Below are 50,158 nucleotides of genomic sequence, written 5' to 3'. Positions count from 1 at the left end.
ACGCCATCCTGCACTTCGAGGTCGAGTCGAAGCTGGACGCGCAGCTCGCCCACCTGACCGGTCTGCCGCTGTGTGTGGACTGGAAGACCTCCAAGTCGGTCGACATCTGCAAGGGCTGGCAGGTCGTCGCCTACGCCAACGCCGACACGGTGCTGCTGCCGGACGGCGCCGAGCAGCCGATGCCGGAGATCAAGGGCGGGCTGATCGTGCACATCCGCCCCGAGAAGGTCCAGATGCGTGAGGTCTACCTGACCGACACCAACTTCCAAAGCTTCATCCACATGCTCCGCGTCGTCGAGGGATTGAGCGCCGGCCTGAACACCGTGCTCTCCCGGCCCGTGACCTTGAAGGAGAGCTGACATGGCCGTCCTCAACTTGCAGATCAGCCAGACCGAAGTCGGGCGTATCCGCCTCGGCGTGCAGGTGCCCACCGGCAACGGCACCAAGACCCGGCCGGCGAAACTTGACCGGTTCCGGTTCACGTCCGCCCGCAAAACCCTGATCGAGAAGGTCGCCGACCTGTACGGCGGCACAGTCGAGCCGTGGCAGCCGCCGAAGGGCGCCCAGCAGTGGCAGGTCATCACCGACGTGACCGAGGTGCCGGTGGTGGTGCCGCCGCAGGATCCGGGCCAGTCGCAGTGGTACGAGATGTGGTCGAAGGGCGGCTGCCAGCGGCGCTGCAACGGCGAGCAGGAAATGCTGTCGAAGCAGGCATGCCTGTGTGACCCGGCCGACCGGGAGTGCAGCCTGCACACCCGCCTCAACGTCATGTTGGAGGACGTGCCCGGTGCGGGGGTGTGGCGGGTCGACACCGGCTCTTACTACGCGGCGACCGAATTGCCCGGCATCACGCAGCTGTTGGCGATGGCGCAGGGCGCGATCCCGGCGAAGCTGATCCTCGACCAGCGGACAGTGGTCCGTAACGGCAAGACCAACAACTTTGTGGTGCCGGTGCTGGACGTGGACGTGCTGACCCCGAAGGAGTTGATGTCGGGGAAGGTGCAGGAGCTGATGGCGGCTCGCGCGGCGGGGGCCATCGCCGGCCGGTTGCAGCAGGCCGCCCTGACCGCGGGGCAGGGTACCGACTTCGCGTCGCTGATTCAGGCGGCGAAGACGCGGGAGGCGCTGCTGGACCTGCACAAGCAGGCGCTGACCGAGTTCGGCGGAACGGTGCCGCAGGACCTCCTGGACAAGTTCACCGCCCGCGCGGAGGCGGTGAAGCCACCGGCCGGAGATACGGCGCCGCCGGTTCCGGTGCCGTCGACGTCCGATGACCCGGAGGGCGACCTGTGGGTGCAGATCCTCGACGAGTCGCCGTGGGACGACGCGGAGGAACTGGAGCGGCATTTCTGCACGCTGGTCGGCCATTCCTCCGATGAGGCGTCGGCCGCGGACATGGAGAAGTTTTTGGCCGCGATCCGCGAGGCGAAGAAGCAGGGGGCGGCGGCGTGACCGGCTGGTGGGAGCAGGGCTTCATGGTGCTGGACACGGAGACCACCTCGGCGAACCCGGAGGAGGCGCTGCTGGGGTCGATCTGCCGGGCGGTCATCAACCCTGCCGAACGGTCGAAGGATGTCCGGACATCGTACGTGGCGGTGGAGATGCCTGTGGGTGCGTCCGCTGTCAACGGCTTGACGACCGAGTTCCTGGCGGAGCACGGTAAGCCGCCGGCGGATGTGCTGGACGAGTACTGCGCGGACATCGCCGCGTCGCTCGCACTCGGCGCGCCAGTGGTCATCATGAACGCGCCGTACGACCTTACGGTCCTCGACCGGGATTGTCGGCGCAACGGCGTTCCGACAATCAGCGACCGTCTCCAGGGTGCCCCGCTCGCCCCGATCGTCGACCCGGGCGTCCTCGACAAGAAGGTGGAGAAGTTCCGCCGCCGGGTCTCCCCCACCCAGGGTGCCCGCTGCCTGAAAACCCTCGCCCAGGTCCACGGGATCGGCTGGGATGACGAGTTGGCGCACACCGCCGAGTACGACGCGTTGCAGGCGGGCCGGGTGGCGTGGGCGTTGATGCGCCGCTACCCGATGTTGGCTGGCCTGTCGGTGTCGGAGCTGCACGAGGCGCAGATCGGCTGGTATGCGGAGCAGTCGGAGTCGCTGGCGCAGTACTTCCGTCGGGAAGCCAACCAGAAGGAACACGAGGCCGGTCTCGCCCGTGACGACGCGGAACGTGACACCGTGCTGGCAGACGTTGTGTCCCTCCGACTCAAGGCTGACGGTGTTTCTCTCGACTGGCCGATGCGCTCGTTCGGCGGTGCCGCGTGAGCGACGTTCTCAACCCGGTCCAGATTGAGCAGGCCATCCGGTCCTGCTCGGACCGGATAGCGAAGGGCGTGAAGGTCTGCTCGGACGCCTACGAGGCGTTCCTGAAGGCTGATCACGAGTTTGATCAGGCGTTCGCGCAGGCCTATATGGCGCATGACGGCGCCGCCCACGAGAAGCGGTACGCGGCGGAGCTTGCGACGGTGCGGGAGCGCCGGGAGCGGGACAAGACCGACGTCGCCTACAAGTACGCCGACCGGCTGGCCCGGGCGCTCGAGAACGAGCTGCGCGCTTGGCAGTCGGTGAACGCCTCGGTCCGGGCGATGTATTCGGTGGCGGGCGTCTGATGAAGCGGTCGGAACTTCAGCGGTTCACGCCGCTGGTTGCCAGGACGCAGCTGCGCCGTACGGCCCTGCCGTCGAGTTCGGAGGCCCGGTCGGCGAAGCACGCGAACACTCCGAAGCGCCGCAACACCGGCCCGACCGCCAAGGTGCGCAACCTGGTGCATGCCCGTTCGGGTGGCTGGTGTGAGTGGCCGGGCTGCTGGCTGGTCGCCGCCGACTTGCACCACAGATTGAATCGGAAGGCCGGTGGGCGGGGCGGCGACATGTCGGTCCGCATCAACCAGGCGTCTTGGCTTCTTGCGGCTTGTCGCCCGCACCACGACGCCGTGACCTCGCCCGTCGGCACCGCCCGCGAACTTGCCCGCGGCATGGGCTGGCTGCTGCTTGAGGGCGAGGACGCCCGCACGGTTCCCGTTTCCACCCGCCATGGCCGCGTCGTGTTGGCCAATGACGGTACTCATTCCCCCGCTGCGCCTGAGGAGGCGACCCCGTGACACCTGCCCGCGAAGTTCCTCTGCCTGACATGCCGGACGTCCCCCCGCTGTGGGCGGTGCACGTGGAGGGCCCTGACGACATTGTTGCCGAGGCCAGCCGCGAGTCCGCCGAGCGCAACGCTGCCGCCCTGAACCAGTGGTACACGGACCGGCAGAAGCAACCCGACTACGACCCGGAGACGTTCCCGCGCGTGCACGCCGCGGTGATCGAGTGGCCGTACAGCCCGCAGGCGCACGCAGATGCGGTGCTGCGGCAGGCCGAGCCGGAAGTCATCACCGTCGAGCTCACGCCGGATTCCGAGGCGCCCCGATGACCACGTTCGCCGTTGACCGCCTGACCCGAGAGTTGGAGCGGGCCGCTCTCCACTCCATCGCAGCTCACCACTACTACCGGGACGAGGATCCGCACTCGGACGCCGCGGCGGAGCACGCCGACGAGCAACTAGCTCTGGCCGCCCGTGATCTGGTGCGGGCGGTTGAGGCGCTGCCGGAGGGTTCGCGGCCAGTCGGCTGGGACACGGCGGTGACCCGGTGAACCCGTGGGACGACCCGGCCCGATACGACGCCTGGATCAACGACCTGTTGAAGAACACGCCCGCGTCGGGGGACGCCGACGCGAGCGCCGAATCCATCGTCGGCGACTACCTGCATGAGCTGGAGGAGCGAGTGGTTGCGCTTGGCGGCTCGCTCGAGAAGTACCCGGAGGACGAGGTGGTGACCCGATGAGCGGCCGCTACATGATGGCCACGACCGCCATCCACAAGCTCGGCGACATCTCCCGCGACCAGCCCGACCTGGCCTGGATTACCGGCGAGGACGGAGGCGACTGGATCGGCGTGTGGGTGGCGGGGTTCGGCTACACGCATGTGCGGTTCCCCAAGGCCAGCACCCGGGAACTGACTGACGAAGAGCGTGAGTTCTTCAACGGTCGCGAGCTCGAGTTGAACGGGCAGCCAGCGGGTCGTATCGACCTTGGCGAGGTGTCCCAGTGACGGCATCTCTCGCGGACCTGACCGAGTGGCGGGTGTCGTTCACGATGGCCGCCGGCACCGTCCGTCGCGTGTTCGTGTTCACCATTCCCGCCGCCAGCGAGTGGAAGGCGAAGTACGGGGCTGACCTGCTCGCCGACGCGGTCAACGAGTCGTCCGGGCATGTGTGGAAGCTGACCGACGGGCTGACCGTCGAGAAGGTGGTGGCTCCGTGAGCGACGTGTTCGAGGTGCACATCGACGATCGCGGACTTGCCTGGTCGGTGGCCGACGACGCCGAGGAGATCCTGCACGCGGTGCTAGACGCCGACCGGCCGGTCGAACTCGACGACGATCGCCGGGACGAGGTGGCGTGATGCGCACCGACGGCGAGATCCTCGCGGACGCGGCTGACGAGCGGCCGTTCAGCAACCACTCCGAGTACGAGTACTGGGCTGACGGCGGCCGGGGCTGCTACGACTGCGCGAACGACGACGACGCGGCCGGGAAATACTGCCCGATCCTCGGTGTCGCTCTGCTCGGTTCATGGCCGAAGGAGTGGACCCGTCGTGAGCACAAGTGGCAGCACGGCGATGCGTCGGGCTCGTACGAGGTCGTCGACGAATGCACAGAGTTCGATAGACGACCGGACGACGGCCCGGACGACGACGGGCCGCAGCCTGGCCCGACCTCCGGGCCGGTTGCGGAGATCGACGGGCAGATCGACATGTTCGGGGTGTTCGCCGAGCGGATCGCCGACGAGGCGTCACAGCCGGTTCAACAGGCGGCGACCCGGTGACCATCATGACCGAGACCCACATCCGGATCACCGTCGAAGGTGACCCAAAGCCCAAGGGCAGCCTCAAGCACGTCGGCCGCGGCCGACTCGTTGAGCAGGTGAAAGGCTCCAGCACTTGGCGGGCCCGGGTCGCGTGGGCGGCACGGGAGCAGTACCGCGGTGAGCCGTTGACCACGCCGACGGTCGTTGACTTCGAGGTGCGGGTGACCCCACCGAAGTCGGCGCCGAAACGGCGGGTCACCCTGCCGGTCACCCGCTCGTCCGGTGACCTGGACAAGCATGCCCGGAACCTGCTCGACGCGCTCGTCGACGGTGGCGTGTTGAAGGACGACTCCCAGGTCGTGGAGATCCACGCGCGGAAGCGTCACTGCGTCGCCGGCGAGGCCGCTGGCGCGGTCGTCGAGGTGTGGCCGGCGGTGGCACCGTGACCGCCCAGCTCATCCGCAAGCGCGCCGCCGAAGCTCCCGCTGATGTGCCGTCGAAGTGCGCCAGCGAGCAGGCGGCGGGCAGCCCCCCGCACCCGTGTCTCGTCCCGGGAAGCATGCTGCGCTGCGCGTTGTGCCCGGACTCGCCCACCTACTGGCGGCGGGAGGCGGCGGCATGACCATCGATCTTCGCAAACAGCCCGGCAGTGCAGAGCTCACGGCCACCCACGCTGGCCTGACGTTGAAGGTGATTTGGCCGGTCCACGACGACTCTCTGTTCGACCGGGAGTTGATGGCCGAAGCGCAGAAGCATTGGCCCGGTTTCGTCGAGAAGCACAACGTGCGGCTGGTCGGCCCGCCGTTGATGCGGGTCGCCGACTGCAACGACGTCGAACGCGTGGCGTTCGGGACCGCCCGGGCCGTTGTGTGCGTCGCACCGGTCGCGGTGCGCCCACCGCAGATCGGAGACACCGAATGATCACCGCGGCGAAAGGTGGACGGCGCGGCACCGACCTGGGGCGCCTCGACCCGGCATGCCCCGCCACCCGACACGGCACCGCTTCGGCGTACACGAAGGCCCGCTGCCGCTGCCCGCACGCGCGGGAGGCGAAACGGCTGTACCAGAAGCGGCACAAGGCCGGCCGGTTGACCCCGGCGATGCTGGACGCCGCCGGGACGCGCCGCCGGGTGCAAGGTTTGTGGCGGCTCGGCCACACCTCCGAAGCGATCATCGAGGCCGCTGGGGGCCGGATCGACCGGCGGCTGGTGGTCCGGTTCTGCCGACAGCGGTTTGTGACACCCGAGTATGCAGCGGCGATCGTCTCCGCCTACCAGGTGCTGATCAACCGGCCGGGCAGCTCGCGGCGGACGCGTCTGCGGGCTGAAGCCGCCGGCTATCCGCTGCCCGTCCAGTGGGGTGCCGACATTGACGACCCCGATGCGGTACCGGATCCGCTGGAGACGGAAACCGATGACGGACTGGTCGACGAGGTGGGCGTGGAACGTGCCCTTGCCGGGGAGCGGATCGACCTCAACGACGCCGAACTGCTGGCCGCGTTGCAGGCGGGAACGGCCCGCGGGGCGGCGTTGTCGGCGCTGTCGGCTCGGCTCGGCATGAACCACATGGCGGCGAAGCGGCTCCTTAACGGGGAACTCACGGAAGCGGAGCGGCTCCGCCGGGCCGTCGTTGCCGCGCTGGCCGAGAACGCGGACCGCACCAATGCGGCGATCGGCGCCGAGGTCGGCGTGAGTAAGGAAACCGTCCGCCGTGCCCGGCTGAAGCTGGCTCAGTCGTTGCATCAGATCGCGTCTTAGGAGCCCCGATGGTTGCTGTTCTTGTACTCGCTGTCGCTGCGGTCGGCGTCGTCATCGGCCTGATCTTCGGGTTCGGTGTCGGCGCCCGCCGCACCAAAGACGCGCTCAAACTGGCCCGCTACCGCGACGCGGTGGCGCTGGCCGATGACCTCATCAAAACCCCCGACGCGCTCGACCTGCGCGACCGGTCCTCAAAGATCGTCGCCGCGCATCGTGCGGCCTTCCCCGGACAGGAGTCCTGACCCGCGTGTTCATCATCGGCATCATCTTCGGGCTGATCGCCCTCATCGGCCTCGCCGTCCTGGTGCTCGGCTCCCGCAGCGAATCCCGCGGCACCGGCGCACTCTTGCTGGTCGGCGGCGGGCTCCTCTCCGTCATCTTCGTGGTGATCGCCTGCATGTCGACCGTGCCGACCCGCAACGTCGGCATCGTCACCGCCTGGGGTAAGCCCACCGGGCGCACCACCGGCGCCGGCCTGCAGTGGACCGCGCCGTGGCAGGACGTCGACGACTGGGACGCCTCCGGGCAGACGTACGCGCATCTCGGCGACCGCTGCGTGTGGGTGACCGTGAAGGGCCCCCGGTCGATGTGTGTGCCGGTGCAGGTGGAGTGGGCGACGTCGCCGGCGAACGCGCCGGAGAACTGGGCGGCGTTCAAGGAGACCGACGGCAGGTCCCGGTTCGAGACGTGGGAGGCACGGCGGATCGACCCGCAGATGACCGCCGCGCTGATTTCCACGTTCGCCGACTTCGACCCGTTCGCGAGTGTGGACGCGAAGACCGGTGAGGTGTCGGTGCCGGATTTGAACAAAACCTACAAGAAGCCGCTCGGCGACACGCTGACCGGGCTGCTGGGTGCGGACATCGCCGTGCATTCGATTGCGTTCGGCACGCCGGTGTACGACAAGCCGACCACGGATGCGCTGGCCGCGTACGGGCAGAAGGTGCTCGACGGCCGGAACTTGGACGTGGACCGGACGAACGCGGCGAAGCGCAAAGCGGTCACGGACATCGACGCGCAGGCCGACCCGGTGGCCCGGTGCCTGTCGATTGCGGAGAAGGGCGGCAAGGAGCCGGGCCTGTGCATGGGGACCGCGGCGACGGTCACCCGCCCCATCTCGTGATCAAAGTGTGGTTGCGGTTTGTCGACTGGCTGGACCGCCGCCATGTGACGTTCTTCCTCGCCGCGATGGTGCTGGTCGCGGTGACCACCCTGTACGGCTGCTGACCCGGGCGCGGTTCCCCTCGCCGCGCCCAACCCTGGAGGGAAATCTCATGCCCCACACCAACACGATGATCGAACAGAGCTTGATGGTGTCGACCGCCGACGAGGCTACGGCAGCGCGGGTGGCGGAAACGCTGGCCCGGGTCGCGCTTGGCCTGTCGTGGGAAGACGGCGTGAACGTGACGATCGGCTACGACCGGTACGAGATGGTCTGCCACGGCGACCCGGTGGCCGGCGAGGTGGAGCCGTGACGCTCGGCCCGAACGAGCTCGAGCCCTGCCCGTCCGACGCGAGGCGGCGCAGTCACCGCGCCCATGGCTTGATCTGCCCGATCTGTGAGCCAGGCGAGGAATGGCCGGCCCGCTGCCCGCTGTGTCTGGACACGGTGACCGCGGTCGGGTTGACGATCCGCCCGCATCAGGCGGTGGAGCGGGGCCGGTGGGAGCGGACGTTCGACTGCCCGGGGGCCGGGATGACTGTGGATCCGCCGGTGCTCGAGGAGCGTCGGCTCACCCCGGCGCCGCGTGATCCGTGGCGTGAGCGTGCGTTCGCTGTCCTCGTCGGCGGTGTGTCGTGACCTTGCCTGAGGGTTTCGAGTGGGGTTTCCCGGCCGGTGAGCAGGTCGACTGGCATGTGCGCCGCACCGGCGCCGCCCAGACGGTGTGCGGGCGGAAGGTGCAGCTGACGCGCGGCCAGGCCGGGTTCTTCCCGACCGTGCAGCCATCAAATCCGCAGCCCCGCTGCCAGGCCTGTATCGAAGCGTTGAACGGAGCCGTCTGATGCCTGATCTGACACCCAACGAGTGGCTGTTCGTCGGCGAGGGGATCGCCTGTTTGAACGCCGCCTACAAGGAGCTCGGGGACGCCGCGGACTGTTTCCGCGGGATCGTCCCTGCGGCGGTGCTGGAGACGATCGGCGAGGCGAAGAACGCGATCAACCGGGCGAAGGACGAGCTCAGTGCCTGACACGACCGGCGTCGAATGGGCGGTGCGTCTGCGTGGCGACCTCGGCCGGATGGGCTCGGAGGTGTTCATGGAGTGCAGCTGCGAAACCCTCGCCCGCACTCGGGTGAAGGTGTGGCGGCAGAACCGGCCCGACGTGCAAGCCGACCTGCTCCGCCGGCCCGTGTACACCAGCTACGGCGACTGGCAGGAGGCCAACGATGCTTGATGCGGCCCCGGACCGCCGGCGGCTCACTGCCAGGCAGCGACAGGTTCTCGCCCTGATCGCGGACGGGCTGTCCCGGCAGGAGATGGCGGCCGAACTCGGCCGGTCGGCATCGACGGTGAAGTCGCATGAGCAGCACGCCATCCACGCGCTGGGGGCGAGGAACGCGGCACATGCGGTCGCGTTGGCGTTTCGGGCTGGTGTGCTCACGTGAGCGCCGATTCAGTCGGCCGCTGCAGCTTCGTCGTTGGGCAGCGGGATGCCCTTTGCCTTGCAGACTTCGACGAGCCACGAGTAGGGCACGATCGCCGCTCGCGGTTCGTTTTTCTTCTCGTTCTTGATGATCGTCGGTTCGCCGTAGAAGTGCGCGGCGTCGATGCGCTGCCCGAGGGCCCGGCGCAGTTCCATGATCCCCATCGTCTTGATCCCCACGGTCGTAAGGTACCTGGCGTACGTTCCGTACGTATCGTACGCTATGAGCTCCTTGACCGGCTACGCCCATTCGGGAGGACATCCATGCCCAAGCACGCCGACGACGAACCCGTCGTCTTCCAGTACTCGGCTTCCAGCAACATCTCGTTCCGCGGTGAACGCGACAGCGGAATCACCTGGGGTGAGTGGCGCGAGATGAACGACCACGAGAAGGACCAGGCGATCGATGCGTTCCTCTTCGAGGACCTCGGCGTTTCGGTGGCCGAGAAGGACCCGGAGGACTGACCCATGCACGAGTTCCTGATCTGGTCCAACGAGCACCGCATGTGGTGGCGTGGCAACGAGAGCGGCTACACCGATGCCATCGAAGAGGCGGGCCGCTACCCGTACGACACCGCTAGCGGCATCGTCCTCAAGGCCTCCGTCGACGGAGCACTGCTCTACGACCGGACCAACCCGGTCACCGGCGAGCAGTACCGGCAGGCACCCGAGGTTCTGGTGCTTGCGCCTGAGTTCGTCGACATTGACGGGCAGGTGAAGAAATGACCGACACGACTTGGCCCCCGCCCTTCCGCCTGAGACCGACCGACGGTGAGCCGGAAGCCCTCGACACCGGCGAGGGTGCCCCCGACGACATTCACTGGTCGATCTCGTGGGGGTTCGCCCTCAACATCTGCCACGACGACCTCGAGGACCCAAACTCGCCGCTGACCGTCGAGGCGCACTTCTGCGACGCCGACCTGGCCCGCGGCTTCGCCAAAGCGCAAACCTCACCTGAGCAGCTCGAGCGGTTCGCGCTACTGCTCATGGCGAAGGCGGCACGAGTACGGCAGGCGGCAGATCGATGACCGTCGCTCTCACCGCCGCCGAGCGGGTCGAAGCCGACGCCCTGCTGGCCGATCTACGCAGCCGCGGCTACATCCAGCAAGGCCACCACAATGCCTTGGCCGCCGGCGTCCGCATCCGGCATCGCGGCCAGCGGTACCCCGAGGCGTACGAGAACGGAACCGGCGACGTAATCGCTGTGACGGCCCGCCATGAGCGGGACATCGAGCTGCTGGTCGCGTACGACGAGCCCCGGTTCGAGGGCATGTCGCGGCTGACGGTGCTCGCCGACTACCACGTGGAGGTCATCCGGTGACCGACCGCCCGATGATCCGCGTGACCGCCCGCGACCTCGAGCTCGGCGACGAGGGCGTCAAAGAATTGAAGGCCGGTCAGTTCGTGGTGGTGTGCGCCGAGCCCATGTACGTGGCTCACGAGCAGAGCCACCAGAACGGCACCGTCGTGGTCACCCTCAAGCGGCGGGAGGCGGCCCGATGACCCTCGATCTCGACGCCATTAAGAAGCGGCTTGACACGGCAACGCCCGGCCCCTGGAAGCTGATCACCGACTGGTGTGACTGCGGCGACGGATACGGCTGCTCGCACGGCGAGTTTCCGCACGCGCTTCGCCTGCCCAAGCACACAGCGAGTAACGCCAACCTAGCGTGCGATCTGGTGAACTCGCTCGACCACTATCGCCACGAGGCGTCCGACTTCGGCGACCTCTCCATGGACGACGCCGAGTTCATCGCGTCGGCGCGCATGGACATCCCAGCCATGATCGTTGAGATCGAGCGACTGCGCGAGCAGCTTGAGCGGCGAGCGCGCAACGAGGCTCGTCTGATGAACACCCTCGATGAGGTCGAACTGCTCGCGAAGGACACCGACGGCGGCGACATCGACAGTGACGTCAACATTCCCGTCGGTGAGATCCGGCGAGTGCTGGCCGAGGCGGGCATTCGATGACCGCCCGCGGCCCCATCAAGACGAAGCGGATCGACACGGTCAACGGGCTCGACCTTCACGAAACCACCGACGGGCAGGGCTCCCTGTTCGCCACCCGCCCCGGCCAGAACGACATCCTCGCCTCAGCGTGGGGGCCGGCCGCGGACGGTACTGGTGAATGGTTCGCGTCCCGCTGGCCACACAAGGCCGTCCGAGCAGCTGACCGGCAGGCGGCAATCAACTACATCACCACGGCGGCCGAGGCGGCGGCATCATGAGCGTGACGACCGCGGTCACCGCCCGCAAGCCTCACTACTGTTTCAGCTGCCAGTGGCGCGCCGCGACGGGCGAGACTCCAGTCATCGCGCCCGGCCACCGCCACCTGCGGCAGGTGGCGTTCCCCGGCGACCCAGGACACGAGGAAGGAACTAAGCCAGCCGTCCTGCGTCAATGCGTCGCATGTGCTGTCGAGGTCGACGACGCGGCACACCTCGACGCCGGCGCTTGCGGCACGTTCTGCCACGGCGTCACCCCTTGCGCGCTGCCGTTCGAGAAGGGCGCACCGGGTCATGAACACCAGTGCCGGGAGTGCGTTTTGCTGGCGGTGGTCTCGTGACCGAGAACGTCCAGCCGATCGAGAACATCGAGGACATCCCCGCCGAACTGCGGCTGGTCTTCGTCAAAGCAGTCCAGGCCGCCCGGCACGTGCAGGACATCCAGATCAAGAACCTGCACGCCAAGATGATCGACGCCACCCGGCGTGGCTACGACCTCGCGGTCCGGACCCTGGCAGACGACACCCTGTACATGCAGTGGTGGGAGTCGCTGCACGGCGACAAAGACGGGCCGGCCCGTGAGCATTACGTCCGCTATCTGATGGACACCGCGCCGGGCGGACCTTTCTGGAAGGTGCCGTCATGACTCAGCCCTATCCCGCCGAGGCGCTCGCCGATGCCACCCGAATCGTTGGCGGCCCCACCTACCTGGTCTGGTCGAACAAACAGAACGCCTGGTGGGGTCCGACCCGCCGCCGCTACACCCAGAACGTGTGGGATGCCGGCTGGTACACGCTCGAGGACGCCGAACTGGCCTGCCAGATGCGCACCTGGGAGCCGGGCAAACCGCCGCCCGAGGTGGCCGTGCAGGCACCGGAGAGCGGCCGGGAACACCTGACTATCGACGAGATCAAAGGGGTGGAACAGTTCACCCGGCGGCTCGCCGAGGAACTCACCCGGAAGGCGATGCTCGACCGGCGGCGGGAGGCTGCCCGATGACCGGCCGCTGGCCGGACCCGGTCCGTGACCCGCTGCCCGTCGGGCTGCTCACCGAGCAGGACATCGACGACGCCCTCGCGCTCACGATCCAGCACCTGCACGAGCCTGAGGACCTAGCGTTCAACCCGGTCGTGTTCGGGCTACTCGGTGCCGCCCGGTCGGCGCTGATCGAGTGCGCCGAAGCCCTGCGAATGGAAACCCAGGCGCTCCACGGCGGCCTCGGTTTCAGCGAACGGTTCGTCGACAGCCGCGTGTCGGAGGCGGTCACCGCCCGCAGGGTGGCCCGCAAGGTGATCGACGACCTGAGGCGGTGGCTGCCATGAGCGTCGGCACCCTGATTCCCGGCGAGCATCACGGCCTCGACCTGTTCGAACACCCCGGGCAGCGGATCAACGCATACCGGGGGACGGACTGGGTGGGCTACATCTTCCCCAAGGGTGCCGTGCTGACCGGCGAGGACGGCTGGGTTGGCCTGCGCCCGGGCGAGGGCGTCCGCAGCTTCGACACCCGCCACGCCGCCCTCGCCTACCTGCTGGGCGGCTGTCCGGAATGCGTCTGCAACCCGTTCCTGTGCGAGCACGACGACTCGGGCGATTCGTGTTTGGACTGCATGGCGTGCCAGCACGGCTGCCCCGAAGACCTTTGTGATATGCGGCAAAGCTAGCGCCAGAAATAGCAATCCGCCGCCCAGTATTAGAACGGAGTGGAGATCGAGTGTCGGTCGAAGTATTGACCTGGGTGTTCGGCCACTCCCGTTCCAAGAATGGCGAGCGGCTCGTGATGCTCGCCGTCGCCGACGCCTGCAACTCCGCCGACGGCACGGGCGCATGGCTGTCGAACGCCGCCCTGTCCGCCAAGACCAACTTGTCGGAGCGCGCGGTGCAGGAGTCGGTGAAGCGGTGCGAACTGCTCGGCGAGTTGAAGGTTGAGCGCAATGCCGGCCGCGGGGGCGTGAACCGGTTCGCCGTGGTCATGGCCGAAAAGGTGCAGATTCTGCACCCCGCAGATTCTGCGGGGTTTCTCGGGTTGGCCGAAAACTCAGAAGCGCAGGTCAGTGAGGAAAAAGGTGCAGATTCTGCGGGGGGTAGTCACGCGTCAGGGGGTGCAGAATCTGCCCCCGGAACCGTAAGTACTAAGAGTTCTTCTACGAAGAACTCTGGTAAAACCTCGACAACGAAACGGGCCAAGAAGCCGGAGCCCCACCGCGACGACGTCGAGCGCGTCTGCAACTTCCTCGCCGAGTGGCGCGTGAAGCTCGGCTGCAAACGCCCAACGATCACCGAAGAGTGGCGAGCGCAGGCCCGGCTGATGATTGATTCCGACGGCCGCAATCTCGACGACATCAAAGAACTCATTTCCTGGTCGCAGCGCAGCACCTTCTGGCGGCCGAACATCCAGTCCATTCCGAAGTTCCGCAAACAATTCGACGCCCTGCGTCTCCAAAAGGACGGCGAAGAAAAGCGCAAGAGTGAACCTGGCTACAACGGCGGCGGCTACACCAGCAACCGCCAGCCGGGCGGCTACCACCGCATCACCGACTCACGATCCTCGGACCACGACTACAAGGAGCCCATCCTGTGAGCCCCTTCAACATCCGCACTGATGACATCGGCGACTTCGCCAGACAGATGCTCGACCGCAAAGGCATCGATCCTGACGCCGCCCCGGCCAGCGACTACACCATTGCTGACCACCTGACCGACAGCTACAACACCAAACTCGCGATGCTCACCCCGGCGATCTTCCGGACGGGTGAAGTCACCGACCGGCGCGTCCACGACTGGATCGCCCGCTACCTCGAGAACCCCGCGTCAGCACCGAACCTGCTTCTCACCGGCCCCGTCGGCTCGGGCAAAACCCACAACGCGTTCGCCGCGCTGCGAACCATCGTCCACGCCGTCGCCCGCCGCTCCGAGCGCATGACGTTCTCCAAGGTCAGTCACGCCGATTTCAACCAGGCCATGCGCCCCACCCCCGACGACGCCCACCTGACGGCTCTCGACGACTACCAGACCGTCGACCTGCTGCTGTTCGACGACCTCGGCGCCGGCCAAGTCACCGCCTGGGCCGAGGACACCCTGTTCCGGCTGGTCGACACCCGCTGGTCTGAACAGCGCCCCATGATTCTCACCTCGAACCTCGACGCAAAGGCGATGCGGGCAACGGTTGACGAGCGGGTTCGTTCCCGGCTCTCCAGCGCGGTCCAGGTCGACCTCGACGACCACGACTATCGCCGCAGCACACGATGACCGCGGACATCCCCGAGACGTCGACAGTGCTCTTCGACCACGGCGCCGAGCAGGTGGTGCTGGGCATGATGCTGCTGGACGGGCAACTGATCGCCGAGGCTGAAGCCATCGTGTCGCAGGCCGCGTTCCACAAGCCTGCCCACCACGTGCTGTTCGGCATCCTGACCGAGATGCGACAGTCCGGCCGACCGACTGACCCCTACTCGGTGCTCGCCTTCCTCGCTGAGCGCGGCCTGATCGCGAAGATTCCTAAGAACGGCATGTACGTGCACACGCTGATCGAGACAGCCCAAGTCGGCGGGTCCATCGGTCACTTTGCTCGCATCGTCGCCGATCGGGCGTTGCTGCGCGACCTGGACCTGAAGCTTTCGACGGTCCGGGCGCAGATCCGCGCCGGCGGGGATCGGACCACCGGCGACCTGGTGGAGGATGCCCGCACTGCGGTGTCCGACTTGGCCGGCCGGGCCACCGGCGAGGCTGAGATGTGGTCGTACTGGCCGGACCTACTCGAGCCCGGCTTCGACCGGTTCGAGCACGCAGTTGAGACCGATGAGCCGCCCGGAATCCCCACCGGGATCCCGGAGCTGGACGACGCGATCCACGGCCTGCAGCTCGGCCGGTTGATCGTTGTCGCCGGTCCTCCTGGCTCTGGGAAATCGACGCTCGGAGCCGGGAACTTCCCGCGGTCAGCGGCCTTCGCGCACCAGGTGCCCACCGCGGTGATCTCGATGGAGATGCCGGTGATGGAGCTGTTCAACCGGCTTGCCTGCGCCGAAGCGGGTATCTCTGCGCAGGCAGCGGTGCGCGGTGAGCTCTACGACGGGGACTGGCGGAAGCTTGCCGACATGGCCAGGCGAACCGAGAACGCCCCGCTGTACATCTCCGACGTGAAGGGCCAGACGTTCGCTGATATCCGTGTCCGGGTCCGGCGACTGCACCGCGACAAGGGCATCCGGCTGCTGATCGTTGACTATCTCGCCTTGATCCGGATCATGTCGAACGCTCCGCGGCATCAGCAGATCGACGAGTTGGTGAAGCAGTTCAAGGACTTGGCAGGGGAGCTCAATATCGCGGTGGTGCTGCTGGCGCAAACGAACCAGAACAGCGTTCATCGCAGCGACAAAGCCCCGCAGCTGACCGACTTGAAGGAGTCGGGCGGTGTGGCAGCCCACGCCGACGTGGTGATCTTCGTGCACCGCCCGGAGATGTACGAGCAGGGTAAACGCGTCGGCGAGGCCGATCTGTGCGTCCGCAAATCCCGCAACAGCGCCACCCCCGACATTCCAGTGGCCGCGCAGCTGCACCTCAACCGCTTCCGATCGTTCGCGATCGGCGCCTGACCCCCGAGAGGCCCCCATGGAACTGATTGACTGGACCTGCGACACCTGCCACGAGAAGACGAACGGGTCGGGTGCCATCCACATCCCGTATGCCGAGATCAGCCGCGCCGAGATGGACCGGCGGTCGTGGGCTGACCGGGCGGGCAGCGAAAACTTCATGCGCTGGGATCCGACGGATGCCCTCGCCCAGCCGCAGCTCGCCCACTGGAAGGTGGAGTGCAGCGACTGCGCCGGCACCTGCGCGGGCTCGTACTGGATCGACCTGGGTCAGGCGCGCACGGAGGCCGCTCTGCAGCGTTGGACCGAGCACCTGGCCGCGAAGACGTGGTTCACGGCGACGAACTGGGCGGCGGTCGTGGATTCGGTGGGGCGGACTCAGCCGATCCGCAGTATTGCGTGACTTCCTGGCGGGAGCGGAACGCCGGTAACGCTCCGCTCCCCCACCCATCCTGCATCACCAACCGGAAGGAGCGACATGAAGCGGAACTGGAAGCCCGTCGACTACGACTGGGAAGCTGTCCGCGAGACCGTGACGGAGATCCGCAAAGGTCTCGCGATCGAGCGGACCAAGTTCCGCAAAGTGCCCCACGTCGGCGAACTCATCGCATGGGCCGACCGCAAGGCGTACCGGGTCGTCGCCGTCGAGGAACGGGAGCAGGCCAATTGGCACGACCAGACGGTCAAGGCGTGGGAAGAGGCCGGCCGGCCGGATCCGTACTCGTGGGAGGGCCGGGAACGCGCCGTTCGGCTTCAGCCGACGAACGACCCGAAGGCGCGAGCTCGCGGGTACGGAATTTTCCCGTGGGCGTCGAACGACCGGTGGTGGCCACTGCGAGAGCAGTGCCCGGTCTGCCAGGAATGCGGCCTGATCTGGCCCTGCCCGTGCGACGAGCGCAACCATCAGGCGGCAGCCGCCATGAAGGAGTTCAACCGACTGGCCGGCATCCTGCCTGGCTGCTGCTGGGCATGCGGAGAACCCGTCACCGGGCGGCACCGCTCCATCGTATTTGAGGGCGAGAACCTGCTGATGCCCGGCGCGACACCTGCGGTGTTCCACACTTCCCACTCGCGCAAGGCGGAGGACTCCAGTCTGCGCGGCTCATGCCGAGCCCAGGCGGAGGCTTACGAGCAGCGCTGGGTTGCCGCTGCACCACGCCGAGCGGTCCGCCTCCGCTGCGACGGGCTGCTGTACCGCCACATCGATTCCAGCGAGTGCACGCGTGGAGACGACTGTCCGGGCGTTGACGCCTCGCACAAGGACTTCGGGCACTGCACGTCGCGGATGACGACCTGGAGCACTGAAGGCGGGTACGCCGAGCAGCCGGGCCCGACCACGAACTGCGGGACGCGCGGTTGTCGAGGACCGAAGGCTTCGGCAAGCGCGGAGATCAAGCCCGATGCTGTCTGATTTGGCGGGGACCTGCCTGATCAAAGCAAGCAGGTCCCCGCACTCATCCTGCACTACAAATCGAAGGAGACGCATGACCGTCGACCGCGGCGCTATCGCCGAGGCCCGCGCGAAGTTCATCGACGCCCGACTCAACCTTGCCGACGCCATCCGCGAGGCATGCCCAGCCGGCCACTCGCACACTTACGTGCAGCATCGCGATCGACAGCCTGACTGGTGTGAGGCCTGCGGGTACGCCGAGGACGGAACGCTCGTTCAGGCCCGCCCCGCTGCCAAAACGGAGACGGCGTGAGCACCGCCGACCCGCTGACCATCAGCAACGAGCTGCGTGCCCTCAAAGCGAAGCTGGCCGCCACTAAGGCCGTGCTTGCCGAACGGGAGCGCGAGCTGCGGGAGCTGAAGGGCTACTGCTCGACGATGGCGTGCCGCCTGCACTACGCACACAGCGGGCCGTGCGCCATCCCCGCTGAGGAGGACGCGTGAGTACCCAACCCGATCTCGTCAACGTTCGCGGCGTCGTCTACAGGCTGCTGAACCGGTCGAACCTGCCGATCTCGAAGCCGAACTGGAAGTACATCCGCCAGTCCGTGCCGCCCGACGCTACGCCTGGCCAGCGGTCGAAGTGGCCGTACGCCTACACCGTCCGCCGCCGCCTACCCACCCATGAGGTGATCGACGAGGCAGCCGCGCGCGAGGTGATCGACGCCAGCATGGTCCGCTGGCGCGCAGCTCTTGGGGAGGGCGCGTGAGCACCTACCGTCCTGGCGGCCATTGGCGCCGCACGATTGTCCGTGTCGGCGTCGAACCTGCGGATGAGCAGGGCCGCCGGCCGGACGATGAGCTGGTCGGGGTGATGGACGACCCGCAGCTGGCCGAGCGGGTCTGCCGGTTGCTCAACGGTGGGCCGCCGGTCGCCCCTGACCCAGAGACTGGATTGGTCGAGTTGGTCGGTGTGGTAGCCGGCGACTACGAGAAGGCTTTGGCGCTTCTGTCAGCGCGGCGGGAGTCGCAGGGTCTCTCGCAGCGGGCGATGGCGCGGGCATCCGGCAACTCGCAGCCGACGGTTCACCGCTGGCTGAACGGCCAGCACGAGATGCCCGCTGCCCGGTTGTTCGCGTTGGCCCGGGCCGTCGGATACGACGTGGCGTTTGTTCCGCGGGCGGACGCCTGATGACCGACCCGCTTGGCCTGAGCCCGACTCAGCGTGCCTGGTCGAACGTGTACGCGGTGTTCCGGCGCCGACCGATGTGGTGGCCCCAGGGAGTCGACATCCGGGCCGACGAGGACGGCCCGTGCCTCAACTGCGGGCCAACACAGCACGCGCCGGACTGCACGGCGCTGCTGGCGAAGACGCTGCACGAGGTAGACCTGCGGCTTGACTTGGCACTCATCTCCCGCGAGGACACCAATGCCTGATCGCGGATACACCTCGACGGGCCGCATCACCCCGGCGACGGCACCCAAGCTGCCAACTGGCCCGGCCGAGCCGCGGTTGACCACCTACGAGGAGTGGCGGGTCACGGGCATCGACGAGGACGGCGACCCGATCGGTGTCACCTTCCACCACGACGAGCACGAGCCCGAGGACGGCGCGCGCACGTTCGTCGCCTGGGCCGAACTGCAGGACTGGAGCGTCGGCCCGCACCTGCACAAGCGGACCGTGACCGTCACCGACTGGGAGTCGATCGAGCCATGAAGATCAAGTGCATCTGGTGCGGCAAGCCCAACCGCACCGCATCCGACTGGGAGCAGGAGCGGCTGAAGGGCGACGGCGACTGGGCCCGCCTGTGTGTCAGATGCGCCAACCGGCGGCTCGACAATCCGTGGAGTGCCCTGCTTCACATGCGCAAGGTGGACCTTCCCGACCCCGACGCCCACTGTCCCCGATGCATCCGGCTGGCGGCTGAGGCATCCACCGTCACCGACTGGCAGGAGGCCGAGGCGTGATCATTGAGATCACAGACGACGGGCACGGCGCCTGGAACCTCACCGCCAAGAGCGACAAGGACGCCTGGCCGCCGATGTACATGGCGCACGGACGGTCGGCGTGGGCGATCCGGGCGCTCATCACCGGCATCCTCGGTGACTTCGACGCCGAACCGGCCGAGCTGGTGCAGCGCGCCGACGAGCACACGGAGGTGTGCCGGTGATCGAGGACGTGATCGGCCTGCACGACGGCCGGATCCTGATCACGCACGGCGCCGGCGACTGCGCCGACGAGGTGTGCTGCATCCACAACCCGTCCGGGCATTACATGCTCGCCTGGCCCCAGAACTGGCGCTCCGACCGGCGGCTCATGGAGCGGATCTGCCCCCATGGCGTTGGCCACCCCGACCCGGATGACCTGTCGGTGCGCCGTGACCGCAGTGCGGGAGTGCATGGTTGCTGCGGATGTTGCCGTGGCTGAGGTCTGGCCGACGGTGATGGTGACCGGCCACCGACTCGCGCAGAACCGCGCGCGATGGCGCTGACCGAGGAGTTCGTTCTCGCCGGAACCGGGTCGCGCAGCCTCCGCGTCGCCGAGCGCTCTGTCCAAGTGGATGCGATGCGGCGGTGCACTAACCGGGCCGCCCGCCGACAGCAGCAGTATGGTGACCGGCTGATCGTGATGTCGGGCATGGCCGAGGGCTGGGATGAACTGGTTGCCCGGACCGCGCTCAAACTCGGGGCGGCGTTGTGGTGCGTGATCCCGAACCGGGGCTACAGCCACCATTACTGGGGCCGGGCGTCGCTGTTGGGCCGGGACCGTCGCGGCGAGTTCGCCGAGATCGTCGACCAGGCGTGCCGGGTCACGTATGTCATGGAGGAGGTTCACGGCACGTCGGAGCTCATGTACAGGGGCTTGCACGCGAATTTCTGGCGGAACCTGTTCATCGTTGGGCTGGCCGACGACTTCGCGGTGTGGAATCCGGAGTCGAGAGGCACCGCCCATTGCGTCCGCGAGATCAAGAAGGCGGGCAAGTGGCGCGACGACATGGCGATCGGCCCGGCCTCGGCGACTTCACAGATGGGCATTCCCGGTCTGATTTCGGGCATCACGCGGTGAACTACAAGCATGTACTTCCGCCGCAGATCTTGCCGTTGACCTGCGGCAACGTCACGATCGAATGGTCGGGGATGCCCGAGCCTGGCGGAAGCCATGGGCCTCTGAAGGTCACGCCCACCCGCCGGCCGGGCCTCCCCTGGCAACAATCACCTGATGTTCCCGACGCCGACCGCGCCCGAGATGCGCCGCTGCCGCCGCTGCCGGAAACCGGCGCGGGCCGACCGCATGGTGCAGGGCTTCGGACGGGACTGCGCGACCCGGCTCGGACTGGTCGGCGACACAACGGACACGAGGCAGTCCGGCCCAGACTTGTTCGACGCTGCGGACGAGTTCGACGCCTGCGACGGATGGGATCGGTAAACCCGCCTCAGCGCGTCCAGGAGCGCCCGAACGGGTGTGGAACGTGCGCGGGCCAGGGTCAGCCTGTTACAAACGCTCCTGTGACCCCTGAACAGCCCGCCTGGCGCCGGTCCTCCCGCTGCGGGTCGTCCGCCTGCGTCGAAGTCGCCCCCACCGCCCACGGTGTGCTGATGCGCGACTCGAAGAACCCCGACCAGATGCCGCTCGAGTTCAGCCGGGATGCATGGACGACGTTCATCGGCGGGGTTCGCGCCGGCGACTTCGACACGAGGCAGTCATGAGCGGCAGCAGCCCGCCCGTACCGGATCATCCGGGCATCCTGCTGGGGATCTCACCGGAGACAGCCCAGGCCATCCGCATCTCCCTCGCCGATGCCGGAGCAGCGATCCGCAGGTTCGGCGCGGTCATCGCGGAGCAGCAGCAGGTCCGGCATCGGATCCTCACCGAGCGCCTCAAACCCGACCCGAGGTAGCGACGCCGAACCCCCCAGCCCGGCGCCGCCACACCACCCAGGTCCACACCAAGGTCGCCAAGCACGGTACCCCGCAACCTGCGCAAAGGGCGATCAACCGATGGTGGACACGACACGGCCAGAACCCGGAACCTGCATCAACGGCACCCAGTGCAGAGCCGCCGACCCGACCACACGGCGCGGCTACCTCACAACCGATCCGCTCTGCGTCGCCTGCCTCACCGCCGCCGAACGCGACGTCCGGAATCTCGTCTACGACTTCCTCGACCTCGCCCAACTCCACGAAACGTCCCTGTCGCAGGCGGTCTCCGAGAAGACCTCCGGCGGCGACCCCGAATCCCCCACCCTCCTCGCCGACCACATCCAAGCGTTGCAGGCCGAAATCGTGCACGTCACCGCCACCTGGGAGTACGAGCTCCGCGTCGCCGGCCGGCTGCACGACCCGCGCACGTTCGCGCCGCTGTGGAAACGCGCCCTGTACGACCACATCGAGCTCACCAGCGGCGCCCGGCAGACCCGGCCCGCCCGCCACGGTCACCTCGTCCAACGCGCCGTCGGGATCATCGCCGCCCGGCTGCCCCGCCTCGCCCTGCTCCCGGCCACCCTTGTCTGCCCCGCCGGTGTCGAGGACGAGCCGGTCGAACTCGAAGGCTGGGAAGCCGTCCACCACCTGCAGCAGCTCCACCAGCGTGCCCGCGCGGCACTCGGCCGCACCACCCGCCGGTTCTGGCTCACCGGAGACTGCTGGACATGCCCGGCCCGGCACGCTCACGGCGTGGATGGGCCGTTGTGGCGCAGCGAACCCCGCCGGCACGAAGACCCGATGGAAGTGCACTGCTCCGCCTGCGGGGCGACCCGGCCCTATCCGGACTACGAGCAGTACATGGTCAAGCTCGACTGGCCCGAATTGGAGACGGTGAACGCATGAACCAGCGACGAGGCATCTACCGCGTCGACGAAGAGCAACTTGCCCGGCTGCTGAACCTGCCAGATGGCCAGCACGTCACAGCACTGTCGATCGGCTTCGAAACCACTTCCATCCTGGTCATGGTCGAAGGCGAAGACCTGCCCGAAGTGGCGCCCGGCTGTTACCCACCAGTCGTAGGGACTTTGGACGGGCCATTCGAGACACCCGTGCACGCATGAACCCTGACCGGGACCGGCAGGACCGGCGCAACCCGTGGCCCAACCCGATCGACACGCCACTCGATCGGGCCCGCCGGATCGCCGGCATGTACCGGGCTCGGCTCCGCACCCTCAACCCCGACGCCTGCGACGACTGCGACGCCACCGCCGTCGGGTTCGGCGAAACCTGGATGCTGGAGAAACCCGACCTTGTCGAACCCGACCGGGAACTGACCACCGCGGAAGCCGCCGAGCTCGCGCAGGTGCACCCCGACACCATCCGGCAGTGGGCGTGCCTCAAACACCCCGACGGCTCCGGCATGATGCTCCTACCCCGCTTCGGGTGGCGCGGCCGGCAACGCACCTACATCGCCGCGAAAGTCCTCGAAGCGGCGGCGATCGCGAAGCGTGGGCAACTCGCCAGGTAGCAGTAGTTGCGCGCTGCTTGTGATCGTGTCACAGTTCTGCGCGAGACCAGTGTCTCCACGGCCCGCCTGAACCCTTCGGTTCGGCGGGCTTTTCGCGTATCCGGGCACCGATCCGGAGGCACGCATGCGCCGGAGAGTGTGGTTCCACCGGGCGCGCGCCATCCTGTGGGCGATCGTGGGCGTGATCTCCTTCCCGCTCGGCTGGGCCGACAGTGTCGTCCTCGTGTGGATAGCCAGCCTGTACGCCAACATCGCCACCGACTGGGGAAACGGCGAGGCCGCTGACGACCGCGAGGTGTGCGACCGGCTCGACCGGATCGAAGCCCAACTCGCCGCCCTCCTCGAGCACCATCGGAGGGATCAGGCGTGAACGAGCCGCTGCCGTTCTCCCTGGATTGGCTCGCCGAAGCGGCCCGTACGCGCAAACCCGTCGCCGCCTGCCCCGACGGCCACCTCGTCGTCCGCGGCAACACCCACTGGCAGCCGCTGCGGTTCACCCCCGACCTGCGCGCCATCATCTGCGAACCCGTCGACCACCCCGACAAGAGCGTCGATGAGTGAACAGCAGATCGGCCCCATCCTCGACGGGCTCGGCGTCACCATTGACCTCACCGACGGCGACCTCATCGAATCCGCCCTGGTCATCGCCAAGGTCGTGACCGCAGAAGGCGCGACCACGGTCGCCCTGTGCGACTCGGCCGGGATGGACTGGCTGCACCAGCTCGGCCTGGTCGCCGCAGCCTCGCAGATCGTCAACGACCGGCCCTTCGAACATCCGGATGACTGTCGCTGACCAGGGGGTATGCGCGTGGCCCGGCTCCTCGGCCCTGATCTGGCCCGGCGCACCGTCACCCAAACCGTCGCCGGCAGCACATACGAGTTCTCCGGCCGGCGCGCGACCGCCTACCTCGACGCGAACCTCACCCAGCTCGCCGACATCGCCGCCTACGACCCGGCCCAGCCGACCGCCGTTGGGGCAAGCATCTCGAGCTCTCAGGTGACCGTCGGCTCCGACAGCCGGCTTCCGCAAGTCTGGTTCCCCGACAATGTCGACACCGTGTACTTCAAGGTTGACGGGCTGGCCACCGGGTGGCAGGCGACCGCCGACCTCGACTCCCGGCTCGACACGTCCGACACCGCCGCGCAGGGCATGAACGCCACCCAGATGCGGCTGCCCCGGTTCCTGCCCGGCACGATCGTGTCGCAGCTGCAGTCGGGGCACGGCTGGCTCGGCTCCACCGGGTTCGCCGCCAACGACACCACCGACTTCGTGGTCGGCTCCCAATCCGCGAAGATCGTCACCCCGGGTGATGGTGGCACGTACAAGATGGAAAAGACCGGGCTGAGCCTCGACACGACAGGCAAACAACTCCGCCTCCGCCTCAAAATCGAGGGCCTCGCCCGGATCAACACATGGCGGTTTTTGGCCGGCAACGACACCGGCTACGCCGCGAGCTACAGCTGGGATCTCGCCCTCGCCGGCGAAGGCAGCACCGCCTACTTCGTCGACGGCGAATGGGTGACGATCACCTTGAATTTCGCGTCGGCGACCACCGCCGGCACACCGACCCGCACCGGCATCGTCGCCGTGAAAGTCAACACCCGCGACGACAACACCGGCACTGGCGTGACCGCCCACATCCAATCCGTCGAACTGATCCCCGAGCCGGCCACCACGTTCCCCAACGGTGTCGTCAGCATCGGCTTCGACGACAACTGGGACTCCGTCTGGACATTGGCCAAGCCGAAACTCGACGCCGCCGGGATCCGCGCCTCCATCTACTCCATCGACGACCTCGTCGGGCAGCCCAACCGGCTCACCCTCGCGCAGATGCTGACCCTGCAAGAGCAAGGCTGGGAGATCGCCGCCCACTCGAAAACCCTGGCCAACCACACCGCCACGTTCCCCGGCCTCACCGAGACCGCGGTGGACACCGACATGCGCACCCAGGTCGCGGCGATGCGCGGCAACGGATTCCGGGTCCGCGGCACCGCCTACCCGCAAGGCGCCTACGGCACCACCCTGGGCGGCGGCTCCACCCACACCCCCACCCGCCGCTATTTCGCCTACGCGCGGACCGTCTATCGGCGCACCGTCGAAACGTTCCCGCCGGCCGACCTGCTGCGCATGCGCGCCCAATCCGGGATCTCCACGTTCACCAACGGGTATGCCCCGTCGCTGCTGACCACCACCACGACCGGGGACATCGACCGGGCGAAAACCAACAAGGCGTGGCTCCAGCTGGTGTTCCACCGCATCGTCACCTCCGGCCCCGCGGCGACCACGGAAATCCTGCAATCGGACTTCAACACGATCATCGACAAGATCGTGTCGTCGGGCATTGCGTGCCTGCCCACGGCCGACGTCCTCAGCTACGACGCCCCATAGGAGGCGCGATGCTGACCGACCCGCGGCGCCCCCTGCGCAACACCGTCCGCCGCTGGCTCGGCGTCGACCACCTCCACGACGATCTTCAACGACAGGAGCAGCACATGAGCGACATCACCGACGCCCTCAACGCCCTCGCCGCCCAGGTGAACGGGGTGTCCGCCGCGCAGGCGACCAGCTTCCACAACCTGCAGACCGCCATCGACGAGCTCAAGGCCGGGAAGCTGACCGCCGAGCAGCAGGAGATCGTCGGCCGGATCGAGTCGTCGCTGACGAAGCTGGGCGAGGACGCGCAGGCCGCCGACGACGGCTACGAGCCGGCCGAGCCCGAGCAGCCTGCCGAGCCCACCCCGGACACGGACGAGGACGGCGATGTTCTGCCGGACACCGACGTGCCGCCGGCCGACAGCGACGAGACCGCCCGCAACCGCTGACATGAACGTGCGGCCCGCTGTTGGTTCGACTCCCGGCGGGCCGCGCCGCTGACGCACAGTCACACAGATTCGAGAGCGGTTCGCGTTCTCGGCTTGAAACGCCTCCAATAAAGATCAAACTTAGCCGGATTCGCGGGGTCGACACCCAGCCAGACCGCTGGGCGGAGGCGCCGACCATGACACAGCGTGACCCATCGCCCGTTCATGACAGCAGCAAATGCGGCGGAAAGCGACGCGGCCCCGACAGCGAAGGCAAGCTCTGCACACGGCCAGCAGGCTGGGGCACCGACCACGCAGGCACCGGACGATGCAAACTCCACGGCGGCAGCACACCCAGCCACGTCGCCGCTGGCAGGGTCGCCAAGGCTCTGACTGCCGTTGCCACCTTCGGCCTCCCCCGCGAGGTCGACCCCCGCGACGCTCTTCTAGAGGAGGTCTACCGCTCGGCTGGCGCTGTCGACTGGCTTCGCGAGCAGGTCCAGACCCTTACCGCCGACCAAGTCATCTGGGGCAAGGCCGAAGAGGTCGAGAAGCAGGCCGGGGAGTTCCCCGGCGTCGACACCACGCATAAGGCCGCGGTGCACGTCTGGGTCGAGCTCTACCACCGCGAGCGCAAACACCTCGTCGACGTGTCCAAGGCAGCGATCGCGGCAGGAATCGAGGAACGCCGGGTCCGGCTTGCCGAGCAGCAAGGCGCCCTCCTGGCCGGCGTCATCAAAAGCATCCTCGGGGAACTCGACCTTTCCCCCGAGCAGCAGTCCCGCGTCAGTGAAGTCGTGCCGCGGCATCTGCGGGCAGTCGCCTGACGGAGGTCACCATGACCGCGTCAGCTTTCGCCCCGTCGGCGAGCGCATTCGAGATGGCGGCTCGCGAGTTCGAGCCGCCGCCGGTTGCCCGATACCTGCATGACCCTGTCGGCTGGTGTCAGAACCGGCTCGGTGAGCATCTATGGAGCAAGCAGCGCCAGATCGCAGAGTCGGTGCGTGACAACCGCCGGACTGCGGTGAAGAGTTGCCACAATGCCGGCAAGAGTTGGATCGCGTCGCGGATCGCGTCGTGGTGGATCGACTCGCATCCGCCTGGGCAAGCATTCGTGGCGTCGACGGCGCCCACCTATTCGCAGGTCCACGCGATTCTCTGGGAAGAGGTCAGAGCCGCAGCCCGAAAAGCTGCAGCACTCAACGACCCGCTCCCCGGCAGGGTGTTGCAGTCCGATGAGTGGAAGCTCGACAACGGCATCCTGACCGGCTACGGCCGTAAACCGGCCGACAGCGACGAGCACGGCTTCCAGGGCATCCACCGCCGCTATGTGCTGGTGATCCTCGACGAGGCGTGCGGCATCCCGGCGCAGTTGTGGACGGCCGTTGAGGCGATCACCACGAACGCCGACTGCCGGATCCTCGCCATCGGCAACCCGGACGACCCGTCGACCGAGTTCGCGTCCGTGTGCAAGCCCGGCTCCGGCTGGAACGTGATCCGTATCAGCGGGCTCGAGACTCCGAACTTCACGGCCGACCAGGTCGACGAGCATCCCCATCTGCGGGCGCTGTTCGGTGAGCTCGGGTTGACACCGACCGCCGAACAGGTGCCTGAGGCGCTGCGCCCGCTGATGCTTGACCCTGGCTGGGTCGCCGACAAAATCAAGCGGTGGGGCCCAGAGTCCCCGCGGTTTATCTCGAAGGTGCTCGGCGAGTTTCCGGAGATCGGCAACGATGTACTGATCCCGCCGTCGCTGATCCAGGCCGCGCAGCAACGATCCCTCGACGCTGCCGGTCAGAGCGTTCTCGGTGTCGATGTGGCCCGCTACGGCATGGACCGCACCGTCATCTACCTTCGCCGCGGCCCCGTTATCCGGCTGTACGGCGAATACGCCAAGCAGGCCACCACCGAGACCACCGGCCGTGTCATCGAGGCTTCCCGAACCACGGGGTCGACGGAGATCCGCGTAGACGGTGTGGGCGTCGGCGGTGGTGTCGTCGACCAGCTCACCGAGCAGGGCTTCGGAGCCCTCGACATGCAGGCAGGCGGGAAAGCGCAGGACCCCGAACGGTTCGTGAACGCCCGCTCGGAGTGGGCGTGGGCGATGCGAGAGCGCCTCGAATCTGGCGACGTCGACATCGATCCCGCCGACGAGGACCTCGCCGCACAGTTGGGGGCGTTCAAGTACCGGTACAACTCGCGCGGGCAGATCGTCATCGAGTCGAAAGACGAGATGCGCAAGCGCGGCCTTCCCTCGCCGGATCACGCGGATGCGGCGATCCTCACCGCCATCACCCCCGCCGGCGCGGATCTGTTCCGGCGGCTGGCGTGGCGGCATTGGACGTTCGACGACAGCCAGATCAGCATGGCCGGGCGTTCGTGGTCGCTGACCGACTCGTGGGTGTTCTTCACCTCCCACCTGCCCGTCGGTGACGACGCTGTGGGCGAGTTCAACGTGGTCGCCGCGTGGGCGCGCACCATCGACGGTTCGCTGGCCCTGCTGGACCGGGCGCGTTGGAAGGTGGGCGAGGGTGACCTCGCCGACCGGGTGCGCCCATTAGCGGAACGCTGGTCGCCGGACACCATGTTCGTTCCGCGCAAACAGCGCACCGAACCGGTCGTCGCCGCCCTGTTCCAGGTGGTGGCGACAACACCGCTCGAGGTAGAGCCGGACCGGATGTCCCGAGCCTTCCCGGCATCCGCGCTCCAGGCGGCCGGGAAAGTGTGGCTACCAACTGCCCCGTGGGCCGAGTCGGCGAAGTCGGAGTTCTTGGCGTTTCCGCACACCCGCCAGCCGGGGATGGTGGAGACACTCGGCCAGGCGGCGCGGGTGGTGTCCACGCAGTTTGCGCCACCGCCGATCCCTAACGCCCCCTCTTACGGGCGTGCCACCGACTACGACCCGCTCGGCGGTCAGGCAGTCGACCTCGACAACATGGCGTTCTGATCCTGCTGGGAGGTCGCCGTGGCCGCCCTGCCCACCACTGTCCGCGGCGCGGTCACCGAGTTTTACGGCACCGGCACCGACCTGTACTCGGGCCTCATGTGGGACGCGCTCGAGCAGGTCCCAGAGTTGCAGCCCGGCCAGCAGGCGATTTTGGCGTACAGCCAGATGGCCAAAGACCCCACGCTGGCGGCTGTGATCAGCTCGTACGGGCTGCAGATCCGGCGGGCGTCGTGGGCAGTGGACGGCACCGGCTGCCGGCCCGAAGTCGCCCAGCAGATCGCCGACGACCTGGGCCTGCCGATCCTCGGCGTGGACAAGCCGACCGCGGCCAGGGTGCGCGGCGTGTCCTGGTGGGAGCACCTGCGGGCTGCCCTGCTCAGCCTCGTGTACGGGCATTACGGGTTCGAACTGCAGGCCGAAATGGTCGACGGGAAAGCCCGACTGTTGGGCCTGTGGGACCGGGCGCCGTGGACGATCGACCTGATCCACGCCGACCCGAAGACCGGCGAATTCCTCGGCGTCTCCCAGTCCGGGATGCTCTCCACCTCCGGCAGGCCGCAGATCGGCGCGGACCGGATGGCCTGGTACACGCATGAGCGGGTCGGCGCGAACTGGGCCGGTACCGGCCTGCTGCGCCCCGCCTACGGGGTGCACACGTTCAAACGTGAGGTCATGCGGCACACGGCGATTGCGCACCGCCGCTTCTCCATGGGCGTGCCCACCGTCGAGTGGGCGCCCGGCTCCAACCCGACCGCCGGGCAGGTCGCTGCCGCCCAGCAGGCCGCCTCTGCCGCCCGGGTCGGCGAAATGGCCGGCCTGTCGCTGCCGCCGGGGGCGTCGCTGAAACTGGTGGGGCTCTCCGGCGGGGTGCCCGACAACATCGCGTTCCTGCGCTGGCTCGACAGCCAGATGTCGCGGTTCGCGTTGATGCCGCACATCGAACTCGGGCAGAACACGTCGGGCGGTTCGCGGGCTCTCGGCGAATCGTTCATCGACTCGTGGACGCTCGCGTTGGGTGCGATCGGATCCGAGATCAGCGACCAGGCGACCCGGCAGATCTGCGCCCGGATCGTCGAATGGAACTGGGGCCTCGACGAACCGGTGCCAACGATCCGGGTCAACGGGATTGGCGAGCAGCGGGAAGTCACCGCCGAAGCCCTGCAAACTCTGCTCGCTGCGGGCGCGTTGGATGCGTCACCGGAGCTGAAGTCGTGGGTGGCCCGCGAGTGGCGGCTACCCGAACCCGAGCCGGACGCCGCGCCGAAACTGCCGGCCAGTGAGCCGCCGGTACCTGTCGAACCTGACGGGCAGACGCAGGTTGCTGCCGCCGCCCGCCCGCGGTCCCGGCGGAAGCGCACCCCGAGCCAGCCGGGTCTGTTCGGTGATGACGAGGCGGACGCGGGCCGCATCCAGCAGCAGTGGCAGGCGGCGAAGGCGCGGCTGTTGAAGCGGTGGCCAAAACTCGCGGCGCCAATGGTCGACGAGCTCGCCGGGCAGGCCGAAGCGGCTCTCCAGGCCGGTGACCTTGCCGCGTTGGGCTCGCTCGCCTCGTCGGCTGGTGTTGTTTCTGCGCTGGCTGTCCCCCTCGCCAAGTCCGGTACTGATTTGGCGGCTGAGGCGGCGGCGGGTGTCGTGGAGGAAGCCGCCACGCAGTCGGTCATCATCACCGCACCGGACGGCCCGGGCGCGGACCGGGTGCGGCAGCACGCCGGCGCGGTCGCCCACATCATCGCCTCCGGTTACGCGTCGGGGGCCGCGAAGACGGCGTTGCAACTGTCCGGCGCTGATCCGGCCGAGGTGCGCGCCGAAGTCGAACGGCACCTGACCGATCTCGGCCAATCCACTAACGGGCTGGTCGGCGAGAACATCAGCCAGTTGCTGTCGGCGGCCCAGTTCACCGGCCGGCTGGCAGTCCTTGAGCAGCGTCCTGCGGCCAGCTACACAGCTGTGGAACGAAACGACAAAGCGCGGTGTAAGCCCTGCTCGCAGATCGCAAATACCGAGTTCGGGACGCTCCCGGAAGCCCTGGCCGCATATCCCGGCGGCGGGGCCATGAAGCGGTGCGAAGGCCGAGGTCGCTGCCGCGGCTACATCCGACCGAACTGGTGACTCGCCCAAGCTCGACCTCGAAAGGAGGCCGGGCATGGAGCAGAAGCCGAGCATCGGCCGGATCGTGCACTACGTCTCGTATGGCACGCCCGGCGGCGAGTACACCTCGCAATGCCGGGCCGCCATCGTCACTGAAGTCGTGCCGCTGGAAGGTGCCGAGGCCGCACAGGCCGACATTGAACACTGGGACGAAAGCCAGCGCTGCCGCATCGGCATCGCGGTGCTGAACCCGACCGGCATGTTCTTCAACCGCGGCGCCTACCAGGACGAAAACGGCCATCACGGTGGATCGTGGCACTGGCCCGAGAGGGCGTGACCGCGCATGCCTGACATCGACCTTGCCCGCCGTGAAGGCGTGGAGCTCGTGAAGACCGGGTCGTGGGCGACCATGACAGGCTCCTGGAATCCCACACCGGAAGACCTCGCCGCGGCGGTCGACGCCCAGTCCTGCCCGGCGATCCGCCGGCCCATCGTGAAGCTCGGCCACGTGGACTCCCGCTTCGACGGGGAGCCCGCGCTGGGCTGGTTCGAGAACCTTCGCCTCGGCGACGGCGGCGCCACCCTGCTCGGCGACCAAGTAACCCTGCCGTGGCTGCATTCGGTGCAGGCCGCCGCCTACCCGTCCAGGTCGGTGGAAGGCAACTACAACCACGCCTGCCCCGAAGGGCACAAGCACCGCTTCGTGCTGACCGCGGTGGCGCTGCTCGGCGTCACCCCGCCGGCGGTGAAGACGATCCGCAACCTCAACGACCTCCCGGCGATGCTCGGCGTCGCCGCTAGCGAAGAGGTACCCGAGGGCGCCGAGCACGTGCAGGTGACGATCCTCGCCGGCAGTCATTCGTTCGACGAGGCCAAGCACAAGCGTGACGGTGACGGCCAATTCGCCCACACGGCAGGCGGCATCGGATCGTCCGGCCTGAAACGCAACGAGAAGCTGGCGTCACGCATCCCGCTGGCGGACGGCGAAACCTATACGGGCAGCGCCGTCATCAAGGGCGCCGGAATCGCCGCGGCGACCGTGGACACCCGGGACGGTCCGACCCTGCGGCTCGGTGTCGGTATCGACCCGGACGAGATCAGCCGGTGGTCGGCCGCCAACCGCGGATCAACGGTTGTCCTCAACCAGAACGGCATCGACCGGCTCCGGGAAGCCATCCCGCAGATGCTCGACGCCGGCAAGCAGGGCGTGGCCCGGTGGCGGGCCATGAACCGCGAGTACGACCGCATCGAAGCGGCCGGCGACGAGGCCGCTCTGGCCGAACACAACGACAAGATGATCGAGTTCGGGGACTTTACCGTCCTCGACGAAGGGACGATCCCCGGCACGTGGGCCGACCTTGAGCTGAAGGTCGTCATGTCGACCGGTGACCCGCTCTACTACCTGAAGGTTACGGGTGCCAAGAAGCCGCCGGTGGTGAACGATGAGCCGCTGACCGCGGCGCAGGTTCGCCGGCTCGGTGACCTGCTGGACAAGGCGGGCGCGGCGAAGCTCGTCCAGGCGTCGGCTGAGGTGCACACCGGGGCGATGGTGGCGCTCATCCCCACCGCCGAGGACGCCGAGCGGCTCGCGGTCGAGGGCGGCGAACCTGCCGGCCAACTGCACGTCACCCTCGCCTACCTCGGCGAGGCTGCTGATCTCGGCGCGCGAGGCCAGCAGAATGTCACCGCCGCAGTCTCCGACGCCATCAACGGCTTGCCCGTGATCGAAGCCGACATTTTCAGCGTCAATGTCTTCAACCCGCCCAGCAGCAGCACGTCAGCGGATGGCCGAGACCGCGACACCTGCCTCGTTTGGGGCTTGTCCGGCGACGAGATCGACGCCGTGCACGACATCATCAGTGGCTCCCTACCTGGCCTGGGCGGCGCCGAGCAGCATCGGCCGTGGCACGCCCACATGACCGCCCAGTACACCGACGACCTGGCACTGATCCCGACGCTGGCCGAGCGGGTCGGCCCGGTCACGTTCGACCGGGTACGTATCGCGTTCGGTGGCGAGGTCATCGACATTCCGCTGCTGGACGACACCGACGACGTAGACCCGTCCGAGTTCGACGACGACCTTCAGGTGCCCAACATCCTGATGCCGGTAGCTGCCGCGTCGGCGGACAAACTCCGCGAGTACTGGGTCCACGGCAAAGGCGCCCTCAAGATCCGCTGGGGTGAGAAGAACGACTTCTACCGGTGCGTCAAGCAGCTCAAACGCTTCGTCACCGACCCCCAGGGCTTGTGCAACACCTACCACCGCGAAGCCCTCGGCGTCACACCCGGTCAGGAACACGTGCACGCCGCCGCCGATCCCCTGAAGCCGCCCGCCGAGGCGGCTTCTTCCGTTCTCCCGGCCGCCGAGCCGGAGCAGCAAAACACAACCGAGGAGGACCCTGTGTCCCTGAGCGATGACATGCGCTCGCGGCTCGGCCTCGCCGACGACGCCGACGAGGTCGCCGCGCTCGCGGCGATCGACGAGCTGAAGGCGAAGGCCGCCACCCCCGCCCCTGCCGAACCCACCCCTGAGATGGTCGCCGCGTCCGAGGCGGCGGTGAAGGCATCGCAGGCGGCGGAGAAGAAGGCCGCCGACGCCGAGCAGGAGAAGGACGAACTCCGCAAGGAGGTCCAGATCCTCGCCTCGCAGATGAAGACCGTCTCCGACGAGCTCGCCTCGACGAAGGCGGAGAAGGCCGCCGGCGTCAAGGCCAGCGTGTTCGACGACGCCATCAAGGCCGGGAAGATCAAGCCCGCCGACCGGGAGACCTGGGAGAAGGACTACGACGAGGCCCCGGCCGCCGTCACCCGCGTCCTCGCCTCCATCGCCCCCGGCACCGCCGTCCCGGTCGCCGCGTCCGGCCACATCGGCGACCCGGAACCGACCGTGGACAACGACCCGGTCGGCCTGTCCGAGAACGCCCTCAACGACTGGGCCAAGCAGCTCGGCATCGACGCGGAGGAGCTGACCCGTGGCTGACGACTACCTACCCAAGTTCAAGCCCGGCCAGGCGATCACCCGCACGGCGACAGCCACCATCACCGCCGGCCAGATCGTCACCGTCGCCGGTGCGGTCGCTGTCGCCGACTCCGTGACGTGGCTGGGTGTCGCATCCCGGTCCGTCGTGACCGGTCAGACGTTCGGCGTCTACATGGAGGGCGTCCAGTACCTGACCGCCGGTGCGGCCATCGCCGCCGGGGACCGGGTCAAGTGCGGCGCCACCGGCAAGGTCGTCACCCTCACTGCCGGTTCGGACGCCTACGACCGGCTCGTCGGAATCGCCCTCGAAGCTGCTGCGGGTGACGGTTCCGTCCTCGCCGTGAAGCTGGCGCGGTAAGGAGCCCCTGACACATGCCTAACATCTACTCGCCGACCGCCCCCACGGTGTCCGGCGACAACATCACCGTGAACCGGCTGGTCAACAGCCCGGTTCTGATCTACCGGATGCTGCGGACGCTGACGCAGCAGCGCCTCGTCGGCGACAAGATCCTCACCGGTGAGGTGGACCTGACCGGTACGGGTTCGGTCAACTTCGAGGTGTCCGAGGCCATCATGGCGGCGTCGCTCGCCGAGCGCATCGACGACCTGATGGAGTACCCGCTGTCCGCGGAGCCGTCGGCGGTGTCGCAGATGGCGACGGTGGAGAACTGGGGCCTCGCCACCATGATCTCCGACAAGCTGGTCGCCCGGAACCGGATGGACATCGCCAACCGCAAGCTGATCAAGCTGGCGAACCGGATCGCGTTCGGTTTCGACGCCCTGGTGCTGTCGGCGGTCGCGTCGGCCGTCACCCAGACGTCGGCGGCTGCGGCGGCATGGTCGAACTCGTCGGCGGACCCGTTCGCCGACATCACCCTCGGCGCGTCGGTCGTGGACAGCCTGAACCAGGGCTACGAGGTCGACACGGTGTTGGCGACCCCGAACCGGTGGGCTCGCCTGATCGCTGCGGCGAAGGTCATCGAGCGGGCGCCGCGTGAGGGCAACGATTCGCTGCTGCTGACCGGTCGCCTGGCCCGGATCGCCGGCCTGAACGTGTGGAAGACGACGAACATGCCGGCGGGCGTGGACGTGATGCTGCTGGATTCGCGTCAGCTCGGCTCGATCGGCTGGGAGGACCAGGGCGGCGGCTACACGGGTCCGGCGAACGGCGTGCAGTCGAAGAAGATCCGCCTGGAGGAGAACGACGGCTGGAAGATCCAGGGCCGTCGGGTCGGGGTGCCGATCGTCCAGGAGCCCGGCGCCGCAGTCAAGATCACGTCGACCTGAGCGGGAGCTGACAATGACGGAGAAGCTTCTCCGGGGCAAGCAGCCCCTCACCATGTACCGCGGCGCGAACGGCGCCGCCGGCGGCCACATCTACCGCGGCGGCATCCTCGAAGCGGCCAACGTCGACTCGGACGACGCAAGGCGGCTGGTCGCCGAGAACTTCCTCGAGTGGGTGGTCCGCGACGGCGAGCAGTTTGTTCTCGCCGAGGACACCCCGACCGGTGACAAGGGCGACCCGGTGACCGTCGGCGACAACGGTCTGGTGCCAGAGGACGAGAAGGACAACGGCACCGTCAACGGCGACCAGCAGCAGGCTGCCGCCGACGCGACCGCCAAGTCGGACAACAACGGGGAGGTCGAGGCGAAGCGCGCCGAGGCCCGCGCGAAGCTCGCCGAGCTCGGCGGCACCCCGGACGGGCGCTCGTCGGACGCGGTGCTCGTCGAGTACCTGGTCGGCAAGGGCTACAGCCGGGCGGACGTCGAGAAGGCTGACCGGGCCGAGCTGAAGTCGCTGGTCGCGTCGGCGAAGTAGCTCCAATGCGGCAGTTTTGACCTAGGCGTGTAGGGCCGGCCTTCGGGGAACGGCCGGCCCTCCACCCCCCCTGTTTGTGTCACCGCGTTCCGCGCGTGATTTTCTTCTCTCTCTCCTGCCGCTTCGGGCGGCCTGTTCCTGCTGCCCGAAGGAGGGCCCATGCCTACCGTCCAGTTTCAGCTTTTTTCGTCGGCTTTCCTCAGCTTGCTCAATAAGGAAGCTGATCTTGACAGCGACACTCTGCGCGCGAGCCTGCACACCTCGTCGTACACGCCGGCGCTCAACACCCACCGCTACGTCAGCGACCTCTCGGCCGAACTGTCCACCGGCTCCGGCTACACGTCCGGTGGTGCCACCGTCACCGGCTCGTTCGCGTTGACCGCGGCGAACTCGTGGGCGTCCACTGCCGCCACCTCCACCGCGTACACGGTCGGTCAGGTTCGCCGGCCGTCGGCCGGTAACGGCTTCCTGTACCGGGCCGTGGTCGCGGGCACCTCGGGTGGTTCCGCCCCCACGTGGCCGACCGTCGCCGGGACGACCGTCGCGGACGGCAGTGTCACCTGGCTGAACATCGGCTCCGCGATCGTCGTCCTCGACCTGGCCGACGCAACCCTGTGGACGTCGTTCTCGGCCGGCCCCTACCGCTATCTGGTGATCTCCGACCGGACGCCGGGCACCGCGGCGACGCAGCCGCTGATCGGCCTGTTCGACTTCGGGTCGAACCAGACCGGCGGCGGCGGCAACTTCGACCTGTCCACCCCGGTCGAGGGCATCTACACGATCCCGGTCGGCTGACATGGCCACGGGGTCGATCTTGCTCACTCCGGGAGCGGCGATCCTGCCCGACGGCTCGACCAGCAACGCCGCCCCTGGCATACAGCGGATCAAGTCGGCGGCGACGGCACCCGGCATCTACAGCCTCCAACTGCTGTTCGACGCCAGCACCGAGGAATGGTGCACGTGGCAGTTCCGAATGCCCGCCGACTACGCCAGCTCCCCCGTCGCGGTAGTCAGCTTCAAAATGGCCAGCGCCACCACCGGCGGCATCGTCTGGGACGTGCGGGTCGCCGCGGTCACAACCGGCGACGCCACGGACGTCGATGCGAAGGGGTTCGGGTCGGCGAACACGGCGACCGCTACTGCTCCCGCGACTGCCGGGTATCTGCTGGACACGTCGATCACCCTGACCAACGCCGACTCGGTCGCGGCCGGCGACTTCGTGGTGGTCCGGCTGGCCCGGGCCGCAGCGAACGGCTCGGACACGGCAACCGGTGACGCCGAAGTCGTGTCCCTCGCGCTGACGTACACGACCACCTAGCCGCAGGCGGGGTGACCGGTGGCCCGCAGCTTCAACACCAGCTACATCGACGTCGCCGCAGGAGCGCTCAGCACCTTTCAGGCCGGCACCTTCGTCGCTGTGTTCAAGCGGAACGCCAACTCCACCAACCACAGGCTTGTTTCACTCGGCGCCGCCGGCGGGCTAATCAGCTTCCTGAACATCAGCGGCGTCGATCAGATCGTCTGCATGACTCAGACGGGGGTCGCCAACTTCTCGTCGTCAGCGATTACCGTCACCACCAGCGACGGCTGGGTGTTCGTTGCGGCGGCGAAGCCGTCCGGCACGAATGCGGCGACGTTCTGGCGATACGTGTACGGCACCGGGGTCATGTCCAGTGACGTCGGGACCGGCACAATGCCGAATCCGTCCGCGTTTCCTGACAAGGCGCGCCTCGGCAACGAGCCCAATCTGGGAAACCCGTTCAACGGAGACATGGCCGCAGCGGCCGTCTTCGGGTACGCCCTGACCGACGACCAGGTGCAGTCGCTGCCGTATTCACTTACCACGTGGCTCGACCTGAACCCGCTCGCCATGTGGGTCTTTGACCAGCCAGCCACCGCGTCGCCGGTGCTGGACTGGACGGGCGGCGGCGCAAACCAGACGGCCGTCGTCGGCACCAGTGTCTCTACTGCCAGCGTGCCGGTCCTCGGATACGGGCATCCGGTCCTCCTGGCCACCCACGCTCCGCCAGCGCCTACAACGCTGACCGTCCAGCCCGGCGGAGCCATCCCCGCGGGCGCGCCGAACTCGTTGACCGCGGCGGCCGCGACCACCCCGTATGTGACCGGAGCGCCGCAGGCGTTCACATTCGCCAACGGCGGAGCCGGCACCACCCTCACCTACACCGGCGGCGGGGCCACCGGCACCGACACGTACGACGTGTTGTGCGTCAACTCCGACACCGTCGTGTCCACCCCGTCCGGCTGGAACCTCGAGCCCACCCGCGTCAACAACCAAGGCGCCTACATCTTCTCCCGGCAGGGTGGCACGGGCAGCGCGGTCGTCACCACCAGCGGCAACTTCAACGCCGAAGCGCTCTGGGTGCGGGTCACCAACACCGCCGGCGTCGACACGGCAGCATCGTCGGTTGCCGGGCTCGACGCCAGCATCGGATCCTCGACGCCTGCCCTGACCACACCGGCGCTCACTGCCGCGAACTCCCTGGGGATGGCGTTCGCGGCGCTGCACAGCACCACCCTCGGCGCCCCCTCCGCCTACGTGTGGTCGACCGGCTACGTCGAACAGGTCAACACGGCGCTGGGGTCGGGGTCGCCCGGCGTCGCCGGCTCGGTCGCGGTCAAGGCGCCCGCCGGGACCGCGGCGGAAACCCCGTCGGTGTCGTGGACGAACGCGGTCGCCGACCGGTACATGCTGTTCGTCGCCTTCCAAGTCTCGTCCGAGGCCACCGGCACCACGTTGACGGTGCAGCCGGCAGGCAGCACCCCGGCGGGTGCACCGGCCAGTTTGGCCGCAGCAACCGCGCTCACCGCCGGACCGGGCGGGGCCACCCCGGCGGCTGCCTCGTCGACCCTGAACGCGGCCACGGCTCTCGTCGCACGGCCGGGCGGAACCCTCGCCGGCGCAACCGGCGACACATTCACCGGCTCAACCATCCTCGCCGTCACCCCGGGTGGAACGACACCCGGCGGCAGCCCGGTCACCGCGGCAGTCGGCGCCGCGCTCGCCGCCACAACCGCGGGAACCATCGGCGGCGGCAGCCCGGTCAGCATCGGCGCGAACACCACGCTCACCGTCCAGCCGGGCGGAACCATCGCCGGCGGCGGCTCGCCGACGCTGATCGCGGCCACCCTGCTGACAGTGCAGTCCGGCTCGGCGCGCCCGGCAGCCGGCGCCGCGAGTGTCATCGCTTCGAGCACCGTGGTTGCCGCCCAGCCTGGCGGCACCCAGCCGGGCGGAACACAAGCCACCGTCACCTTGGGTGTGCCGGGCGCAACCAGCCTCACCGCCGCACCCGGCGCAACCATCGGGGCCGGTACCGCCGCTCAGGTGACCGTGGGGGCTGTTCTCGGCGTCCAGCCGGGCGGCAGCAGTTCGGGATCCTCCCCGGCTACTGCCGCGACCGGTGTCGCCATGACGGTGATGCCCGGCTCGGTGACACCTGCCGGTGTCACCGCATCCTTCGCGGCAGCGACGAAACTCAACGCCACCACCGGCGGGACACAACCGTACGGGGCGCTCGACACGTTCGGAACCCAGTCGCTGCTGACCGCACTTCCCGGCGTGGCCCTCATGGCCGGCAGCACGGTCACGTTCACCGCCCGGGAATCGCTCCTGCCGATCGCAGGCGTCAGCCTCACCGGTGGCGCACCCGTCGCCTTTACCGGCAGCGTCGCCGTTCAGCGGCGGCCAGGGGTGTTCACCGCCGGCACCAGCAGGGCAACACTGACCGCTGGAACGTTGCGCGGACCGACCTTCAACATGGGGGGTTGATCGTGGCTTCCGACGTCAGCGTGAACGATTCCGAGCTGCCATACCTGGACGTTTTCCCCGCCGACAACACCACGGTCGCGGCGCTCACCGTCTCCACACCCGGCGGCACCGGCGCACCGACCCCGGTCTCCGCCGGTGCGCTCGAGCCGATCCCGGACACAAGCCCCGTCCAGTACACGCAACGCTGGACAGCTTCCACGCCGGTCACCTACAGCGCAGCCGGGCATTGGGTGCTGCACTGGGAAGTCACCGGCACCGGCGAGGGCGCCGAAGACTACGAGGTGTACGTTTCCGCCTCCCCCGTCGCGGGCGGGCCGACGTGGACACCGGGGCGGAGCCGGGTCGCGAACTACGTGCCGAGGAGGACTTTGGTCCGGTCGGTGTCGAGCACGGTGAGCTCGGCTGACGGGTACGCGTGGACCTTTGATTCGACGACCACCCCACCCGGAATCAGCGTGGACCGGCTGATCGCCGACGGGGTGGCGTGGGTGTCGGCGCGGGTCACCCCGATGGCCGCCAGCAGCTACGCCGCCGCGTCGGTGTGTGTGGCCCTGTACGCCGCCGCCATGATCGAACGGTCGTGGCCGGACGACGACCAGGCCCTGCAACGCGCCAACGACCTTGAGAAGCGTTTGGACATCCAGCTCAAGGATTTGATCGCCGCGAACAACGCTGCCGGCGGCACCAGCGACTACGGCGTCACCGTCGCACCCGTCTGGTCGTTCCCTCCCGCCGATTCGCGCTGGGACTATCCCGGCTACTGGTGACGGAGGTCGGTTGTGGCCAGCGGTGCCCGCGTCACTTTCAAAGCCAGCCGATCGGGAATCAACGCGGCCTGCCGCCAGGAAGGCGTGTTCCGCAACCTTGAGCACCGCGGCGACCGGGTCATCTCCGCAGCGGGTTTCTCCGTTACGGAACGTACCGGCGCATACCGGCGCGGCCTGAAACGGGAACGGTTCCTGACCCGCGGCAAGGCCGGCGTGCGGGTGACCGCCACCGCCGGCCACAGTGCGGTCCTCGAGTTCGGGTCCCGGCCGCACGTGATCGAACCGAAGGGGAAGAAGGCCCTCGCCTGGCCGGGCGCAGCCCATCCCTACGCCAAGGTCCACCATCCCGGAACGCCGGCACGGCACGTGCTGCGGAACGCTCTCAAGGCGGCGAGGCTGTGACCGGCTACCCGGACGCCGAAACCCGGCTTGCCGCCTGGTTCCACGAGCGGCAGGACCAGAAGAAGACGTGGGCCGATCCGCGGCTGCCCCACAACTGGAACTTCACCGCACCGATCGGCCACGTCCAGCGCGGCGCGGGGGAAGGCGACACCGCCCTCACCCTCGACTCAGTTCTGCTCGACGTGGACTGGTACGCCAAGGACGCCGACCACGCGCGGGCGGCGGCTGAGCAGACCCGGTATTTGACGCGGTTCGTGCTGCCCCAGTTCACGTGGGACGACGGCATAACCGTGACGGGCACGTTCACGGTGACCGCGCCGTTCTGGGCGCCCGACCCGGACGTCTATCGCCGGTCGGCCACGTACCGCGTGATCCTGCACGGCCTCATCTGATCAACCCGTTCATTCCACCCGGCGTAGTCCGCCGGGCTTTCGTCATGCCCGGAGGAACCCATGGCCCGCACCCCGCTGACCAACATCATCGCCCCGTCGAAGGCCGGCACGACGTTCCCCGCCGGCACCGCGGCGGACGTCGCCAACGGCAACTCGATCGTCAACGACGGCCGCGTCATCGTGATCGCCTCGAACGGCAACGCCTCGCTGGGCCGCAACGTCACGGTCACTCCGACGGGAACGGTCGACGGTCTGGCTGCGGCCGCCCGCACCAGCCCGATCGCGGCGCAGACGAGCATTCTGCTCGGCCCGTGGGAGGTGTCGAACTATTCGAACACCTTGCAGATCTCCGGCGATAACGCCACGGACGTGAAGTTCCAGGTCATTCAGATGCCCAGCTGATAGGGCGTCACCGCTCCCTCCGAATCCCGCGCGTATCACCCTTTCACCCGGCCGACCGCCGGGTCTTTTTCATGCCTTCGAAAAGGAGATGACCCATGGCGGTCGACATCACCAAGATCCGCGCATACACGAACGGGCTGGTGTCGGTGTCGGGCTACGGCGTCACCAACCCGACCCTGCCCACCGACGCCACCACCGCCCTGAACACGTCGGTGTACAAGGAGCTTGGGGCGCTCACCGACGACGGGGTCGTCGAGTCCAGCGAGCAGGACTTCAACGACGTGTTCATGTGGCAGAACAACAGCCTCGCCGCGTCGATCCCCGGCCAGTACGTGAAGTCGTTCAAGGTTGTCTGTCTGGAGCAGAACGCGCAGACGCTGGGCATCTACTTTGGCGGGTCGACGCTGACCCAGCAGGCGTGGGGTGTGTCGATCGCGGAGAAGGCGCCGGGCCGGGACATCCGCACGTGGGTGCTGCACGGCATCGACGGGGCGCGGCTGTACCGGATCGTGGTGCCGCTGGGTCAGGTGACCGACAAGGACGACACGACGTGGGCGTCGACCGATCCGACGACGATCGGTTTCACGATCAAGGCGTACCCGGATTCGAGCAACAACTACTCGTACCGGTACATCTACGACAGCACCCTCCTCCTCTAGTCCCCTGATCGACGCAGCCGGTCCCACGCGGGAGGCCGGCTGCGTCTTTATCCCGCGATCCCGCGAAGGAGAAACCGTGCCAACCGATGTGAAGATCACCAAGTTTGCGGATGGGTGGGTGGCGACCGTCAACGGCGCACCCGTCCCCATCGTCGACTACTCCGTGGGATGCGACGAGGAGACAGGCGCCCCGCTGCTGGCGTTGACCGTGGCCCTGGACAGCCTGTCGATCGACCTGCTGACCCCACCCCAAGCCGCTCCCACGGCGCCGGTGAAGCCGAAGCTGATCGCGGCGTGGGGCAGGCCGGCCCGGGATCCGCGGGAGGGCATCCCCGGCTGGGAGCCGGAGAAGCTCAGCGGCCAGGTCGCCGCTAACGCTGAGGCGGGCCAGCAGTGACCGCGCAGACGCCGCCCGGGCTCGACGATCTGGACGCCGCCTACGCGGAGATCCGCAAGACGCCGTATGTGTTCACGTTCGGCGGCCGGGAGTGGACGCTGCCGCACCTCGCGGACCTGGACTACCGCGTTCAGTTGAAGATTGAGACTGCGGAGCAGCTCGACGTCAACGAACTCATGGCCCTGTTCGACGAGATGTTCGGCGCCGAGCAGGCGAAGGCATGGGCTGACGTTCAGGTCCCGACGACGGTGCTGTTCCTGCTGTTCGAACGGTGGCTGGCGCATTCGGGGGCGAAGTCGGGGGAAGGCTCGGCCTCGAGCGGCTCCTCCGGGAGCACTGGAAAGAGCTCGAGGCGGACTTCCGGCGCTTCTACCACCTCCGCCTCTCCGAAGCGGTCTACGGGCCGGCGGGCTCCGAAGCCGGCCGCCTCCCCGCCCGCGAACTCCTCAACCTGATCCACCAGTTGGGCGGCATCCCCGACTCGGCGATGTCCCGGAAGCTACGCGGGCCGATGGCGCCGTGGGGGATGACGGAGCTGCTGCTCCGGCAGATCGACTTGCGGTTGGCCGGCGCGAACTGGCAACGCTCGGGCGGCAAGGGCAGCAAACCGAAACCGATCGAACTGCCCGGCAAGGGCCGCGGCGACAAACCGGCGGCGGTGAAGGCAGCCGACGCCGATGTGGCGCAGCGGCTGCGGAACCTCGGGATGGTCTCCCCCGGCGATTGATGTGCGGCGGGGGTGCTGAATGACGGCACCCGTGGTCGGGCAGGTCGCAGTCGGGCGAGATTGGTCACTTTGTTAACGGCCTCTGTGGCTTGAGGAATCAATTCGCCAGCGTGTCAGCGACCTCGTCGACTTTGTCGTGAACACCTACCCGGAACTGGTCGAGAGCCGCTTGCGTAACCCGCTGCCGTTCGTCTCCTGACGTACGCCGAGGGGAGGTTCGATGACCTCCCCCGTGAATGTGGGCACCGTCTCGGTCGAAGTGGTCGCCTCGGCGTCGGCGTTGGCGAAGTCGCTGCGCAAAGAGGTCGAGTCCGCGTTCAAGGACTTGGACTTGGGCCGGCAGATCCGCGACTCGGTCGGCATCGTCCGGGTGCCGGTCGAGGTGGATGTCGACAGCGAACGCCTGTCGCAGCACCTGCGCGGCCAGAAAGTCAACGTCGACCTGGACCCGGACACGGCCGCGTTTGAGGCGCGGGTGCGGGCAATGCTGGCGAAAACCCGCGAACAGAAGATCAAACTGGATGTGGACAAGTCCGGGTTCTCGCAGATCTCCGGCCTGTTCCGGTCGCTGACCCCCGACATCGGCGGCGCCGGGTCGGCGCTGTCCGGCCTGACGTCAGGCCTGCAGCAGTTCGGGGGCGCGGCCGCGCAGGGCGGGTCGCAGCTGGCCGGGTCGATCGCGGCGGCGACCGGCCCGATCGGCACCGTCATCAGCCTGCTCGTCGGCGCGGCGGCGGCGATGGGTGGCCTGTCCGCGGCTGCCGCTCTCGCCGTGCCCGCCCTGACCGCGGTCGCGGGTGCGGCGGCAGCTATCCCGGCTGCCCTGTCCGGCCTCGGCGCGGCGGTCGGCACGCTCGGCCTCGGGTTCAAGGGCATCGCGGAGGCGTTCAAACCCGCCTCAGGCGGCGGCGGGGCCGGCGGGGCCGGCAATCAGGCGGCGCAGCAGGCCCGGCAGGTCGCCTCAGCGTCCCGGCAGGTGGAGGCGGCGAAGCGGGGCATCGTCTCCGCGAACCGGTCCCTGCTGGCGTCCGAGCGGTCCCTGGAGGCGGCGGAGCGGGGTGTAGTCGCCGCGCAGGAGAACGTGGCGCAGGCCGAGGACCGGGTGGCGCAGGCCCAGAAACGCGCCCAGCAAGCCCAGGAGGCGATCTCCAAGGCGCGCCGGGAAGCCGCCAACGACATCGACGACCTGAACCGCAGCCTCAAGGGCGCCCAGTTGGGTGAGCAAGAGGCTGCCCTGGCCGTGCAGGACGCCCTGCGTGAGCTGAACGCGGTCAAGCTGACCGGCAACATTCCCGACATCCAACGCGCCGACCTCGCCTACCAGCGGGCCGTGTTGACGCTCGAGGACGCGAAGGACACCACCAAGGACCTGTCGGAGCAGACGGCTGACGCGAACGCGAAGGGTGTCGACGGCTCCGACAAGGTCCAGTCGGCGCTGGCGGACCAGGCCGACGCCTATCAGGCGGTCACCGACGCCCAGCAGAGTGTGGTGGACGCCCAGCGGGGAGTGCTCGACGCCACCGATGCTCTGGCGTCGGCGCAGGACGGTGTCGCCTCGGCGATGGACGGCGTCAAGTCGGCCGCCGACGGGCTCGCCTCCGCCCAGGATTCGCTTGCCGCGGCGCAGGAGAAGGTCGCCAGCGGTGGCGGCGGGGTCGCGAAGCAGCTGACCAAGTTGGCCCCGTCGGCGCAGGCGTTCGTCAACGCGGTGAAGAGCCTCAAGCCGGCGTTCGAGGATTTGCGCCTGGATGTGCAGGAACGTCTGTTCAAAAACTTGGATCAGACGGTGCTGCAGGTGGGCCGGGCGTGGATTCCCGCGCTGAAGACGACGTTGGGTTCGTACGCGGACACGTTCAACAAGTTCTTCCGCAACCTCGGCACCGCCATCTCCACCCCGAAGTTCATCACCGACCTGCAGGCGGGGGCGGAGGGTTTCCGGCAGGGCCTCGCCTCGATCGGCGATGCGGTCACGTCGAAGCTGGTGCCCGCGTTCGGGGCGCTCAGTAAGGCGGCCGGCCCGTTCCTGGCGGCGCTGGGCCGGGAACTCGCCGACATTGTCACCGAGTTCTCCAACTGGATTCTCGCGGGTGAGAAGTCGGGCGGCTTGCAGACGTTCTTCGACAAGGCCGCGGTCGCCCTGCACGAAATCTTCGACACCGGCAAGCTCGTCTTCAAGATTGTCGGCGACCTGTTCTCGATCATCACGGGGGCGCAGCAAACGTCCGGCAAGTCGCCGATCGACAGCTTCAACGACGGCCTGCAGAAGGTTCACGACTTCCTGTCGAACCCCGCCAACCAGAAGAAGATCACCGACTTTTTCGCCACCGTCGCCGGGTTCGTAATCGACGCGGCGAAAGCCATCGAAACGGTCTCATCGAAGATCAGCTCGTTTGTCGACAAGCTCCGCAACATCGGCTCCACCCTGTTCTCCGGCGACAGCGGCTCCGGCAATTTCGGGCAGCGGCTCGGTCAGTTGCTGATGCAGGGCGTGACGGCGGCCGGCCAGTATCTGATCGCGAACGGCCCGTCGATCGGCCGCGCCCTGATCGAGGGCCTGCTCGCCGGGATCGGCGTGGCGTTGGCGAACATCGGCGGGTTCCTCGCCGCGGTGTTCTGGGAGGGCCCCACCTCGATTTTGGGCCTGATCAAGGCCGGGCTGGGGATCGCCTCCCCGTCCACCAAGATGATCGAGGTCGGGCAGAACCTTGTCCTCGGGCTGATCGCCGGGGTGCAAAGCCTGCTCGGCTCCCTCACCTCGACGGCCGCCGACCTCGGCAAGCGGATCATCGCCACCGTCGGGTCGGGCGCGGGCTGGCTCGTCGCCGCCGGCAAGAACGCCGTGATCGGTTTGATCAACGGCGTCGGGTCGGCGCTCGGCTCGCTGCGCACCTACCTCGGCAACGTCCGCGCCACCGTCATCAACGCCCTCGTCTCGCCCGGCACCTGGCTGGTCGCTGCAGGCAAGAACACCATCATCGGGCTGATCAACGGGGTGGGCTCGTACTTCGGCACCCTGCGCACATACGTTGGCAACGCCCGCGTGTACATCCAGAACGTGTTCGCCAACGCGGGTTCGCTGCTGATCGCCGCCGGCAAGAACGTGATCATCGGCCTGATCAACGGCATCGCGTCGATGATCGGCACATTGGGTAATTACCTCGGCGATATCGGATCTTTCATTCAAGCCCACAAGGGGCCGATCGAGAAGGACCGGCAGCTGCTGGTCGGCGCCGGCCAGGCCATCATGGGCGGTCTGATCGGCGGCATCGACTCGAAGAAGGCCGACCTCGCCGACACCCTCGCCGACGTCACCGGCCTGGTGGCCGGTCAGCAGTTCGACGTCGGGTTGGGCGGCAGCATGGACGCGCAGATCTCCCGCAGCCTGTCCGTGGGGGCGGTGCCGGTGCAGTTGAGCTGGAAGGACGAGCCGGTCGTGGACCCGATGATCCGCGTCCTGCGGGATCACATTCAGCTGTCGTACAACGGTGATCCGGCGATGGCGTTGGGCAGCTAGAAGTGCTGCGACTGGTCACGGCGGTCGACTGGCTCGCCCACCTCGCTTACGTCCCGACGATGTTGGGCCGCCGGTCCGGTCGGGCGCGGTGGCATCACCGCATCCACCTGATCCCTGGCTGGCTTCTCGCCGCGGTGTGCGACCGGTTCGACCTATGGCTTGGTGCGGAGACGCGCGAACTGTAGGGCACATGGCGTAACTCGTTCGGGGGTGCACTGGTGGCCTGGCCGGACGACGACGTCGATCTTCAGTTCGAGGTGGCCTGGGGTGCTGACCTCACCGCCGACCCCGACACGTGGGTGTGGACAGATCTGTCCGCCCGGCTGGTCGCCTCCCCCGTCACGATCAGCCAGGGTGTGGTCGTCGGCGCCGGCAACGCGAAGACCGGGCAGGCGTCCGGGATCGTGTGCACCAACGACGACGGCGCCCTGACCCCGTTCCTCGAGACCAGCCCGTACTGGCCGTATGTGGACGCGGGCACTCCGGCCCGTCTGTCGCTGCGCACCACCCAAACCCCGTACGTGACCGACACGTTCGGGCGGACCGTCGGCTCCGGCTGGGGTACCGCCGACAGTGGGCAGGCGTGGGGGCTGACCTCCGGCCTGTCGGTGTCCGGCGGCAAAGGCTTGGTGTCGATCGGCACCGTCAACACGGTCGCCGGGAACCGGCTCAGCGAAACGCACCGCGACCTGGACGTCACCTTCGACGTCAGCATTCCCGCGGTGTCGACGGGCGGCACCAACAGTGCGGGAATCCAGCTGCACCGCAACTCGTCCGGCTCCAACTTCCTGCTCTGCCTGGTGGATTTCAAGGTCGGCGGGGCGATCGCCTGGACCGTCTACTCGTACGTGTCGTCCACCCCCACCGCCGTCGTCTCCAACGTCATCCAGACCGGCCTCACCTACAGCGCCGGAACGGCGATCCGGGCCCGCTGTGTACTGGTCAACGGCCGGCTGCGGTGCCGGGCCTGGCTGGCGTCCGGCACCGAACCGGCCACCTGGCTCGTCGACCAGACCGTCCCGGCGAACGTGGCCGGGAGTTTCTTTCTCGGCACCTACTGCTGGGTGCAGTCCGGGGTGTCCAACACCCTGCCGGTGGTGTTCTCCTACGACAACATCGTTGCGCAGGCCCCCCAAACGCAGCGCCTCGAAGGCTATTTGACCAACGTGCAGCCCACCTTCTGGGTGGATGCGTCCGGCACCGCCCGCTCGCAGGCGCAGATCACCCTCGGCGGGATCGGCTCCCGCCTGGAGAAGATCACCGCCGATGCGGTGTCCCCGCTGACCCGCTCCGTGTTAAAGGCGGATGTGCCGCCGATCGCGTTGTGGCCGTGCGAAGACAAAGCCGGCGCCACCGGCGCAGCGTCGGCCTACCCGGACCAGCCGCCGCTGGTGCCGACCGGCCCGGCCGTGTTCGAGTTCGACGTGAACGGCACCGACGACGACAACCTGGTCCCCCTGTACGGCACCAGCTCGTTCTGCTCCCTCGCCGCCGGGGCGAAACTGTCGGCGACGGTCCCGGCGACGGCGGCGACGGCGTGGACCGTGAGCATGGAACACGCCTCGTTCACCCCGAACGTGGGTGGCGGGGTCACGTCGATGCGGCTGATGGAGTGGCAAACCCCGTCCGGGACCCACGCCCGCTGGGCGCTGATCGCCACCACCACCGGCTACATCATCCGCGCGTACAACGATGCGGCGGGCACCACCACCGACGTGATCACCACGTCGTCGGCGTTCAGCGCCATCGCCAATTTCGCCGTCCGGGCCGTGCAGAACGGCGGCAACATCGACGTCACCTATTCGGTGAACGCGGCCGCGCAGGCCACCAACTCGGTCGCCGGGACGATCGGCGCCCCCACCCGGGTCACGATCAACCCGGATCAGGTGAACACCACCGGCAGCGTGGACCCGTACGGCATCCGTTTCCTGGTGTCGCATGTGGCCGTCTACAACGTGTACGCGATCAGCCTGCCCTACTACGACGACCTGACCCTGGGCACGAAACCCCGCTCGGATCGGGCATGGGCGTACGAGGCCGCCCACCGGCGGGCGCTGCGGCTGGCCGCCGAGGAACGGGTGCCGTTGACGGTGCTCGGCGCCCCGTACACGAGCGGCCCGACTGTGCTGAACGCGCAACGGCCGGGCGCGTTCAAGGATCTCCTCACGCAGGCTGTCGACTCCGAATCCGGTGGGCTGCTGTACGAGGGCGGCTTCGGCTACGTCCACGACCCGCGTTCGAACCGGTACAACCGGCCCGTCTCCCTGACCGTCGACATGTCCACCTACCGGTATTCCCGCGGCACCGACCCGACCGACGTGCTCGTCCCGAAACTGGATGCGCGCGGCCCGAACCAGTGGACGGTGGAACGGGCCGGCGGCTCCTCAGCCACCTACGCCGCCGGCACGGCCTATCGGGAGCGGCGCGGCACGATCGCCGACAAGGCCACCCTGGACGTGCTGTACGACGCGGACACTATCCCGCACGCCCAGTGGCGTGTTCATGTGAACGTCGACGGGCAGGGCGCCAACTATCCGTCGACCGTCCTGGATTTGGCCGCCAACCCGGGTTTGGTGGATGACTGGCTGACCTGTGTGATCGGCTCCCGGTTGCAGCGCACCAACCAGCCGACGATCTCCGGGGTCGGCACGATCGACCAGATCATTGATGGGATCACCGAGACGATCACCCCGCGGCAGGCGGGCGGCCCGGGCTGGCAGGTCACGGTCGACACATCACCGGCGTCGGTGTGGAACACCGGCGTGTGGGATTCGGCGACCTCGCTGTGGGCGCCGGCGAACACGGTCCTGTCGTCTGGGGTGACCACGACCGCCACGAGCTGGTCGATGAACTCCAACGGCGAACCGTGGACCACTGGGGCGGTGTCGATCCGCGCGAAGCTCGGCCCCGAACAAGTCCTGATCACCAACATTTCGGGGTCCGGTTCGGCGTGGACGTTCACGGTCACCCGCTCCGTCAACGGCGTTGTCACCGCCCACACGGCGGGCGCCGAACAGGTCGTGCTGCTGGACGCGGGCGTATGGGCCATCTAAACACGATTGGGGGTGACCGGCGGTGACGGCGGTAGCGGGCGGGGTCACCAACTACAACGACTACGCGGCGCTCGCCGCCGCGTCGGCGGGGAAGCCTTTGGTCAGGTTGCTGCAGCAGTCCACCCAGTCGATCGCCTCCAACGTCGACGTCGGCATCACCTTCGGCAGCGGCTCGGAGGATGTCGACACCCACGGCTTCCACGACACCGCCACCAACACGTCCCGGATCACCCCGACGGTGGCGGGCTGGTATCGGCTGGACGGGACGGTCGCGTTCGGTGCCGACACCGACCTGATCGACTGGATCGCCACCATCGGCAAGAACGGCAGCATCGTGGCGCCGCGTGGCCGCAACATTCTGCCCGCCACGGCGACCGGCTCGAACGCGCGGACCGCGCAGGTGACGGCGATGCTGCCGGCGAACGGCTCCACCGACTATTTCGAACTGATGGGCCGGCAGGTGCAGTCGGCGGCCGGCTCCCTGTCGACGAACATTTCGACCGCGTTCGTGT

Annotated in this window: 85 protein-coding genes (1 of these 85 cut by a window edge); 84 read left to right on the top strand and 1 reads right to left on the bottom strand. The window is 68.1% G+C overall.

All coding sequences use genetic code 11. The annotated features are described in order from the left end of the window. From ACZ6TB_RS47520 to ACZ6TB_RS47405, 24 genes are all read left to right on the top strand, one after another. Positions 1–359: the 3' portion of a hypothetical protein gene (locus ACZ6TB_RS47520; protein WP_465568085.1), read on the top strand. The gene continues 505 nt to the left of window position 1, outside the view; only the last 359 of its 864 coding nucleotides appear in the window; its start codon lies off the left edge, out of view; the stop codon is at positions 357–359. Position 360: 1 nt separating this feature from the next. After that, positions 361–1,452: a recombination directionality factor gene (locus ACZ6TB_RS47515; protein WP_465568082.1), complete on the top strand. Its 1,092-nt coding sequence runs from the start codon at positions 361–363 to the stop codon at positions 1,450–1,452. Beyond that, positions 1,449–2,273 carry a 3'-5' exonuclease family protein gene (locus ACZ6TB_RS47510; RefSeq protein WP_465568080.1) on the top strand — a complete coding sequence of 275 codons (825 nt, stop codon included), beginning with the start codon at positions 1,449–1,451 and terminating at the stop codon, positions 2,271–2,273. Before ACZ6TB_RS47515 ends, ACZ6TB_RS47510 begins: the two co-directional genes overlap by 4 nt. After that, positions 2,270–2,617, top strand: coding sequence for a hypothetical protein (locus ACZ6TB_RS47505; protein ID WP_465568078.1), 348 nt, complete (start codon positions 2,270–2,272; stop codon positions 2,615–2,617). The genes ACZ6TB_RS47510 and ACZ6TB_RS47505 overlap by 4 nt, the downstream gene beginning before the upstream one ends. Beyond that, positions 2,617–3,108 (top strand): hypothetical protein, encoded by a 492-nt coding sequence (locus ACZ6TB_RS47500; protein WP_465568076.1) that lies wholly within the window; start codon positions 2,617–2,619, stop codon positions 3,106–3,108. Before ACZ6TB_RS47505 ends, ACZ6TB_RS47500 begins: the two co-directional genes overlap by 1 nt. Before the next feature lie 29 nt (positions 3,109–3,137). Continuing rightward, on the top strand, positions 3,138–3,422 hold the full coding sequence (locus ACZ6TB_RS47495; RefSeq protein WP_465568073.1) for a hypothetical protein: 285 nt from the start codon (positions 3,138–3,140) through the stop codon (positions 3,420–3,422). Continuing rightward, positions 3,419–3,643, top strand: coding sequence for a hypothetical protein (locus tag ACZ6TB_RS47490; RefSeq protein ID WP_465568070.1), 225 nt, complete (start codon positions 3,419–3,421; stop codon positions 3,641–3,643). Before ACZ6TB_RS47495 ends, ACZ6TB_RS47490 begins: the two co-directional genes overlap by 4 nt. Further along, complete coding sequence (locus ACZ6TB_RS47485) at positions 3,640–3,834, top strand: hypothetical protein (protein ID WP_465568067.1); 195 nt, start codon at positions 3,640–3,642, stop codon at positions 3,832–3,834. The genes ACZ6TB_RS47490 and ACZ6TB_RS47485 overlap by 4 nt, the downstream gene beginning before the upstream one ends. Continuing rightward, positions 3,831–4,100, top strand: a complete 270-nt coding sequence (locus tag ACZ6TB_RS47480; protein WP_465568064.1) for a hypothetical protein — start codon at positions 3,831–3,833, stop codon at positions 4,098–4,100. Before ACZ6TB_RS47485 ends, ACZ6TB_RS47480 begins: the two co-directional genes overlap by 4 nt. Next, entirely contained in the window at positions 4,097–4,312 is a 216-nt protein-coding gene (locus tag ACZ6TB_RS47475; RefSeq protein ID WP_465568062.1) for a hypothetical protein, read from the top strand. Before ACZ6TB_RS47480 ends, ACZ6TB_RS47475 begins: the two co-directional genes overlap by 4 nt. Then, a complete protein-coding gene (locus ACZ6TB_RS47470; protein WP_465568059.1) occupies positions 4,309–4,452 on the top strand; it encodes a hypothetical protein in 144 nt (47 codons plus the stop codon). The genes ACZ6TB_RS47475 and ACZ6TB_RS47470 overlap by 4 nt, the downstream gene beginning before the upstream one ends. After that, positions 4,452–4,874, top strand: a complete 423-nt coding sequence (locus ACZ6TB_RS47465) for a hypothetical protein (RefSeq protein ID WP_465568057.1) — start codon at positions 4,452–4,454, stop codon at positions 4,872–4,874. Before ACZ6TB_RS47470 ends, ACZ6TB_RS47465 begins: the two co-directional genes overlap by 1 nt. Before the next feature lie 5 nt (positions 4,875–4,879). Next, positions 4,880–5,302: a RusA family crossover junction endodeoxyribonuclease gene (locus ACZ6TB_RS47460; RefSeq protein ID WP_465568055.1), complete on the top strand. Its 423-nt coding sequence runs from the start codon at positions 4,880–4,882 to the stop codon at positions 5,300–5,302. After that, the gene (locus tag ACZ6TB_RS47455) at positions 5,299–5,478 is read left to right on the top strand and encodes a hypothetical protein (protein ID WP_465568052.1); all 180 of its coding nucleotides are present in this window, start codon (positions 5,299–5,301) and stop codon (positions 5,476–5,478) included. Before ACZ6TB_RS47460 ends, ACZ6TB_RS47455 begins: the two co-directional genes overlap by 4 nt. Beyond that, positions 5,475–5,777, top strand: coding sequence for a hypothetical protein (locus ACZ6TB_RS47450; RefSeq protein WP_465568050.1), 303 nt, complete (start codon positions 5,475–5,477; stop codon positions 5,775–5,777). Before ACZ6TB_RS47455 ends, ACZ6TB_RS47450 begins: the two co-directional genes overlap by 4 nt. Beyond that, a complete protein-coding gene (locus ACZ6TB_RS47445; RefSeq protein ID WP_465568047.1) occupies positions 5,774–6,613 on the top strand; it encodes a hypothetical protein in 840 nt (279 codons plus the stop codon). Before ACZ6TB_RS47450 ends, ACZ6TB_RS47445 begins: the two co-directional genes overlap by 4 nt. Before the next feature lie 8 nt (positions 6,614–6,621). Further along, on the top strand, positions 6,622–6,855 hold the full coding sequence (locus ACZ6TB_RS47440) for a hypothetical protein (RefSeq protein ID WP_465568044.1): 234 nt from the start codon (positions 6,622–6,624) through the stop codon (positions 6,853–6,855). 5 nt (positions 6,856–6,860) lie between these two features. Further along, the gene (locus ACZ6TB_RS47435; protein WP_465568042.1) at positions 6,861–7,736 is read left to right on the top strand and encodes a hypothetical protein; all 876 of its coding nucleotides are present in this window, start codon (positions 6,861–6,863) and stop codon (positions 7,734–7,736) included. Positions 7,737–7,887: 151 nt separating this feature from the next. Then, positions 7,888–8,088, top strand: a complete 201-nt coding sequence (locus tag ACZ6TB_RS47430; protein ID WP_465568040.1) for a hypothetical protein — start codon at positions 7,888–7,890, stop codon at positions 8,086–8,088. After that, on the top strand, positions 8,085–8,414 hold the full coding sequence (locus ACZ6TB_RS47425; RefSeq protein WP_465568037.1) for a hypothetical protein: 330 nt from the start codon (positions 8,085–8,087) through the stop codon (positions 8,412–8,414). Before ACZ6TB_RS47430 ends, ACZ6TB_RS47425 begins: the two co-directional genes overlap by 4 nt. Further along, on the top strand, positions 8,411–8,617 hold the full coding sequence (locus ACZ6TB_RS47420; protein WP_465568034.1) for a hypothetical protein: 207 nt from the start codon (positions 8,411–8,413) through the stop codon (positions 8,615–8,617). Before ACZ6TB_RS47425 ends, ACZ6TB_RS47420 begins: the two co-directional genes overlap by 4 nt. Beyond that, positions 8,617–8,802, top strand: coding sequence for a hypothetical protein (locus ACZ6TB_RS47415; RefSeq protein ID WP_465568031.1), 186 nt, complete (start codon positions 8,617–8,619; stop codon positions 8,800–8,802). Before ACZ6TB_RS47420 ends, ACZ6TB_RS47415 begins: the two co-directional genes overlap by 1 nt. Further along, positions 8,795–9,007 (top strand): hypothetical protein, encoded by a 213-nt coding sequence (locus ACZ6TB_RS47410; RefSeq protein ID WP_465568028.1) that lies wholly within the window; start codon positions 8,795–8,797, stop codon positions 9,005–9,007. The genes ACZ6TB_RS47415 and ACZ6TB_RS47410 overlap by 8 nt, the downstream gene beginning before the upstream one ends. Continuing rightward, positions 9,000–9,218 carry a response regulator transcription factor gene (locus tag ACZ6TB_RS47405; protein WP_465568025.1) on the top strand — a complete coding sequence of 73 codons (219 nt, stop codon included), beginning with the start codon at positions 9,000–9,002 and terminating at the stop codon, positions 9,216–9,218. The genes ACZ6TB_RS47410 and ACZ6TB_RS47405 overlap by 8 nt, the downstream gene beginning before the upstream one ends. 8 nt (positions 9,219–9,226) lie before the next feature. Here ACZ6TB_RS47405 and ACZ6TB_RS47400 read toward each other — a convergent pair whose 3' ends face one another. Continuing rightward, positions 9,227–9,436: a hypothetical protein gene (locus ACZ6TB_RS47400; RefSeq protein ID WP_465568023.1), complete on the bottom strand. Its 210-nt coding sequence runs from the start codon at positions 9,434–9,436 to the stop codon at positions 9,227–9,229. 84 nt (positions 9,437–9,520) lie between these two features. On the opposite strand from ACZ6TB_RS47400, the gene ACZ6TB_RS47395 reads away from it, so the two are divergent. The 60 genes from ACZ6TB_RS47395 to ACZ6TB_RS47100 form a co-directional block, all read left to right on the top strand. Further along, positions 9,521–9,721: a hypothetical protein gene (locus tag ACZ6TB_RS47395; protein WP_465568022.1), complete on the top strand. Its 201-nt coding sequence runs from the start codon at positions 9,521–9,523 to the stop codon at positions 9,719–9,721. A 3-nt stretch (positions 9,722–9,724) separates the two neighbouring features. Then, a complete protein-coding gene (locus tag ACZ6TB_RS47390; RefSeq protein WP_465568019.1) occupies positions 9,725–9,982 on the top strand; it encodes a hypothetical protein in 258 nt (85 codons plus the stop codon). Continuing rightward, positions 9,979–10,284 (top strand): hypothetical protein, encoded by a 306-nt coding sequence (locus ACZ6TB_RS47385; RefSeq protein WP_465568017.1) that lies wholly within the window; start codon positions 9,979–9,981, stop codon positions 10,282–10,284. The genes ACZ6TB_RS47390 and ACZ6TB_RS47385 overlap by 4 nt, the downstream gene beginning before the upstream one ends. Next, positions 10,281–10,577 (top strand): hypothetical protein, encoded by a 297-nt coding sequence (locus ACZ6TB_RS47380; RefSeq protein WP_465568014.1) that lies wholly within the window; start codon positions 10,281–10,283, stop codon positions 10,575–10,577. Before ACZ6TB_RS47385 ends, ACZ6TB_RS47380 begins: the two co-directional genes overlap by 4 nt. Beyond that, positions 10,574–10,759 carry a hypothetical protein gene (locus ACZ6TB_RS47375; protein WP_465568011.1) on the top strand — a complete coding sequence of 62 codons (186 nt, stop codon included), beginning with the start codon at positions 10,574–10,576 and terminating at the stop codon, positions 10,757–10,759. The genes ACZ6TB_RS47380 and ACZ6TB_RS47375 overlap by 4 nt, the downstream gene beginning before the upstream one ends. Beyond that, entirely contained in the window at positions 10,756–11,226 is a 471-nt protein-coding gene (locus tag ACZ6TB_RS47370; protein ID WP_465568008.1) for a hypothetical protein, read from the top strand. The genes ACZ6TB_RS47375 and ACZ6TB_RS47370 overlap by 4 nt, the downstream gene beginning before the upstream one ends. Continuing rightward, positions 11,223–11,483 carry a hypothetical protein gene (locus ACZ6TB_RS47365; RefSeq protein WP_465568005.1) on the top strand — a complete coding sequence of 87 codons (261 nt, stop codon included), beginning with the start codon at positions 11,223–11,225 and terminating at the stop codon, positions 11,481–11,483. Before ACZ6TB_RS47370 ends, ACZ6TB_RS47365 begins: the two co-directional genes overlap by 4 nt. Further along, positions 11,480–11,821, top strand: a complete 342-nt coding sequence (locus ACZ6TB_RS47360; protein WP_465568003.1) for a hypothetical protein — start codon at positions 11,480–11,482, stop codon at positions 11,819–11,821. Before ACZ6TB_RS47365 ends, ACZ6TB_RS47360 begins: the two co-directional genes overlap by 4 nt. Further along, entirely contained in the window at positions 11,818–12,126 is a 309-nt protein-coding gene (locus ACZ6TB_RS47355) for a hypothetical protein (RefSeq protein WP_465568000.1), read from the top strand. The genes ACZ6TB_RS47360 and ACZ6TB_RS47355 overlap by 4 nt, the downstream gene beginning before the upstream one ends. Further along, entirely contained in the window at positions 12,123–12,479 is a 357-nt protein-coding gene (locus ACZ6TB_RS47350; RefSeq protein ID WP_465567997.1) for a hypothetical protein, read from the top strand. Before ACZ6TB_RS47355 ends, ACZ6TB_RS47350 begins: the two co-directional genes overlap by 4 nt. Beyond that, positions 12,476–12,802, top strand: a complete 327-nt coding sequence (locus ACZ6TB_RS47345; protein ID WP_465567995.1) for a hypothetical protein — start codon at positions 12,476–12,478, stop codon at positions 12,800–12,802. The genes ACZ6TB_RS47350 and ACZ6TB_RS47345 overlap by 4 nt, the downstream gene beginning before the upstream one ends. Next, positions 12,799–13,143, top strand: a complete 345-nt coding sequence (locus ACZ6TB_RS47340; RefSeq protein ID WP_465567992.1) for a hypothetical protein — start codon at positions 12,799–12,801, stop codon at positions 13,141–13,143. Before ACZ6TB_RS47345 ends, ACZ6TB_RS47340 begins: the two co-directional genes overlap by 4 nt. 50 nt (positions 13,144–13,193) lie before the next feature. Beyond that, positions 13,194–14,060 carry a helix-turn-helix domain-containing protein gene (locus ACZ6TB_RS47335; RefSeq protein ID WP_465567989.1) on the top strand — a complete coding sequence of 289 codons (867 nt, stop codon included), beginning with the start codon at positions 13,194–13,196 and terminating at the stop codon, positions 14,058–14,060. After that, the gene (locus tag ACZ6TB_RS47330; RefSeq protein WP_465567986.1) at positions 14,057–14,728 is read left to right on the top strand and encodes an ATP-binding protein; all 672 of its coding nucleotides are present in this window, start codon (positions 14,057–14,059) and stop codon (positions 14,726–14,728) included. Before ACZ6TB_RS47335 ends, ACZ6TB_RS47330 begins: the two co-directional genes overlap by 4 nt. Continuing rightward, positions 14,725–16,068 (top strand): replicative DNA helicase, encoded by a 1,344-nt coding sequence (locus ACZ6TB_RS47325; protein ID WP_465567984.1) that lies wholly within the window; start codon positions 14,725–14,727, stop codon positions 16,066–16,068. The genes ACZ6TB_RS47330 and ACZ6TB_RS47325 overlap by 4 nt, the downstream gene beginning before the upstream one ends. Positions 16,069–16,084: 16 nt before the next feature. Next, positions 16,085–16,468: a hypothetical protein gene (locus ACZ6TB_RS47320; RefSeq protein ID WP_465567981.1), complete on the top strand. Its 384-nt coding sequence runs from the start codon at positions 16,085–16,087 to the stop codon at positions 16,466–16,468. A gap of 75 nt (positions 16,469–16,543) precedes the next feature. After that, positions 16,544–17,476, top strand: a complete 933-nt coding sequence (locus ACZ6TB_RS47315; protein WP_465567979.1) for a hypothetical protein — start codon at positions 16,544–16,546, stop codon at positions 17,474–17,476. A gap of 73 nt (positions 17,477–17,549) precedes the next feature. Then, complete coding sequence (locus ACZ6TB_RS47310; protein ID WP_465567977.1) at positions 17,550–17,768, top strand: hypothetical protein; 219 nt, start codon at positions 17,550–17,552, stop codon at positions 17,766–17,768. Continuing rightward, the gene (locus tag ACZ6TB_RS47305) at positions 17,765–17,959 is read left to right on the top strand and encodes a hypothetical protein (RefSeq protein ID WP_465567974.1); all 195 of its coding nucleotides are present in this window, start codon (positions 17,765–17,767) and stop codon (positions 17,957–17,959) included. Before ACZ6TB_RS47310 ends, ACZ6TB_RS47305 begins: the two co-directional genes overlap by 4 nt. Next, positions 17,956–18,225, top strand: coding sequence for a hypothetical protein (locus ACZ6TB_RS47300; protein WP_465567971.1), 270 nt, complete (start codon positions 17,956–17,958; stop codon positions 18,223–18,225). The genes ACZ6TB_RS47305 and ACZ6TB_RS47300 overlap by 4 nt, the downstream gene beginning before the upstream one ends. Next, positions 18,222–18,647 carry a helix-turn-helix domain-containing protein gene (locus ACZ6TB_RS47295; protein ID WP_465567969.1) on the top strand — a complete coding sequence of 142 codons (426 nt, stop codon included), beginning with the start codon at positions 18,222–18,224 and terminating at the stop codon, positions 18,645–18,647. Before ACZ6TB_RS47300 ends, ACZ6TB_RS47295 begins: the two co-directional genes overlap by 4 nt. Further along, positions 18,647–18,892, top strand: a complete 246-nt coding sequence (locus ACZ6TB_RS47290; protein ID WP_465567966.1) for a hypothetical protein — start codon at positions 18,647–18,649, stop codon at positions 18,890–18,892. The genes ACZ6TB_RS47295 and ACZ6TB_RS47290 overlap by 1 nt, the downstream gene beginning before the upstream one ends. Continuing rightward, on the top strand, positions 18,885–19,172 hold the full coding sequence (locus ACZ6TB_RS47285) for a hypothetical protein (RefSeq protein ID WP_465567963.1): 288 nt from the start codon (positions 18,885–18,887) through the stop codon (positions 19,170–19,172). Before ACZ6TB_RS47290 ends, ACZ6TB_RS47285 begins: the two co-directional genes overlap by 8 nt. Continuing rightward, positions 19,169–19,423, top strand: coding sequence for a hypothetical protein (locus ACZ6TB_RS47280; protein ID WP_465567960.1), 255 nt, complete (start codon positions 19,169–19,171; stop codon positions 19,421–19,423). The genes ACZ6TB_RS47285 and ACZ6TB_RS47280 overlap by 4 nt, the downstream gene beginning before the upstream one ends. Beyond that, positions 19,420–19,626 (top strand): hypothetical protein, encoded by a 207-nt coding sequence (locus ACZ6TB_RS47275; protein WP_465567957.1) that lies wholly within the window; start codon positions 19,420–19,422, stop codon positions 19,624–19,626. Before ACZ6TB_RS47280 ends, ACZ6TB_RS47275 begins: the two co-directional genes overlap by 4 nt. Beyond that, complete coding sequence (locus ACZ6TB_RS47270) at positions 19,623–19,883, top strand: hypothetical protein (protein ID WP_465567954.1); 261 nt, start codon at positions 19,623–19,625, stop codon at positions 19,881–19,883. The genes ACZ6TB_RS47275 and ACZ6TB_RS47270 overlap by 4 nt, the downstream gene beginning before the upstream one ends. 54 nt (positions 19,884–19,937) lie before the next feature. Further along, on the top strand, positions 19,938–20,522 hold the full coding sequence (locus tag ACZ6TB_RS47265) for a hypothetical protein (protein ID WP_465567951.1): 585 nt from the start codon (positions 19,938–19,940) through the stop codon (positions 20,520–20,522). Between the two features lie 153 nt (positions 20,523–20,675). Beyond that, positions 20,676–20,882 (top strand): hypothetical protein, encoded by a 207-nt coding sequence (locus ACZ6TB_RS47260; RefSeq protein ID WP_465567948.1) that lies wholly within the window; start codon positions 20,676–20,678, stop codon positions 20,880–20,882. Beyond that, positions 20,870–21,163, top strand: a complete 294-nt coding sequence (locus ACZ6TB_RS47255; protein ID WP_465567945.1) for a DUF397 domain-containing protein — start codon at positions 20,870–20,872, stop codon at positions 21,161–21,163. The genes ACZ6TB_RS47260 and ACZ6TB_RS47255 overlap by 13 nt, the downstream gene beginning before the upstream one ends. Then, positions 21,160–21,354, top strand: a complete 195-nt coding sequence (locus ACZ6TB_RS47250) for a hypothetical protein (protein WP_465567943.1) — start codon at positions 21,160–21,162, stop codon at positions 21,352–21,354. Before ACZ6TB_RS47255 ends, ACZ6TB_RS47250 begins: the two co-directional genes overlap by 4 nt. Before the next feature lie 100 nt (positions 21,355–21,454). Then, the gene (locus ACZ6TB_RS47245; protein WP_465567940.1) at positions 21,455–22,282 is read left to right on the top strand and encodes a hypothetical protein; all 828 of its coding nucleotides are present in this window, start codon (positions 21,455–21,457) and stop codon (positions 22,280–22,282) included. Beyond that, positions 22,279–22,500 carry a hypothetical protein gene (locus ACZ6TB_RS47240; protein ID WP_465567937.1) on the top strand — a complete coding sequence of 74 codons (222 nt, stop codon included), beginning with the start codon at positions 22,279–22,281 and terminating at the stop codon, positions 22,498–22,500. The genes ACZ6TB_RS47245 and ACZ6TB_RS47240 overlap by 4 nt, the downstream gene beginning before the upstream one ends. Then, positions 22,497–22,907, top strand: coding sequence for a MerR family transcriptional regulator (locus tag ACZ6TB_RS47235; protein ID WP_465567934.1), 411 nt, complete (start codon positions 22,497–22,499; stop codon positions 22,905–22,907). The genes ACZ6TB_RS47240 and ACZ6TB_RS47235 overlap by 4 nt, the downstream gene beginning before the upstream one ends. A 124-nt stretch (positions 22,908–23,031) precedes the next feature. Beyond that, a complete protein-coding gene (locus tag ACZ6TB_RS47230) occupies positions 23,032–23,277 on the top strand; it encodes a hypothetical protein (protein ID WP_465567932.1) in 246 nt (81 codons plus the stop codon). Beyond that, the gene (locus ACZ6TB_RS47225) at positions 23,274–23,468 is read left to right on the top strand and encodes a hypothetical protein (RefSeq protein WP_465567929.1); all 195 of its coding nucleotides are present in this window, start codon (positions 23,274–23,276) and stop codon (positions 23,466–23,468) included. Before ACZ6TB_RS47230 ends, ACZ6TB_RS47225 begins: the two co-directional genes overlap by 4 nt. Then, on the top strand, positions 23,461–23,700 hold the full coding sequence (locus ACZ6TB_RS47220; protein WP_465567926.1) for a hypothetical protein: 240 nt from the start codon (positions 23,461–23,463) through the stop codon (positions 23,698–23,700). The genes ACZ6TB_RS47225 and ACZ6TB_RS47220 overlap by 8 nt, the downstream gene beginning before the upstream one ends. Positions 23,701–23,715: 15 nt before the next feature. Then, on the top strand, positions 23,716–25,296 hold the full coding sequence (locus ACZ6TB_RS47215; protein WP_465567923.1) for a polysaccharide deacetylase family protein: 1,581 nt from the start codon (positions 23,716–23,718) through the stop codon (positions 25,294–25,296). 8 nt (positions 25,297–25,304) lie between these two features. Next, positions 25,305–25,730: a hypothetical protein gene (locus ACZ6TB_RS47210; RefSeq protein ID WP_465567921.1), complete on the top strand. Its 426-nt coding sequence runs from the start codon at positions 25,305–25,307 to the stop codon at positions 25,728–25,730. Positions 25,731–25,906: 176 nt separating this feature from the next. Beyond that, the gene (locus ACZ6TB_RS47205) at positions 25,907–26,536 is read left to right on the top strand and encodes a hypothetical protein (RefSeq protein WP_465567919.1); all 630 of its coding nucleotides are present in this window, start codon (positions 25,907–25,909) and stop codon (positions 26,534–26,536) included. Between the two features lie 11 nt (positions 26,537–26,547). Beyond that, positions 26,548–28,656 carry a hypothetical protein gene (locus tag ACZ6TB_RS47200; protein ID WP_465567917.1) on the top strand — a complete coding sequence of 703 codons (2,109 nt, stop codon included), beginning with the start codon at positions 26,548–26,550 and terminating at the stop codon, positions 28,654–28,656. Positions 28,657–28,674: 18 nt separating this feature from the next. Further along, positions 28,675–30,765, top strand: coding sequence for a phage portal protein family protein (locus ACZ6TB_RS47195; RefSeq protein WP_465567914.1), 2,091 nt, complete (start codon positions 28,675–28,677; stop codon positions 30,763–30,765). Positions 30,766–30,799: 34 nt separating this feature from the next. Beyond that, positions 30,800–31,081, top strand: a complete 282-nt coding sequence (locus tag ACZ6TB_RS47190) for a hypothetical protein (protein WP_465567911.1) — start codon at positions 30,800–30,802, stop codon at positions 31,079–31,081. Between the two features lie 378 nt (positions 31,082–31,459). After that, positions 31,460–33,724 carry a phage protease gene (locus ACZ6TB_RS47185; protein ID WP_465567908.1) on the top strand — a complete coding sequence of 755 codons (2,265 nt, stop codon included), beginning with the start codon at positions 31,460–31,462 and terminating at the stop codon, positions 33,722–33,724. Then, entirely contained in the window at positions 33,717–34,082 is a 366-nt protein-coding gene (locus ACZ6TB_RS47180) for a DUF2190 family protein (protein WP_465567905.1), read from the top strand. Before ACZ6TB_RS47185 ends, ACZ6TB_RS47180 begins: the two co-directional genes overlap by 8 nt. A 14-nt stretch (positions 34,083–34,096) precedes the next feature. Then, the gene (locus ACZ6TB_RS47175) at positions 34,097–35,011 is read left to right on the top strand and encodes a phage major capsid protein (RefSeq protein ID WP_465567902.1); all 915 of its coding nucleotides are present in this window, start codon (positions 34,097–34,099) and stop codon (positions 35,009–35,011) included. Positions 35,012–35,024: 13 nt separating this feature from the next. Continuing rightward, complete coding sequence (locus ACZ6TB_RS47170) at positions 35,025–35,543, top strand: hypothetical protein (RefSeq protein ID WP_465567899.1); 519 nt, start codon at positions 35,025–35,027, stop codon at positions 35,541–35,543. Positions 35,544–35,702: 159 nt separating this feature from the next. Further along, on the top strand, positions 35,703–36,338 hold the full coding sequence (locus tag ACZ6TB_RS47165) for a hypothetical protein (protein ID WP_465567897.1): 636 nt from the start codon (positions 35,703–35,705) through the stop codon (positions 36,336–36,338). A 19-nt stretch (positions 36,339–36,357) separates the two neighbouring features. Further along, positions 36,358–36,861, top strand: a complete 504-nt coding sequence (locus ACZ6TB_RS47160) for a hypothetical protein (protein ID WP_465567894.1) — start codon at positions 36,358–36,360, stop codon at positions 36,859–36,861. An 18-nt stretch (positions 36,862–36,879) separates the two neighbouring features. Next, positions 36,880–39,333 carry a beta strand repeat-containing protein gene (locus tag ACZ6TB_RS47155; RefSeq protein ID WP_465567891.1) on the top strand — a complete coding sequence of 818 codons (2,454 nt, stop codon included), beginning with the start codon at positions 36,880–36,882 and terminating at the stop codon, positions 39,331–39,333. A 2-nt stretch (positions 39,334–39,335) separates the two neighbouring features. Next, positions 39,336–40,100: a hypothetical protein gene (locus ACZ6TB_RS47150; protein WP_465567889.1), complete on the top strand. Its 765-nt coding sequence runs from the start codon at positions 39,336–39,338 to the stop codon at positions 40,098–40,100. A gap of 12 nt (positions 40,101–40,112) precedes the next feature. Next, positions 40,113–40,502, top strand: coding sequence for a hypothetical protein (locus ACZ6TB_RS47145; RefSeq protein WP_465567886.1), 390 nt, complete (start codon positions 40,113–40,115; stop codon positions 40,500–40,502). Beyond that, the gene (locus ACZ6TB_RS47140) at positions 40,499–40,894 is read left to right on the top strand and encodes a hypothetical protein (RefSeq protein WP_465567883.1); all 396 of its coding nucleotides are present in this window, start codon (positions 40,499–40,501) and stop codon (positions 40,892–40,894) included. Before ACZ6TB_RS47145 ends, ACZ6TB_RS47140 begins: the two co-directional genes overlap by 4 nt. Positions 40,895–40,954: 60 nt before the next feature. Continuing rightward, complete coding sequence (locus ACZ6TB_RS47135; RefSeq protein ID WP_465567880.1) at positions 40,955–41,296, top strand: hypothetical protein; 342 nt, start codon at positions 40,955–40,957, stop codon at positions 41,294–41,296. A gap of 95 nt (positions 41,297–41,391) precedes the next feature. Continuing rightward, positions 41,392–41,955, top strand: coding sequence for a phage tail tube protein (locus ACZ6TB_RS47130; RefSeq protein WP_465567878.1), 564 nt, complete (start codon positions 41,392–41,394; stop codon positions 41,953–41,955). Between the two features lie 76 nt (positions 41,956–42,031). Then, positions 42,032–42,352 carry a hypothetical protein gene (locus tag ACZ6TB_RS47125; protein ID WP_465567875.1) on the top strand — a complete coding sequence of 107 codons (321 nt, stop codon included), beginning with the start codon at positions 42,032–42,034 and terminating at the stop codon, positions 42,350–42,352. Further along, on the top strand, positions 42,349–42,807 hold the full coding sequence (locus tag ACZ6TB_RS47120) for a hypothetical protein (protein ID WP_465567873.1): 459 nt from the start codon (positions 42,349–42,351) through the stop codon (positions 42,805–42,807). The genes ACZ6TB_RS47125 and ACZ6TB_RS47120 overlap by 4 nt, the downstream gene beginning before the upstream one ends. A gap of 71 nt (positions 42,808–42,878) precedes the next feature. Next, on the top strand, positions 42,879–43,079 hold the full coding sequence (locus ACZ6TB_RS47115; RefSeq protein ID WP_465567870.1) for a hypothetical protein: 201 nt from the start codon (positions 42,879–42,881) through the stop codon (positions 43,077–43,079). 238 nt (positions 43,080–43,317) lie between these two features. Beyond that, on the top strand, positions 43,318–46,593 hold the full coding sequence (locus tag ACZ6TB_RS47110; protein WP_465567868.1) for a phage tail protein: 3,276 nt from the start codon (positions 43,318–43,320) through the stop codon (positions 46,591–46,593). A gap of 218 nt (positions 46,594–46,811) precedes the next feature. Further along, positions 46,812–49,646 carry a hypothetical protein gene (locus tag ACZ6TB_RS47105; RefSeq protein ID WP_465567865.1) on the top strand — a complete coding sequence of 945 codons (2,835 nt, stop codon included), beginning with the start codon at positions 46,812–46,814 and terminating at the stop codon, positions 49,644–49,646. 22 nt (positions 49,647–49,668) lie between these two features. Further along, on the top strand, positions 49,669–50,158 hold a 490-nt coding region (locus ACZ6TB_RS47100; protein WP_465567863.1), incomplete at its 3' end, for a hypothetical protein.

Source organism: Actinoplanes sp. NPDC051537, from assembly GCF_055586105.1.
The sequence above is the reverse complement of the archived record's forward strand: the minus strand, read 5'-3'. Positions and strand labels throughout refer to the sequence as shown.

Excerpts from the sequence above, each read along its gene's own strand:
- ACZ6TB_RS47370 (WP_465568008.1), top strand. The coding sequence starts at position 10,756 with ATGACCCTCGATCTCGACGCCATTAAGAAGCGGCTTGACACGGCAACG.
- ACZ6TB_RS47170 (WP_465567899.1), top strand. The coding sequence starts at position 35,025 with ATGACGGAGAAGCTTCTCCGGGGCAAGCAGCCCCTCACCATGTACCGC.
- ACZ6TB_RS47245 (WP_465567940.1), top strand. The coding sequence starts at position 21,455 with ATGGTGGACACGACACGGCCAGAACCCGGAACCTGCATCAACGGCACC.
- ACZ6TB_RS47480 (WP_465568064.1), top strand. The coding sequence starts at position 3,831 with ATGAGCGGCCGCTACATGATGGCCACGACCGCCATCCACAAGCTCGGC.
- ACZ6TB_RS47430 (WP_465568040.1), top strand. The coding sequence starts at position 7,888 with ATGCCCCACACCAACACGATGATCGAACAGAGCTTGATGGTGTCGACC.
- ACZ6TB_RS47340 (WP_465567992.1), top strand. The coding sequence starts at position 12,799 with ATGAGCGTCGGCACCCTGATTCCCGGCGAGCATCACGGCCTCGACCTG.
- ACZ6TB_RS47220 (WP_465567926.1), top strand. The coding sequence starts at position 23,461 with ATGAGTGAACAGCAGATCGGCCCCATCCTCGACGGGCTCGGCGTCACC.
- ACZ6TB_RS47310 (WP_465567977.1), top strand. The coding sequence starts at position 17,550 with ATGACCGTCGACCGCGGCGCTATCGCCGAGGCCCGCGCGAAGTTCATC.
- ACZ6TB_RS47290 (WP_465567966.1), top strand. The coding sequence starts at position 18,647 with ATGACCGACCCGCTTGGCCTGAGCCCGACTCAGCGTGCCTGGTCGAAC.
- ACZ6TB_RS47175 (WP_465567902.1), top strand. The coding sequence starts at position 34,097 with ATGCCTAACATCTACTCGCCGACCGCCCCCACGGTGTCCGGCGACAAC.
- ACZ6TB_RS47190 (WP_465567911.1), top strand. The coding sequence starts at position 30,800 with ATGGAGCAGAAGCCGAGCATCGGCCGGATCGTGCACTACGTCTCGTAT.
- ACZ6TB_RS47130 (WP_465567878.1), top strand. The coding sequence starts at position 41,392 with ATGGCGGTCGACATCACCAAGATCCGCGCATACACGAACGGGCTGGTG.
- ACZ6TB_RS47500 (WP_465568076.1), top strand. The coding sequence starts at position 2,617 with ATGAAGCGGTCGGAACTTCAGCGGTTCACGCCGCTGGTTGCCAGGACG.
- ACZ6TB_RS47515 (WP_465568082.1), top strand. The coding sequence starts at position 361 with ATGGCCGTCCTCAACTTGCAGATCAGCCAGACCGAAGTCGGGCGTATC.
- ACZ6TB_RS47255 (WP_465567945.1), top strand. The coding sequence starts at position 20,870 with ATGGGATCGGTAAACCCGCCTCAGCGCGTCCAGGAGCGCCCGAACGGG.
- ACZ6TB_RS47280 (WP_465567960.1), top strand. The coding sequence starts at position 19,169 with ATGAAGATCAAGTGCATCTGGTGCGGCAAGCCCAACCGCACCGCATCC.
- ACZ6TB_RS47240 (WP_465567937.1), top strand. The coding sequence starts at position 22,279 with ATGAACCAGCGACGAGGCATCTACCGCGTCGACGAAGAGCAACTTGCC.
- ACZ6TB_RS47440 (WP_465568044.1), top strand. The coding sequence starts at position 6,622 with ATGGTTGCTGTTCTTGTACTCGCTGTCGCTGCGGTCGGCGTCGTCATC.
- ACZ6TB_RS47490 (WP_465568070.1), top strand. The coding sequence starts at position 3,419 with ATGACCACGTTCGCCGTTGACCGCCTGACCCGAGAGTTGGAGCGGGCC.
- ACZ6TB_RS47345 (WP_465567995.1), top strand. The coding sequence starts at position 12,476 with ATGACCGGCCGCTGGCCGGACCCGGTCCGTGACCCGCTGCCCGTCGGG.
- ACZ6TB_RS47265 (WP_465567951.1), top strand. The coding sequence starts at position 19,938 with ATGGCGCTGACCGAGGAGTTCGTTCTCGCCGGAACCGGGTCGCGCAGC.
- ACZ6TB_RS47210 (WP_465567921.1), top strand. The coding sequence starts at position 25,305 with ATGCTGACCGACCCGCGGCGCCCCCTGCGCAACACCGTCCGCCGCTGG.
- ACZ6TB_RS47385 (WP_465568017.1), top strand. The coding sequence starts at position 9,979 with ATGACCGACACGACTTGGCCCCCGCCCTTCCGCCTGAGACCGACCGAC.
- ACZ6TB_RS47460 (WP_465568055.1), top strand. The coding sequence starts at position 4,880 with ATGACCGAGACCCACATCCGGATCACCGTCGAAGGTGACCCAAAGCCC.
- ACZ6TB_RS47230 (WP_465567932.1), top strand. The coding sequence starts at position 23,032 with ATGCGCCGGAGAGTGTGGTTCCACCGGGCGCGCGCCATCCTGTGGGCG.
- ACZ6TB_RS47350 (WP_465567997.1), top strand. The coding sequence starts at position 12,123 with ATGACTCAGCCCTATCCCGCCGAGGCGCTCGCCGATGCCACCCGAATC.
- ACZ6TB_RS47115 (WP_465567870.1), top strand. The coding sequence starts at position 42,879 with ATGACGGAGCTGCTGCTCCGGCAGATCGACTTGCGGTTGGCCGGCGCG.
- ACZ6TB_RS47165 (WP_465567897.1), top strand. The coding sequence starts at position 35,703 with ATGCCTACCGTCCAGTTTCAGCTTTTTTCGTCGGCTTTCCTCAGCTTG.
- ACZ6TB_RS47390 (WP_465568019.1), top strand. The coding sequence starts at position 9,725 with ATGCACGAGTTCCTGATCTGGTCCAACGAGCACCGCATGTGGTGGCGT.
- ACZ6TB_RS47380 (WP_465568014.1), top strand. The coding sequence starts at position 10,281 with ATGACCGTCGCTCTCACCGCCGCCGAGCGGGTCGAAGCCGACGCCCTG.
- ACZ6TB_RS47450 (WP_465568050.1), top strand. The coding sequence starts at position 5,475 with ATGACCATCGATCTTCGCAAACAGCCCGGCAGTGCAGAGCTCACGGCC.
- ACZ6TB_RS47315 (WP_465567979.1), top strand. The coding sequence starts at position 16,544 with ATGAAGCGGAACTGGAAGCCCGTCGACTACGACTGGGAAGCTGTCCGC.
- ACZ6TB_RS47205 (WP_465567919.1), top strand. The coding sequence starts at position 25,907 with ATGACACAGCGTGACCCATCGCCCGTTCATGACAGCAGCAAATGCGGC.
- ACZ6TB_RS47260 (WP_465567948.1), top strand. The coding sequence starts at position 20,676 with ATGTTCCCGACGCCGACCGCGCCCGAGATGCGCCGCTGCCGCCGCTGC.
- ACZ6TB_RS47200 (WP_465567917.1), top strand. The coding sequence starts at position 26,548 with ATGACCGCGTCAGCTTTCGCCCCGTCGGCGAGCGCATTCGAGATGGCG.
- ACZ6TB_RS47250 (WP_465567943.1), top strand. The coding sequence starts at position 21,160 with ATGAGCGGCAGCAGCCCGCCCGTACCGGATCATCCGGGCATCCTGCTG.
- ACZ6TB_RS47395 (WP_465568022.1), top strand. The coding sequence starts at position 9,521 with ATGCCCAAGCACGCCGACGACGAACCCGTCGTCTTCCAGTACTCGGCT.
- ACZ6TB_RS47365 (WP_465568005.1), top strand. The coding sequence starts at position 11,223 with ATGACCGCCCGCGGCCCCATCAAGACGAAGCGGATCGACACGGTCAAC.
- ACZ6TB_RS47320 (WP_465567981.1), top strand. The coding sequence starts at position 16,085 with ATGGAACTGATTGACTGGACCTGCGACACCTGCCACGAGAAGACGAAC.
- ACZ6TB_RS47285 (WP_465567963.1), top strand. The coding sequence starts at position 18,885 with ATGCCTGATCGCGGATACACCTCGACGGGCCGCATCACCCCGGCGACG.
- ACZ6TB_RS47325 (WP_465567984.1), top strand. The coding sequence starts at position 14,725 with ATGACCGCGGACATCCCCGAGACGTCGACAGTGCTCTTCGACCACGGC.
- ACZ6TB_RS47135 (WP_465567880.1), top strand. The coding sequence starts at position 40,955 with ATGGCCCGCACCCCGCTGACCAACATCATCGCCCCGTCGAAGGCCGGC.
- ACZ6TB_RS47405 (WP_465568025.1), top strand. The coding sequence starts at position 9,000 with ATGCTTGATGCGGCCCCGGACCGCCGGCGGCTCACTGCCAGGCAGCGA.
- ACZ6TB_RS47495 (WP_465568073.1), top strand. The coding sequence starts at position 3,138 with ATGCCGGACGTCCCCCCGCTGTGGGCGGTGCACGTGGAGGGCCCTGAC.
- ACZ6TB_RS47445 (WP_465568047.1), top strand. The coding sequence starts at position 5,774 with ATGATCACCGCGGCGAAAGGTGGACGGCGCGGCACCGACCTGGGGCGC.
- ACZ6TB_RS47360 (WP_465568003.1), top strand. The coding sequence starts at position 11,480 with ATGAGCGTGACGACCGCGGTCACCGCCCGCAAGCCTCACTACTGTTTC.
- ACZ6TB_RS47235 (WP_465567934.1), top strand. The coding sequence starts at position 22,497 with ATGAACCCTGACCGGGACCGGCAGGACCGGCGCAACCCGTGGCCCAAC.
- ACZ6TB_RS47415 (WP_465568031.1), top strand. The coding sequence starts at position 8,617 with ATGCCTGATCTGACACCCAACGAGTGGCTGTTCGTCGGCGAGGGGATC.
- ACZ6TB_RS47465 (WP_465568057.1), top strand. The coding sequence starts at position 4,452 with ATGCGCACCGACGGCGAGATCCTCGCGGACGCGGCTGACGAGCGGCCG.